Annotated in this window: 53 protein-coding genes and 2 tRNA genes (2 of these 55 running past the window's edge); 41 read left to right on the plus strand and 14 right to left on the minus strand. The window is 57.7% G+C overall.

The features are described 5' to 3' along the window. Positions 1-1,141, plus strand: partial view of a sodium-translocating pyrophosphatase gene (locus ASF69_RS09730; RefSeq protein ID WP_062587052.1) — the 3' portion only. Its footprint begins 998 nt before the window's first position; the window shows 1,141 of its 2,139 coding nt (coding positions 999-2,139); its start codon lies off the left edge, out of view; its stop codon occupies positions 1,139-1,141. Positions 1,142-1,210: 69 nt separating this feature from the next. Here the strand turns inward: ASF69_RS09730 and ASF69_RS09735 are convergent, their stop codons facing one another. Continuing rightward, positions 1,211-1,750: an outer membrane protein assembly factor BamE gene (locus ASF69_RS09735; RefSeq protein WP_062587053.1), complete on the minus strand. Its 540-nt coding sequence runs from the start codon at positions 1,748-1,750 to the stop codon at positions 1,211-1,213. 219 nt (positions 1,751-1,969) lie between these two features. Here ASF69_RS09735 and ASF69_RS09740 point away from each other — a divergent pair, with 219 nt between their 5' ends. From ASF69_RS09740 to ASF69_RS09775, 8 genes are all read left to right on the plus strand, one after another. After that, a complete protein-coding gene (locus ASF69_RS09740) occupies positions 1,970-2,578 on the plus strand; it encodes a ubiquinol-cytochrome C chaperone family protein (protein ID WP_062587274.1) in 609 nt (202 codons plus the stop codon). Next, entirely contained in the window at positions 2,575-3,138 is a 564-nt protein-coding gene (locus ASF69_RS09745) for a DUF177 domain-containing protein (protein ID WP_062587054.1), read from the plus strand. Before ASF69_RS09740 ends, ASF69_RS09745 begins: the two co-directional genes overlap by 4 nt. A 100-nt stretch (positions 3,139-3,238) precedes the next feature. Beyond that, positions 3,239-4,300, plus strand: a complete 1,062-nt coding sequence (gene plsX, locus ASF69_RS09750) for a phosphate acyltransferase PlsX (RefSeq protein WP_062587055.1) — start codon at positions 3,239-3,241, stop codon at positions 4,298-4,300. A gap of 3 nt (positions 4,301-4,303) precedes the next feature. Beyond that, on the plus strand, positions 4,304-5,275 hold the full coding sequence (locus tag ASF69_RS09755; protein WP_062587056.1) for a beta-ketoacyl-ACP synthase III: 972 nt from the start codon (positions 4,304-4,306) through the stop codon (positions 5,273-5,275). Between the two features lie 143 nt (positions 5,276-5,418). After that, complete coding sequence (locus ASF69_RS09760) at positions 5,419-5,757, plus strand: integration host factor subunit alpha (RefSeq protein WP_062587057.1); 339 nt, start codon at positions 5,419-5,421, stop codon at positions 5,755-5,757. A gap of 159 nt (positions 5,758-5,916) precedes the next feature. Next, on the plus strand, positions 5,917-6,453 hold the full coding sequence (locus ASF69_RS09765; RefSeq protein WP_062587058.1) for a MerR family transcriptional regulator: 537 nt from the start codon (positions 5,917-5,919) through the stop codon (positions 6,451-6,453). 110 nt (positions 6,454-6,563) lie between these two features. Beyond that, complete coding sequence (locus ASF69_RS09770) at positions 6,564-7,262, plus strand: hypothetical protein (RefSeq protein ID WP_062587059.1); 699 nt, start codon at positions 6,564-6,566, stop codon at positions 7,260-7,262. A 64-nt stretch (positions 7,263-7,326) separates the two neighbouring features. Continuing rightward, a tRNA-Leu gene (locus ASF69_RS09775) sits at positions 7,327-7,412 on the plus strand. Positions 7,413-7,418: 6 nt separating this feature from the next. Here ASF69_RS09775 and ASF69_RS09780 read toward each other — a convergent pair. Beyond that, a complete protein-coding gene (locus ASF69_RS09780; RefSeq protein WP_062587060.1) occupies positions 7,419-8,879 on the minus strand; it encodes a TrkH family potassium uptake protein in 1,461 nt (486 codons plus the stop codon). An 89-nt stretch (positions 8,880-8,968) separates the two neighbouring features. On the opposite strand from ASF69_RS09780, the gene ilvA reads away from it, so the two are divergent. Further along, complete coding sequence (ilvA, locus tag ASF69_RS09785) at positions 8,969-10,243, plus strand: threonine ammonia-lyase (protein WP_082469693.1); 1,275 nt, start codon at positions 8,969-8,971, stop codon at positions 10,241-10,243. Positions 10,244-10,306: 63 nt separating this feature from the next. Further along, complete coding sequence (locus ASF69_RS09790) at positions 10,307-10,618, plus strand: HlyU family transcriptional regulator (protein ID WP_062587061.1); 312 nt, start codon at positions 10,307-10,309, stop codon at positions 10,616-10,618. Positions 10,619-10,690: 72 nt separating this feature from the next. Here the strand turns inward: ASF69_RS09790 and ASF69_RS09795 are convergent, their stop codons facing one another. Beyond that, positions 10,691-11,305, minus strand: coding sequence for an FMN-dependent NADH-azoreductase (locus tag ASF69_RS09795; RefSeq protein ID WP_062587062.1), 615 nt, complete (start codon positions 11,303-11,305; stop codon positions 10,691-10,693). Between the two features lie 133 nt (positions 11,306-11,438). Between ASF69_RS09795 and ASF69_RS09800 the strand changes: the two genes are divergently transcribed. The 4 genes from ASF69_RS09800 to ASF69_RS09815 all read left to right on the plus strand — a co-directional run bounded on the left by ASF69_RS09800 (position 11,439) and on the right by ASF69_RS09815 (position 16,313). Beyond that, positions 11,439-12,416 (plus strand): LysR family transcriptional regulator, encoded by a 978-nt coding sequence (locus tag ASF69_RS09800; protein ID WP_062587063.1) that lies wholly within the window; start codon positions 11,439-11,441, stop codon positions 12,414-12,416. Positions 12,417-12,565: 149 nt separating this feature from the next. Then, positions 12,566-14,401, plus strand: coding sequence for a dihydroxy-acid dehydratase (gene ilvD / locus ASF69_RS09805; protein ID WP_062587064.1), 1,836 nt, complete (start codon positions 12,566-12,568; stop codon positions 14,399-14,401). A gap of 148 nt (positions 14,402-14,549) precedes the next feature. Then, the gene (locus ASF69_RS09810; protein WP_062587065.1) at positions 14,550-15,227 is read left to right on the plus strand and encodes an SDR family oxidoreductase; all 678 of its coding nucleotides are present in this window, start codon (positions 14,550-14,552) and stop codon (positions 15,225-15,227) included. 93 nt (positions 15,228-15,320) lie between these two features. Next, positions 15,321-16,313: a serine hydrolase gene (locus tag ASF69_RS09815; RefSeq protein ID WP_062587066.1), complete on the plus strand. Its 993-nt coding sequence runs from the start codon at positions 15,321-15,323 to the stop codon at positions 16,311-16,313. Between the two features lie 29 nt (positions 16,314-16,342). Here ASF69_RS09815 and ASF69_RS09820 read toward each other — a convergent pair whose 3' ends face one another. Continuing rightward, on the minus strand, positions 16,343-16,696 hold the full coding sequence (locus tag ASF69_RS09820) for a lysozyme inhibitor LprI family protein (protein WP_062587067.1): 354 nt from the start codon (positions 16,694-16,696) through the stop codon (positions 16,343-16,345). Between the two features lie 166 nt (positions 16,697-16,862). Between ASF69_RS09820 and ASF69_RS09825 the strand changes: the two genes are divergently transcribed. Beyond that, positions 16,863-18,269: a DegQ family serine endoprotease gene (locus ASF69_RS09825; RefSeq protein WP_062587068.1), complete on the plus strand. Its 1,407-nt coding sequence runs from the start codon at positions 16,863-16,865 to the stop codon at positions 18,267-18,269. Further along, on the plus strand, positions 18,266-19,582 hold the full coding sequence (locus tag ASF69_RS09830) for a replication-associated recombination protein A (RefSeq protein WP_062587069.1): 1,317 nt from the start codon (positions 18,266-18,268) through the stop codon (positions 19,580-19,582). Before ASF69_RS09825 ends, ASF69_RS09830 begins: the two co-directional genes overlap by 4 nt. A gap of 15 nt (positions 19,583-19,597) precedes the next feature. Here the strand turns inward: ASF69_RS09830 and ASF69_RS09835 are convergent, their stop codons facing one another. Further along, complete coding sequence (locus tag ASF69_RS09835) at positions 19,598-19,909, minus strand: DUF1883 domain-containing protein (RefSeq protein ID WP_062587276.1); 312 nt, start codon at positions 19,907-19,909, stop codon at positions 19,598-19,600. Positions 19,910-20,162: 253 nt separating this feature from the next. Between ASF69_RS09835 and ASF69_RS09840 the strand changes: the two genes are divergently transcribed. From ASF69_RS09840 to ASF69_RS09850, 3 genes are all read left to right on the plus strand, one after another. Then, positions 20,163-21,353 (plus strand): extensin family protein, encoded by a 1,191-nt coding sequence (locus ASF69_RS09840; RefSeq protein WP_062587070.1) that lies wholly within the window; start codon positions 20,163-20,165, stop codon positions 21,351-21,353. A gap of 111 nt (positions 21,354-21,464) precedes the next feature. Further along, a complete protein-coding gene (locus ASF69_RS09845; RefSeq protein WP_062587071.1) occupies positions 21,465-22,403 on the plus strand; it encodes an ABC transporter ATP-binding protein in 939 nt (312 codons plus the stop codon). After that, positions 22,400-23,161: an ABC transporter permease gene (locus ASF69_RS09850; protein WP_062587072.1), complete on the plus strand. Its 762-nt coding sequence runs from the start codon at positions 22,400-22,402 to the stop codon at positions 23,159-23,161. The genes ASF69_RS09845 and ASF69_RS09850 overlap by 4 nt, the downstream gene beginning before the upstream one ends. Positions 23,162-23,235: 74 nt before the next feature. On the opposite strand, the gene tyrS is transcribed toward ASF69_RS09850, so the two are convergent. Further along, a complete protein-coding gene (gene tyrS / locus ASF69_RS09855) occupies positions 23,236-24,489 on the minus strand; it encodes a tyrosine--tRNA ligase (protein ID WP_062587073.1) in 1,254 nt (417 codons plus the stop codon). 149 nt (positions 24,490-24,638) lie between these two features. Here tyrS and ASF69_RS09860 point away from each other — a divergent pair, with 149 nt between their 5' ends. Continuing rightward, positions 24,639-25,763, plus strand: coding sequence for an anhydro-N-acetylmuramic acid kinase (locus ASF69_RS09860; RefSeq protein ID WP_062587074.1), 1,125 nt, complete (start codon positions 24,639-24,641; stop codon positions 25,761-25,763). 170 nt (positions 25,764-25,933) lie between these two features. Here the strand turns inward: ASF69_RS09860 and ASF69_RS09865 are convergent, their stop codons facing one another. Next, positions 25,934-26,611: an alpha/beta hydrolase gene (locus ASF69_RS09865; protein ID WP_062587075.1), complete on the minus strand. Its 678-nt coding sequence runs from the start codon at positions 26,609-26,611 to the stop codon at positions 25,934-25,936. Between the two features lie 213 nt (positions 26,612-26,824). On the opposite strand from ASF69_RS09865, the gene ASF69_RS09870 reads away from it, so the two are divergent. From ASF69_RS09870 to sufA, 7 genes are all read left to right on the plus strand, one after another. Continuing rightward, positions 26,825-27,994: a cysteine desulfurase family protein gene (locus tag ASF69_RS09870; RefSeq protein WP_062587076.1), complete on the plus strand. Its 1,170-nt coding sequence runs from the start codon at positions 26,825-26,827 to the stop codon at positions 27,992-27,994. 180 nt (positions 27,995-28,174) lie between these two features. Beyond that, positions 28,175-29,644: a Fe-S cluster assembly protein SufB gene (sufB, locus tag ASF69_RS09875; RefSeq protein ID WP_062587077.1), complete on the plus strand. Its 1,470-nt coding sequence runs from the start codon at positions 28,175-28,177 to the stop codon at positions 29,642-29,644. 117 nt (positions 29,645-29,761) lie between these two features. Further along, complete coding sequence (gene sufC, locus ASF69_RS09880) at positions 29,762-30,517, plus strand: Fe-S cluster assembly ATPase SufC (RefSeq protein ID WP_062587078.1); 756 nt, start codon at positions 29,762-29,764, stop codon at positions 30,515-30,517. 21 nt (positions 30,518-30,538) lie between these two features. Continuing rightward, positions 30,539-31,810, plus strand: a complete 1,272-nt coding sequence (gene sufD / locus ASF69_RS09885; RefSeq protein WP_062587079.1) for a Fe-S cluster assembly protein SufD — start codon at positions 30,539-30,541, stop codon at positions 31,808-31,810. Further along, positions 31,803-33,053 carry a cysteine desulfurase gene (locus tag ASF69_RS09890; protein WP_062587080.1) on the plus strand — a complete coding sequence of 417 codons (1,251 nt, stop codon included), beginning with the start codon at positions 31,803-31,805 and terminating at the stop codon, positions 33,051-33,053. The genes sufD and ASF69_RS09890 overlap by 8 nt, the downstream gene beginning before the upstream one ends. 23 nt (positions 33,054-33,076) lie before the next feature. Further along, positions 33,077-33,448: an SUF system Fe-S cluster assembly protein gene (locus ASF69_RS09895; RefSeq protein WP_244475443.1), complete on the plus strand. Its 372-nt coding sequence runs from the start codon at positions 33,077-33,079 to the stop codon at positions 33,446-33,448. A gap of 108 nt (positions 33,449-33,556) precedes the next feature. Further along, positions 33,557-33,949 (plus strand): Fe-S cluster assembly scaffold SufA, encoded by a 393-nt coding sequence (gene sufA, locus ASF69_RS09900; RefSeq protein WP_062587082.1) that lies wholly within the window; start codon positions 33,557-33,559, stop codon positions 33,947-33,949. A 311-nt stretch (positions 33,950-34,260) separates the two neighbouring features. Here sufA and ASF69_RS09905 read toward each other — a convergent pair. Further along, positions 34,261-34,336: transfer RNA gene (locus ASF69_RS09905), tRNA-Lys, on the minus strand. 273 nt (positions 34,337-34,609) lie between these two features. Between ASF69_RS09905 and ASF69_RS09910 the strand changes: the two genes are divergently transcribed. After that, positions 34,610-35,356 (plus strand): cytochrome c biogenesis CcdA family protein, encoded by a 747-nt coding sequence (locus ASF69_RS09910; RefSeq protein WP_062587083.1) that lies wholly within the window; start codon positions 34,610-34,612, stop codon positions 35,354-35,356. A gap of 35 nt (positions 35,357-35,391) precedes the next feature. After that, positions 35,392-36,336: an AEC family transporter gene (locus tag ASF69_RS09915; protein ID WP_062587084.1), complete on the plus strand. Its 945-nt coding sequence runs from the start codon at positions 35,392-35,394 to the stop codon at positions 36,334-36,336. Here ASF69_RS09915 and ASF69_RS09920 read toward each other — a convergent pair. Beyond that, positions 36,314-37,528 carry a UbiH/UbiF family hydroxylase gene (locus ASF69_RS09920; protein ID WP_062587085.1) on the minus strand — a complete coding sequence of 405 codons (1,215 nt, stop codon included), beginning with the start codon at positions 37,526-37,528 and terminating at the stop codon, positions 36,314-36,316. The genes ASF69_RS09915 and ASF69_RS09920 overlap by 23 nt on opposite strands. Positions 37,529-37,738: 210 nt before the next feature. Between ASF69_RS09920 and pcsA the strand changes: the two genes are divergently transcribed. The 8 genes from pcsA (at position 37,739) to ASF69_RS09960 (ending at position 47,843) form a co-directional block, all read left to right on the plus strand. Continuing rightward, complete coding sequence (gene pcsA, locus ASF69_RS09925; protein ID WP_062587277.1) at positions 37,739-38,464, plus strand: phosphatidylcholine synthase; 726 nt, start codon at positions 37,739-37,741, stop codon at positions 38,462-38,464. 180 nt (positions 38,465-38,644) lie between these two features. Then, positions 38,645-40,204, plus strand: a complete 1,560-nt coding sequence (locus tag ASF69_RS09930) for an ABC transporter ATP-binding protein (protein ID WP_062587278.1) — start codon at positions 38,645-38,647, stop codon at positions 40,202-40,204. Beyond that, positions 40,194-41,282: an ABC transporter permease gene (locus tag ASF69_RS09935; protein WP_062587086.1), complete on the plus strand. Its 1,089-nt coding sequence runs from the start codon at positions 40,194-40,196 to the stop codon at positions 41,280-41,282. The genes ASF69_RS09930 and ASF69_RS09935 overlap by 11 nt, the downstream gene beginning before the upstream one ends. Next, positions 41,282-42,202 carry an ABC transporter permease gene (locus ASF69_RS09940; protein WP_062587087.1) on the plus strand — a complete coding sequence of 307 codons (921 nt, stop codon included), beginning with the start codon at positions 41,282-41,284 and terminating at the stop codon, positions 42,200-42,202. The genes ASF69_RS09935 and ASF69_RS09940 overlap by 1 nt, the downstream gene beginning before the upstream one ends. 36 nt (positions 42,203-42,238) lie before the next feature. Further along, entirely contained in the window at positions 42,239-43,312 is a 1,074-nt protein-coding gene (locus ASF69_RS09945; RefSeq protein ID WP_062587088.1) for a BMP family ABC transporter substrate-binding protein, read from the plus strand. A gap of 319 nt (positions 43,313-43,631) precedes the next feature. Beyond that, complete coding sequence (gene glmU, locus ASF69_RS09950; RefSeq protein ID WP_062587089.1) at positions 43,632-44,990, plus strand: bifunctional UDP-N-acetylglucosamine diphosphorylase/glucosamine-1-phosphate N-acetyltransferase GlmU; 1,359 nt, start codon at positions 43,632-43,634, stop codon at positions 44,988-44,990. Between the two features lie 142 nt (positions 44,991-45,132). Next, positions 45,133-46,959: a glutamine--fructose-6-phosphate transaminase (isomerizing) gene (glmS, locus tag ASF69_RS09955; RefSeq protein WP_062587090.1), complete on the plus strand. Its 1,827-nt coding sequence runs from the start codon at positions 45,133-45,135 to the stop codon at positions 46,957-46,959. 194 nt (positions 46,960-47,153) lie between these two features. Beyond that, positions 47,154-47,843, plus strand: coding sequence for a DUF502 domain-containing protein (locus tag ASF69_RS09960; RefSeq protein WP_062587091.1), 690 nt, complete (start codon positions 47,154-47,156; stop codon positions 47,841-47,843). On the opposite strand, the gene ASF69_RS09965 is transcribed toward ASF69_RS09960, so the two are convergent. Beyond that, entirely contained in the window at positions 47,825-48,088 is a 264-nt protein-coding gene (locus ASF69_RS09965; RefSeq protein ID WP_062587092.1) for a hypothetical protein, read from the minus strand. The genes ASF69_RS09960 and ASF69_RS09965 overlap by 19 nt on opposite strands. 5 nt (positions 48,089-48,093) lie before the next feature. Further along, entirely contained in the window at positions 48,094-50,199 is a 2,106-nt protein-coding gene (recG, locus tag ASF69_RS09970; RefSeq protein WP_062587093.1) for an ATP-dependent DNA helicase RecG, read from the minus strand. A gap of 168 nt (positions 50,200-50,367) precedes the next feature. On the opposite strand from recG, the gene ASF69_RS09975 reads away from it, so the two are divergent. The 3 genes from ASF69_RS09975 (at position 50,368) to ASF69_RS09985 (ending at position 54,741) form a co-directional block, all read left to right on the plus strand. After that, positions 50,368-50,682: a succinate dehydrogenase assembly factor 2 gene (locus tag ASF69_RS09975; RefSeq protein ID WP_062587094.1), complete on the plus strand. Its 315-nt coding sequence runs from the start codon at positions 50,368-50,370 to the stop codon at positions 50,680-50,682. Next, on the plus strand, positions 50,682-54,179 hold the full coding sequence (mfd, locus tag ASF69_RS09980; RefSeq protein WP_062587095.1) for a transcription-repair coupling factor: 3,498 nt from the start codon (positions 50,682-50,684) through the stop codon (positions 54,177-54,179). Before ASF69_RS09975 ends, mfd begins: the two co-directional genes overlap by 1 nt. Before the next feature lie 232 nt (positions 54,180-54,411). Beyond that, positions 54,412-54,741: a hypothetical protein gene (locus ASF69_RS09985; protein WP_062587096.1), complete on the plus strand. Its 330-nt coding sequence runs from the start codon at positions 54,412-54,414 to the stop codon at positions 54,739-54,741. 8 nt (positions 54,742-54,749) lie between these two features. Here the strand turns inward: ASF69_RS09985 and ASF69_RS09990 are convergent, their stop codons facing one another. The 3 genes from ASF69_RS09990 to ASF69_RS10000 all read right to left on the minus strand — a co-directional run. Continuing rightward, complete coding sequence (locus ASF69_RS09990; RefSeq protein ID WP_062587279.1) at positions 54,750-55,691, minus strand: DMT family transporter; 942 nt, start codon at positions 55,689-55,691, stop codon at positions 54,750-54,752. Positions 55,692-55,743: 52 nt separating this feature from the next. Continuing rightward, on the minus strand, positions 55,744-56,415 hold the full coding sequence (locus ASF69_RS09995; protein ID WP_062587097.1) for a DsbA family oxidoreductase: 672 nt from the start codon (positions 56,413-56,415) through the stop codon (positions 55,744-55,746). A gap of 93 nt (positions 56,416-56,508) precedes the next feature. After that, positions 56,509-57,435: the 3' portion of an extracellular solute-binding protein gene (locus ASF69_RS10000; RefSeq protein WP_062587280.1), read on the minus strand. 900 nt of this gene lie beyond the right edge of the window; 927 of the gene's 1,827 nt are visible here — the last part of the coding sequence; its start codon lies beyond the right edge, outside the window; the stop codon is at positions 56,509-56,511.

Raw genomic sequence — 57,435 nt, forward strand, 5'->3', positions numbered from 1 at the left:
TCTGTTCTTTTGCGGTCTTCTCGGCCTGTTGGTGACGGCCCTGATCGTTGTGATTACCGAATACTACACCGGCACCAACAAGCGCCCGGTAAACTCCATCGCTCAGGCCTCCGTCACGGGCCATGGCACCAACGTCATTCAGGGCTTGGCTATCTCGCTGGAATCGACGGCACTGCCCGCCATCGTGATCGTCGGCGGCATCATCTCGACATATCAGCTGGCAGGCCTGTTCGGCACCGGCATTGCGGTGACTGCGATGTTGGGCCTTGCAGGGATGATCGTCGCGCTCGACGCATTTGGTCCGGTGACGGATAATGCGGGCGGCATTGCCGAAATGGCCGGTCTCGACCCTGATGTCCGGAAGGCGACAGATGCTCTGGATGCCGTTGGTAACACCACCAAGGCGGTAACGAAGGGCTATGCCATCGGCTCTGCAGGTCTGGGCGCGCTGGTGCTGTTTGCGGCCTATTCCAACGATCTTTCCTATTTTGCAGCAAACGGGGACACCTATCCTTACTTCAGGGATGTGGGCGAGATTTCATTCAGCCTCTCCAACCCATACGTCGTCGCCGGTCTGCTGTTCGGCGGCCTCATTCCCTACCTGTTTGGCGGCATAGCCATGACGGCGGTGGGCAAGGCGGCAAGCTCCATCGTTGAGGAAGTCCGCCGCCAGTTTCGCGAAAAGCCTGGCATCATGCAGGGCACCGAAAAGCCTGACTATGGCAAGGCAGTCGATTTGCTGACAAAAGCCGCCATCCGCGAAATGGTGGTACCTTCACTCCTGCCGGTTCTGGCACCGATTGTGGTGTATTTTGGCGTGCTGCTTATTTCCGGTTCCAAAGCCTCAGCTTTTGCGGCGCTCGGTGCCTCTCTTCTGGGCGTCATCATCAACGGACTTTTCGTCGCCATTTCCATGACATCGGGTGGCGGTGCCTGGGATAATGCCAAGAAAAGCTTTGAAGACGGCTTCATCGATAAGGATGGCGTTACGCACCAAAAGGGATCCGACGCGCACAAGGCGTCTGTGACCGGCGATACGGTAGGCGATCCCTACAAGGACACCGCAGGCCCTGCGGTGAACCCGGCGATCAAGATCACCAATATCGTGGCGCTGCTGTTGCTAGCTGTTCTGGCGCACTAAGCTGGTGCAGATCAAAAAAAGGCCCGCGAGACGAACATCTCGCGGGCCTTTATAATTCGAGTTAGCGGATCAGAAACCGCTGCCGTCGCCAGCCGCCTGGCCCAGGATGCTCTTCGCAATCCCGGCGCCTGCAGTGCCGCCAGACAAGAGCTGCTGAAGGAATGTGAGATCCTTGCCGCCCGTTGGCGTGGTGCGCGAGATTGTATCGAAGACCTTGCCGTCCTGGAGAGTATAGTTCGCCTTCTGCGAAACGACGCCGTTCTTGTCGAAGTAAATCGCCAGAATGTTCTGTTCGACCAGCTTTGGCTTCATGAAGGCTGCCTTACGCACGCGCTTCTGGGAAATGTAGTAGAAAACCTCGTTGCCGAATGTCGCTGTTGTCGAGGGCGTTCCCATGGTCAGCAGGACCTGTTCGCGGCTGGAGCCGACAGGAATAAGCTGAAGGGACTGCTCGTCTGCGACATAGCCATTGTGAAAGACGTCGGTGGTGCTGGTGCAGGCACTCAGCAGACTGGCAGCTATTACAACAGCCACGGCGGTCTTGCTCAGAAACTTGGTCTGCTTTCCGGACTTCTGCTTGCTCACCTGCGTTTCCCCGACTGCGATCATGAATGGCACCTTCCGGCATTGCTTACGTGTCGTACCGCTTCTGTACACACGATTATGTCAATCCGGGGACAGAAAATCCCCGCCTCACAACGGAATGCAATGGCTTTACGAAAATAACACCTCCTCCGGCGCTCTCTTCTACTGTTGCAGCCCAACGATGAACGTGACCTCAACGGCATTGCAATTCTTCGGTGCTTCGGTAAACCAGCTTTGGCAATCATGCAACACGGGCAACGGGCGAGACGCGATTTCGTCGATCAATATTCGGAAATTTCGATGGTCTTCGGTCTTTTTAAGAAGAAAAACAACAATCGCGTCATCGTCGACAGGCAATATGCTGCGCTGACGACAGCTGCACGGCAACCCGGTTTCTATCTCTATCTGAACGTGCCGGACACCGTCATGGGTCGTTTTGAGCTTCTGGCCATCGTGATGATTCTGTATTTCCGCCGCACCAAGAGTTCGCAAACCAGCGGGCAGGAGATTGCGCAGGAAATAATCGATGCGTTTTTTCAGGACCTGGATCACTCCATGCGGGAGCTTGGCATCGGGGACCAGGGTGTTCCGAAGCGCATGAAGAAATTCGCCGGAATGTTCTATGGCCGTCTCGAATCCTATGCCGCCGCTTTGGACGGCGATGATGTGGATGCACTTGCAGCAGCCCTTGCTCGCAATATATATCCGCAGTCAGAAGCGACCCCTGCAGATATGCGGGGACTTGCCACCTGGATGATGGCTGCTTCCGACGCATTGACGGCTCAGTCGGAAGACCTCATCGCGACAGGGCAAGTCACGCTGCCCACACCGGACTTTAAGAGGTTACCATGAACTCGCACCTAGCGGCCAACGACGACGTCCCTTTTTCATACCTGGTCAAGGTAGGCCATATTTCTGCCAATCCGGTCAGGATTGGTCTCTCCGCGAACGCCGAGGAATTAAAGGGCCTGGCGAAATTGTGGGATGTCGTATCGGTGGAATACCTGAAAAGCGAGCTGCAGGTTACCCGCTGGAAGAAGGACGGTTTGAAAATCACGGGCGACGTACGCGCTGCGCTGACGCAGTCCTGCGTTGTAACACTGGAGCCGGTCTCAAGCGTGATCGACGAGAAAATCGAGCAGATTTTCGTGCCGGAAGGTTCAAAGCTGGCGCGCTTGATGCCGAATGAGCAGGGCGAGATTGTTCTTGATCCTGACGGTCCGGATATCCCCGATCAATTCTCCGGCGATACGATCGACGTCGGTGTCGTCGTGGCCGAATTTGCAGCGCTTGCCATCGACCCTTACCCCCGCAAACCGGATGTGGATTTCTCGGAATACACGGACGAGAAGGCGGATGCAGATAAAAAACCATCGCCATTTGCGGTGTTGAAAGATTGGAAAAAAGACTGAATGCGGTTGGTCAAGCCCAACAATTCAGTTGTAAGCGGGCGCGGAAACGGTATTTTCGCGCAAAATTCCACCGCACAGCGGTAAGAAGGATCAGGGACGAGTGATCAGAATAGCAATTGACGTCATGGGCGGAGATTTTGGCCCTGATGTTGCCATTCCCGGCGCTGCCAAGGCGCTGGATCGGCATAACGATGTGACTTTTTTGCTCTACGGGCAAAAAAGCAGATGCGAACCTATTCTGGCGCAGTTTCCCAAGCTTCGCGATAACTCGCAGTTTTTCGACTGCGAGGTTTCTGTCACCATGGATGAGAAGCCGAGCCAGGCGTTGCGCCGTGGTCGCTATGTCTCCAGCATGTGGCGCGCCATCGAAGCCGTGAAGGTCGGCGAGGCCGATGTCGTCGTTTCCGCTGGCAATACCGGTGCGTTGATGGCAATGGCAAAATTCTGCCTCCGGACCATGGCGCGCATCGAGCGCCCGGCAATCGCCGGTATCTGGCCCACCCTGAAAGGTGAGAGCATCGTTCTTGACGTTGGCGCAACAATCGGTGCCGACTCCCAGCAGTTGCTCGACTTCGCCCTCATGGGCGGCGCAATGGCCCGTGCCCTTTTCGATATCGACCGCCCGACCGTCGGACTTCTGAATGTCGGCGTGGAAGAGGTCAAGGGACAGGAAGAAGTGCGCGAAGCCGGTCGCCTTATCCGCGAGGCCGGTCTCAGCACCATCAACTACCGTGGCTTCGTTGAGGGCAATGATATCGGCAAGGGTACAGTCGATGTCGTCGTTACCGAAGGCTTCACGGGCAATATTGCCTTGAAGACCGCCGAAGGCACGGCTCGCCAGATCAGCACACTGCTGAAGGAGGCGATTTCGCGCAGCTTCATAGCCAAGATCGGCTATATTCTGGCCAAGAGCGCCTTTGACGTGCTTCGCGAGAAAATGGATCCGCGCAAGGTCAATGGCGGCGTGTTCCTCGGCTTGAATGGCATTGTTATTAAAAGTCACGGCAGCACTGACGCGCTCGGCTTCGCTTCCGCGGTAGATGTCGGCTATGACATGGCTCACAACGGGCTGACCGCAAAAATAGAAAATGATTTGAAGGCTTACCACGCCAGAAGGCTTCCACCCCCGGAGCCTGAAGTGCTCGTAGCTGATGAGGAATAAGAGATGATCCGCTCGATTATACGTGGTTTCGGTGCGGCGCTGCCTAAGCGCGTCATGACAAACCAGGACATTGAAGCGATCGTCGAGACCTCTGATGAGTGGATCGTTCAGCGCACCGGTATCAAGCAGCGCTACATCGCGGGCGAGGGGGAAACGACGTCTTCGCTCGGAGAGCAGGCTGCACGCGCGGCGCTTGAAAACGCTGGCATACGGCCAGAAGACATCGACCTGATCATTGTTGCGACATCGACGCCGGACAACACCTTTCCTGCAACAGCAGTCAATATTCAAAATCGCCTCGGCATCACCAGCGGCTTCGCATTTGACGTTCAGGCGGTTTGCTCTGGCTTCGTTTATGCCATGGCAACAGCTGACCTCTACATTCGCGGCGGCATGGCAAAACGCGTCCTCGTCATCGGTGCCGAAACATTCTCGCGCATTCTGGACTGGACGGATCGCACCACCTGCGTGCTGTTTGGCGATGGCGCCGGTGCGGTTGTGCTCGAGGCAGGAGAGGGCGAGGGCAAGACATCTGACCGTGGTATTCTGACCTCTAATCTACGCTCGGATGGGTCGCATAAGGACAAGCTCTATGTCGATGGCGGCCCTTCCACAACCGGAACGGTAGGTCATCTGCGGATGGAAGGCCGGGAAGTCTTCAAACATGCTGTGGGCATGATAACTGACGTCATCGAAGCTGCTTTTGAGGCAACGGGCACTACGGCAGACGATCTGGATTGGCTGGTCCCCCACCAGGCAAACCGCCGTATCATCGATGGTTCTGCGAAAAAGCTCGGCATTCCCACGGAAAAAGTCGTGATCACGGTAGACCAGCACGGCAACACATCGGCAGCCTCCATACCTCTCGCTCTGGCAGCAGCAGCGTCTGACGGTCGGATCAAAAAGGGCGATCTGGTGATGCTGGAGGCGATGGGTGGCGGCTTCACCTGGGGTGCAGTTCTTCTGCGATGGTAAAATCTGCTTCACGAAAACATGTAAGCCATTGCCACTATTGCTGGAAATCCCTAAACGAATCCGGAAACTTTGCTTGACCGGTCGCCTCTAGGGCAATAATCTTGACCGGGTTCAACGAAAAGAAGAGAGCGGTGCGGGGAAATATGGCCGGGAAAACAGTCACACGTGCGGATCTAGCCGAGTCTGTGTTTCGTAAAGTGGGGTTATCTCGAACCGAATCCGCCGAACTGGTTGAAACCGTCATCGACGAGATTTGCAACGCCATAACACGCGGTGAGGTTGTCAAGCTCTCTTCGTTTGCGACGTTCCAGATCCGCGAAAAGAACGAGCGAATCGGCCGCAACCCCAAGACCGGCGAAGAAGTGCCGATTTCACCGCGCCGCGTCATGACCTTCAAGGCATCCAACGTTCTCAAGCAGCGGATACTGAAAGCGCATTCCGCGCGCAAGGCAAAGCAGAAGAGCCAGAAGTCAGGCTCCTGACACATCTGCCACCCTCTCGATGTTTCTACAGGCAGGGCGCGTAGTCTTGTTGTGAAAACAGTTGAATTTCAACCGACAAGTCGTTGAAATAAGAACGATTCGCATCGTACCTTTCATCGTGTCTTGTAATCCTGCCTTTGGTCTGGATAGGAGTTGAACTTGGATAAAAGCCCCGACGCCTTTCGAACGATCAGCGAAGTTGCAGAAGATCTTGACCTGCCGCAACACGTGCTCCGTTTCTGGGAAACAAGATTTCCGCAGATCAAGCCGATGAAACGGGGCGGGGGGCGCCGCTATTATCGCCCTGACGATGTGGACTTGTTGAAGGGCATCCGTCATCTGCTTTACGACCATGGCTACACGATCAAGGGCGTCCAGAAACTTCTGAAGACCAATGGCAACCGCTTTGTATCAGCAATTGCGTCCGGTGACCTCGCCACGATGGAAGCCATCATGGCGCAGAGCGGTGAGAAGGAGACCGCCGAGCCCCGCATCGCACATGCCGATGAGGATGAAGTCGTCGGTCGGCCCAAGGCAAAGCCCAGCGGGCGTTTCTTTGGATTTGGTGGCGCCTCGGACGACACGCCGGAGATATCGATCGGCAAATCGAGCATCAGCAAGGATGATCGCGCGCTTTTGCAGGAAGCGCTTTTCGATCTGCTTGAATGCAAGCGCTTGCTCGATCAGGTCCGCTGATTCTCTGTACGGCCTGTGGATAATTCAGTTTTTTGACGGGCATTTGTTTTAAATGCCAACCTTTCGGAAACTCCTTGGACGGATAATGCTCACCGACAAGGAGTTTTATCGTGAGCAAGAGAAAAACGACAAGCCGCCGCCGGTCTACCGCCAAGTCCGGCGGATCTGGTCTCTGGTCTTGGTTGTTGCTGTTCGGCGTAGCGGTCGGCGGCATTCAGGTCTACGAGCATCGTGACAGTTTGCTACCTCAGATGAAAAGCACGGTTGCGTCAGTTTCAAAAACGATTGCACCGCCACAGAAGCCTGCGAGCAGGGAAGTCGCTTCCGAGCGTCAAAGGCCAACACCGGTGCAGACCTTTGCTCTTCCGGCCTCAGGCGCACCCGTTCCGCCACGTGCCATCGCCATGCCGTCCAACGCCCAGACGCCAGCCTCTGCCTCGCCCTTGCCACGACCGCAGGTCCAGACCGTTTCTCTAGGCGGAAAGCCCGAAACCTTTGCATTCTGCGGCCGCTCCGGCCTCAACAATTGCGTAGCTGATGGAAATACCTTCTGGCTCAAAGGCGTCAGGATGACGCTTGCGGGCATCGATGTTCCCCAGACGGATCAGGCTCGTTGCCTGGAAGAACGTCAGAAAGGTTTTGCCGCCAAGGTGAGGTTGCGGGACATGCTGAACGCCGGTGGCTTCCAGGTCGCTGCAGCCGGCGGCGCAACAACGCTGTCGAGATCCGGCGTTTCCTTTGCAGACCAGCTGATGCGGGAAGGTCTGGCGCGTCCGCAAGGTGCCAGAAACAAATCCTGGTGCGGTTAAATTGCCCCGACACGCACCCGCCCCGTTGACCACAGCCGGTTGCGCTGTGTAGATAAAACCGCAAGCGGACGTGGCGGAATCGGTATACGCAGCAGACTTAAAATCTGCCGGCCCATGGTCTTGCGGGTTCAAGTCCCGCCGTCCGCACCAGCATTTTCAGCTCTTCCAGAACAGTGGCATCATCAGCACAAGCACCGTCAGGATTTCCAGGCGGCCGAGTAGCATCATGATGGATAGCAGGTAGAGTGCCGGGTCCTTTATGGTGGAGAAGTTGCCTGCGGGGCCGATGGTGGGGCCGACGCCGGGGCCGACATTGGCGAGCGACGTTGCAACACCGGAGGTCGCTGTCAGCAGGTCGTAGCCCATGGCGCTCATGGCGAGGCTGCCGCCGATCCATAGGGCAAGGAAGCAGCTGAGAAACAGGAAGACGTTGCGGACGATCTCGGCATCCACCACCTGCTGGCCGTAGCGTACAGTGTAGACCGCGTCAGGGTACAGAAGCTTCTTCAGTCCTGTTTTGACGACACTGTAAACGATGACGAAGCGATAGGCCTTGATACCGCCTGCTGTCGACCCTGAACATCCGCCCATGAAGGTCGCGAAAAAGGCGACAAGCACGACGAATGGCCCCCATAATGTATAATCGTCGCTGGCAAAACCGCCGGTCGACAGGATGGATGTCATATTGAAGAAGGCGTGGCTGAGCGCAATGTCGAGCGGTACGCCATTTGTCAGGTGGTGATAGACGCCGACAGCGAGAGAGATCGCGCAGAGGTAGCCGATGAAGACGCGAATTTGCGGGTCGTGAAGAATATCCATTCGCCCACGTACGGCCAAAAGGATCATCACGGAGAAAGGCAGGCTGCCCAGTATCAGAAAGAAGGTCGCAATCCACAGCAGCGCGACATTGTCGCCAAAGAATGCAAACGAGGCGTCGTGTGTCGAGAAACCGCCCGTCGCGACCGTGGACATGGCGTGATTGAGCGCATCGAAATGCGTCATGCCAGCAAAATCATAGGCAATTGTGCAGGCCAGCGTTATGACGACGTAAATGCCGACAAACGCCTTGGTGAAGCTGGCCAAGCGAGCGAAAGGGCGATCGTTGCCCGTATCTGACGATTCCATGCGGAAAAACGTCATGCCGCCAACGCGCAGCAAGGGCAGGATAAAAAGGCCAAGTGCGACGATACCGATACCGCCCAGCCAGCAGAGCAGTGAGCGCCAGATAAGAATACCCTGGGGCGCCTTGTCCAAGCCGGAAATCACCGTTGAACCTGTCGTGGTGATGGCGGATACGGATTCGAACAAGGCCTGCCCGAAGCTGAGGTTCAATTCGGACAGATAAAGCGGCAAGGCACCGACGAGGGAAAACACCAGCCACAAGACGTTCACCAAGAGAAAACCGAACCTCTTGTTGAAGGTCGGCATGGGTGCACGCGTCGCCAGGGCACCGGCCAGAGCCAGTCCACCGAACATGAAGCCGGAGATGGCGAAGACCGCCCAGTCATTGTTTCCGTAGTAGAGATCGGTCATGGCTGGAATGAACATGGCCGTGGCCATGTAGAGCCCGAACACAGAAGCGATATAGAGGACTGCGCGCAGAAGATTGCTGTTCAATAAATGGAACCCTGATCGTGTGAGGCGTACCGAAGTTGCGCAAAGAGTCTTTGTGTCATGCGTTTTCCTATGGCATAGCGGGTGCCATCGTGAATTTCAATGGATTGAAAATCGTGGACAAACTGCTTGTAGAAGCCGCTCGGCGTGAAGTGAGGGAACTGTTTCCCGAAACGCCGTTGCAGTTGAATGAACATCTCAGCCGCCGCTATGGTGCCGAAATCTGGCTCAAGCGCGAGGACCTCACGCCTGTTCGTTCCTACAAGATTAGAGGCGCATTCAACTTCCTGCGAAAGGCTGTCTCTTCTACCGGCAAGAACAAGGTTTTCGTCTGCGCATCAGCGGGAAATCACGCGCAGGGCTTTGCCTTCGCGTGCCGCCATTTCGGCGTGCATGGTGTGGTTTTCATGCCGGTCACGACCCCTCAGCAGAAAATCGACAAGACCCGCATCTTCGGCGGCGAGTTCATCAAGATCAGGCTCGTCGGCGACATTTTCGACCAGTGTTATGCTGCGGCCCGCGCCTATGTGGAAGAAAACGACGCGTACATGGTGCCGCCATTCGATCATAAGGACATTATCGAGGGGCAGGCGACCGTTGCCGCCGAGATCATCGACCAGCTGCCGGACAATGTTGCGCCGGACCTTCTGGTCATGCCTGTTGGCGGCGGCGGTCTTTCCGCCGGTCTTTCCGGTTTCTTTGAAGGGAAAGTCGCCAGCACTGGCTTCGTATTCTGCGAGCCCGAGGGTGCGCCGAGCCTGAAGAAAAGCCTGGAAGCGGGTGAGCCTGTCACGCTCAACAAGATCGATAATTTCGTGGATGGCGCTGCCGTTGCGCGCATTGGCGACCTGAATTTTGAGGCGCTGAAGCATTTCCCGGCAGAGCAGGTCGAGTTGATTGCTGAAAACGCAATCTGCGTCACCATTATCGATATGCTCAACCTGGAAGGCGTCGTGCTGGAGCCAGCGGGCGCGCTGTCCATCGCTGCGCTTGAAAAGATGGGCCGGGAGCGACTGGAGGGCAAGCGGGTCGTCTGTGTTGTTTCCGGCGGCAATTTCGACTTTGAACGTCTGCCAGACGTCAAGGAACGCGCCATGCGATATGGCGGCGTGAAGAAATATTTCATTCTTCGCTTGCCTCAGCGCCCCGGTGCCCTGCGCGATTTCCTCAATCTGCTTGGACCCGATGATGACGTTGCGCGTTTCGAGTATCTGAAGAAATCCGCACGCAACTTCGGCTCGATCCTCATCGGCATCGAGACAACAGAGCGGCAGAACTTCGTTGGCCTGTTTGAACGTTTCGAAGAGGCGGGTCTGGGTTACGAGGACATAACCGAAAACGAAATCCTCGCAAACCTGATCATCTGACAGGCATAACGGCTGGGCAGGGCTCGTGTAGCCTCCCCCAGAAACGCAACAGGAAGGGTATCAATGGCTTCGTTCTTCTCGAAACTTTTTTCCGCCTTCGGCTCGTCGCCATCGGATGACGGCCCGAAAAAGGCCGAAACCAGCGAGGGACATCCCTATAAGGACTGCGTCATCTACGCGACGCCCCTGAAGGAAGGCAGCCAATACCGTCTCGCTGGCCGCATTGAGAAGAAGGTGGGAGAGGAAACGCTTGCGCATGATTTCGTGCGCGCTGATGTCTTCACCAGCCTGGACGATGCCGTGGAATGCACCATTCGCAAAGGGCAGCTGATCATCGACCAGAACGGCCCGAGCTTGTTCTCAGACAAAAAATAACGGCCGCGAGAGCCGCGCAGCCGTTATCATCAGATAGGAAGGGCGGCGTTGCAAAACGCCGCCCTTGTCAAATCAGGCAGCCTTGGCCAGCTCTTCAACCTTTGCAGTTGCAGACGCGATTGCCTTTTCTGCCGCTTCCGGTCCGAATGCCAGACCTTCGATGCGGATCACTTCGACGTCCGTCAGGCCAAGGAAGCCGAGAACGGTCTTGAGGTAAGGAACAGCGTGGTCCATCGCTGCTGCCGGGCCTTCCGAGTAAACGCCAGCAGAAGACAGAACGATGTAAACCTTCTTGCCGGTTGCGAGACCAACAGGGCCGGATTCGGTGTAGCGGAACGTCATGCCAGCGCGGGCGACATTGTCGATCCAGGACTTCAGGCCGGAATAGATGGCGAAGTTGATGAGGCCGGTGCCGATGATGACCGTGTCGGCTTCCATCAGTTCTGCAACGCGCTTGTCGGAATATTCAGCAGCAGCTGCTTCCTGTGTGTCGCGCTGCTCGGGAGCCTTGCGAATAGCCGAAGTGGTGACCTGATCAAGGTGAGGAATAGGGTTCTGGCCGAGATCGAGATGCGTGATCGAGCCGTTGGACTGTGCCTTGATCTTCGCCGCCAGGTCGCCTGCAAATTTGTTGGACAGGGATTCTTCGGCGCGGGGGCTCGATGTAATGAGGAGAATCTTCGACATTTGAAATATCCTTGTTTCCATTGGGAGGTCGGATGGGGCAGGGAACCCAATCGTTGCAGCCTATATCCACGAATGTTCTCATCGAGAAAACTGTGATAATGTTGTTGCTACCTATCGAGAAACTGGATGGACCATGGAAGCGAACCCCACTCTAGACCAATTGCAGGTGTTTCTGGCCGTTGCTGAAACCGGTAGTTTTTCGGCGGCATCGCGCGCGCTTAACCGGGCGCAGTCGGTTGTCAGCTACACCATTGCCAATCTGGAAACGCAGCTCGAGGTTACGTTGTTTGAACGCAACGGCGTGCGACAGCCAAAGCTGACCGAGGATGGCGCCGCCATGCTTGAACATGCGCGGCGTATCGTGGCCGGGCTTCAGGATCTGCGTGCTCGCGCAAGAGGACTCAAGCAGGGGCTGGAGGCGGAGGTTTCCATCGCGATCAGCACCATGGTTCCCGCAGAAGCGGTGGTGGAAGTTCTGCGTGAGTTTCGTGTGCAGTTTCCAACCGTTACACTCAACCTCAATGTCGGTGAGCTTGGCATGGTCATGGAAATGGTCCAGTCACGCAAGGCGGGTATCGGTATTGGTGGAGCGATGTTCCATCAGGATGACGGGTTGGTCATCGAGAAGGTCGGTCATTCTTTCCTGATTCCGGTCGCTGCGGCAGATCATCCGCTTGTCGCACTCAATCGTCCGCTGACGCTCGCGGATGTGCGCGAAGAAGTCCAGCTTGTCGTGACCGATGCGTCCGGGCTGACCAAGGGCAAGGACTTCAATGTGCTGTCCTACAAGAAATGGCGCGTCAGCGACATCGCAACCAAGTATCAACTGATCAAGGGCGGGCTGGGATGGGGCGGTCTGCCCGCATCGGTGGTGCGTAACGATATCATCAATGGCGACCTGAAGGCGCTGGATCTCGATGCCTATGAAGGCGGCGAATATCCCCTCTATGCCTTGCATAAGGCCGATACGCCCTGTGGGCCAGCAGCGAAATGGCTGGTCGAGGCATTCCAGCAGCGGCTGTCCCGTTGCCCTGATCATGAAGGCTTCATGGCTCACATCAAGCCGGTCTATACAGACGAGCCACCAGCTCTGAAAGACGCGGCTGAATAATCCGTACCGTACCGAACCGTACTGTTTCGCCGCAAGGTGACAGTGACAGGCGGACGGCTTTGAAGTAGAAACCTTGCCAAAGCGAGGGGCAGGGCTGTCGGCTCTGTGGCAGAACCCCCTCCGCAACGGACAAATCGAGGAATAAGCACATGCCAGTTTATCGCTCCAGAACGACAACCCATGGCCGCAACATGGCCGGTGCCCGTGGCCTGTGGCGCGCCACCGGCATGAAGGATGGCGATTTCGGCAAGCCGATCATTGCGGTCGTGAACTCGTTCACTCAGTTCGTGCCCGGCCACGTCCATCTTAAGGATCTCGGCCAGCTGGTTGCGCGCGAGATCGAGGCCGCTGGCGGCGTTGCCAAGGAATTCAACACGATCGCAGTGGATGACGGCATCGCCATGGGGCATGATGGAATGCTGTATTCCCTGCCGTCGCGTGAAATCATCTCCGACAGCGTCGAATACATGGTCAACGCCCACTGCGCAGACGCCATGGTGTGCATTTCCAACTGCGACAAGATCACACCCGGCATGTTGAGCGCCGCCATGCGCCTCAATATCCCGGCCGTCTTCGTGTCCGGTGGACCCATGGAAGCGGGTAAAGCCGTTTTGCACGGTAAAACCGTTGCACTCGACCTCGTGGACGCCATGGTCGCTGCGGCTGACGACAAGATTTCCGACGAGGATGTCCAGGTGATCGAGCGCTCTGCTTGCCCGACCTGCGGTTCCTGCTCGGGCATGTTTACGGCAAACTCCATGAACTGTCTGACCGAAGCGCTCGGTCTTTCCCTGCCGGGCAATGGTTCGACGCTTGCAACGCATTCCGACCGTAAGCGCCTGTTCGTTGAGGCCGGTCATCTTATCGTGGATCTCGCACGCCGTTATTATGAGCAGGATGACGAAAGCGTTCTGCCGCGCACCATTGCAAGCAAGCAGGCTTTTGAAAACGCAATGTCGCTGGATATCGCCATGGGCGGTTCTACCAATACGGTTTTGCATATTCTGGCCGCAGCCCATGAAGGCGGGGTCGATTTCACCATGGAAGACATCGACCGCCTGTCGCGCAAGGTGCCCTGCCTTTCAAAAGTGGCACCGGCCAAGCAGGACGTGCATATGGAAGATGTTCACCGCGCCGGTGGCATCATGCGTATTCTGGGCGAGCTGGACCGTGGCGGCCTTATCAACCGCGATTGCCCAACCGTTCATGAGCCGACGCTGGGCGACGCAATCGACCGTTGGGACATTACCCGCACCAATAGCGAAACGGTCCGCCAGTTCTTCAAGGCAGCACCCGGCGGCGTGCCGACGCAGGTCGCGTTCAGCCAGTCCTCGCGTTGGGATGAACTGGATACGGACAGCGACAACGGCGTTATCCGCTCGGTCGAAAAGCCTTTCTCCAAGGATGGCGGCCTTGCCGTGCTCTACGGCAACATCGCGCTCGACGGCTGCATCGTCAAAACGGCTGGCGTCGACGAATCCATTCTGAAGTTCAACGGTACGGCTGTCGTCTACGAGAGCCAGGACTCTGCAGTTAAGGGAATCCTGTCGAACGAGGTCAAAGAAGGCGACGTTGTCGTTATCAGGTACGAAGGCCCGAAGGGCGGTCCGGGTATGCAGGAAATGCTCTATCCGACCAGCTATCTCAAGTCGAAGGGGCTGGGCAAGGCCTGCGCCTTGATCACCGATGGCCGGTTCTCCGGCGGTACGTCGGGCCTTTCCATCGGCCATGCGTCACCTGAGGCAGCGCAGGGCGGAGCAATCGGTCTGGTCCGCAACGGCGATGCGATAGAGATCGACATCCCGAACCGAACCATCAACCTCAAGGTCTCCGATGCCGAGCTTGCGGCGCGCCGCGCCGAGCAGGATCAGCTTGGCTGGAAGCCTGCGGAATTCCGCAAGCGCAACGTTACAACAGCGCTCAAGGCCTATGCCGCTTTCGCATCGAGCGCCGACAAGGGTGCAGTTCGCATTTTGCCGGAGTAAAGCTCAGGCTATCCATGAGAGAGCCGCCCGGTCACGCCGGGCGGCTTTTTGCTGTCTGGCGTCTGGCGTTTCATTTGCGTCAGTGCAGGAACCCGCGCTTTGCCCGGACGTTGGGCGAGTACTTGAAATGACCAGACGGAGAATCGGCATGAAACGAGCAATCGTGACCGGCGGCGCAGGTTTGATTGGCGCGGGTATTATCGAAGCCTTGGCGAGAGACGGCTGGACGGTAGCGTCGTTCGATCTGGAAGAGGGCGAGAGCGATGCACAGCATGTCCATTGCGATGTCGGCGATGAAACATCCGTTCTTGGGGCGTTTCAGGAGCTTGGCTGGGACAGTCTGGACCTTCTCGTCAATAATGCCGGCATCGCCAGCCCGACCAACGGTCCAATCCACGAACTTTCTCTCGCCGACTGGCGCAAAGTCACGGATAGCCACCTGACGGGCGCCTTTTTGATGACCAGATCCGCTGTGCCATTGATGAGCGATGGCGCTTCCATCGTCAACATGGTCTCGACACGCGCTTTCATGTCGGAGCCGGAGACGGAGGCCTATGCGGCCTCCAAGGGTGGGCTCGTTGCACTCACGCACGCATTGGCAGTCAGCCTTGGTCCCGACATTCGCGTCAATGCAATTGCACCAGGCTGGATAACCAATGACACGGATCTGCGGGATAAAGACCATGAGCAGCATCCTGTCGGAAGAGTGGGGAACCCCGGCGATATCGCAGATGCCGTCGCTTATCTGGCGAAAGCCGGCTTCGTAACCGGCCAGGTTCTGGTCGTAGACGGTGGCATGACGAAGAAGATGATTTACGAAGAGTAGTCCACGGGGAAGACTTTGCATTCCGACCGTTTGGCAGGTCACAAAAGGGTTACAGGCCTTTTGGCCTGCCAATAAAAGACTACCTACGTTCTTATGAAACGTCGCGCCGCACTTGCCATCTTCGCCACACTCCCTTTTGCCTCCAGCATTCGCGCGCAGACGTCCAGAAATGTGGATGAACTGCTTCGCAGCGCCGATGAATTGCCAAGTCTCAAGACCGTGATCGTCAGCGTGGATGGCAGGGAGACGGCCAGCCGCGCTTATCATGGCGCGTCACTCAATGGGTCGACCAATATCAAGTCGGCTTCCAAATCGATCCTGTCTGCCATGGTTGGAATGGCGATTGATCGAAAGATCCTTGACGGTGTCGACCAGCCCGTTGCCTCGGTGCTGCGTGGAGATTTCCCGGCCAATCCAGATCCGCGCCTGGAGCGCGTGACCATCGGAAACCTTCTGTCCATGCAGTCGGGGCTGGAGAGAATGTCTGGCCCCAATTATGGCCGGTGGGTTTCCAGCCGCAACTGGGTGCGGATGGCGCTTGGCTCCGGTTTTGCCGGAGAGCCGGGCGGCGGTATGTTGTACTCCACCGGTTCAACCCATCTGCTATCGGCAATCCTGACCAAGGCGTCCGGAAAATCCACCCTTGCACTTGCAAGAGACTGGTTTTCACCGCTTGAAGGCTTCAGGATTGGTGCGTGGGAGAGGGACCCGCAAGGTATCTATCTCGGCGGAAACCAGATGGCGATGACATCGAGATCGCTCCTCGCCTTTGGAGAACTTTATCGCGGAGGCGGCGTGACGCCAGATGGCAAGCGGCTCTTATCGCAAAGCTGGGTAGACCAGTCCTGGGTCCAGCGAACAAACTCGGTTTTCAATGGTGATGGCTATGGCTACTGCTGGTTTATCAAGGAAATGTCGGGAGAGACAGTTTACTACGCGTGGGGCTATGGCGGGCAGATGCTCTACATCGTTCCCACGAAAAAGCTGAGTGTTGTCATGACATCTCGCGAAGATGCGCCATCAGCGCGCACCGGGTACCGAGACCAGTTGCACGGGCTGATGGCTGACATTATCTCCGCGTCTTGAATTGAAGATGTCTTGTCGAGTCGCGCTTATTAGAGCGGGCGGTTGATGTTCTGGAAGGCTTCGCCGAGCTTCTTCATTCGCTCATCATAGGCTTTGGTCAGACATTCGGTATCAGCCGCGCAGGCTTCGCGGCTCTTCAGCCATTCGCTCTGCTCGGTGCGCAGCGTGTCGCGGGCACCCATTGCCATGAGCTGCGTCAAAATGTCGAACGTGGTTGCCATGCGGACGTCCTGATCGTTCAGCGCCCGGTTTTCGCAAATGGTCTTTTCGTCGGCTTTGAGGTCGGTCTTCGTGCAGTCGAAGCTTGCGGCGCCGACGGGTGAGCCGTGCGAATATGATGCAAGTACAATCATTGCAGTCAGGATTTTTTTCTTCAAATGCATGTGGATCTCTTTTCCAGAACCGGACTTTATATGCGGTCTTAAGTCCGAATCACCACATCTTGTTCCACAACTGTGTTTGGGCAGCGGTTTGTCATTATCTTGCCGCCCTTTGATTTATAGGCTGAGGCATTATAACTCCATCATATTGATGAGGATGAGGAATCACATGCCAAGCATGGCGAAGTATCTGACCACCGCCCTTGTGGCGACTATGCTCGTTCTGCCTGCACACGTGCGGGCGCAGGACAGCAAGACCGTGCCATCCAGCACCGCAGAAATGCAGCTTTCCTTCGCGCCTCTTGTAAAGCGCACTTCCGGCGCCGTGGTAAACGTCTATGCCGAACGGGTCGTGGAGCGCCGCGCTTCGCCCTTTGCCGGCGACCCATTCTTTGAGCAGTTCTTCGGCCAGCAATTGCCCAATCGCACCGAGAAGCAATCCTCCCTCGGTTCGGGCGTCATTGTCACGGCAAGCGGGCTCGTCGTTACCAACAACCACGTCATCGATGGCGCGGACGACATCAAGGTCGCACTCGCTGATGGTCGTGAATTTTCTTCCAAGGTACTCCTGAAGGATGATCGCATCGATCTCGCGGTGCTGAAGATCGATGCCAAGGAAGAGTTTCCTGTCCTGCCACTTGGCAACTCGGATGCGACTGAGGTCGGTGATCTGGTGCTGGCCATTGGCAACCCATTTGGCGTCGGGCAGACGGTAACCAGCGGCATCGTTTCGGCTCTTGCCAGAAATCAGGTCACTCAAGGTGACTTCGGCTTCTTCATTCAGACAGATGCATCCATCAACCCCGGCAACTCGGGTGGTGCCCTGATGAATATGGGCGGAGAGCTGATTGGCATCAACACCGCCATCTTCTCGCGTGGTGGTGGCTCGAACGGCATCGGCTTCGCCATCCCGGCAAATCTGGTCCGGGTGTTCCTAGCTGCAGCCGAAAAGGGCGATACCAGCTTCCAGCGTCCCTACGTAGGCGCGACGTTTGACCCTGTGACATCTGAAGTGGCCGAAGCGCTTGGCCTCAAGCGCGCACGTGGGGCACTGGTGGTCAGCGTCGTCAAGGATGGACCCGCCGAGAAGGCTGGCATCGAGCCCGGACAGGTGGTGACGGCGGTCAACGGTATCGAGGTTGAGCATCCCGATGCGCTGGGGTATCGATTGACGACCGCGGGCATCGGCAAATCCGCGAAACTGACCCTGATCGACAAGGGCAAGGAAAAGACGGCGACAATCGCGCTCGATACGGCGCCTGAGACAGCACCGCGTGACGAACGCCTGCTGGAAGGCCGCAATCCTTTTGCGGGCGCAACGGTTGCCAACCTTTCGCCAAAGCTTGCGGATGAGTTGCGCATGCCAACCAGCACCGCAGGCGTCGTCATTGTCGAGGTCAAACGCAATTCGCCAGCCGCACGGGTGGGTTTCCAGCCAAAGGACATCATCATGTCCCTCAATGGAACGGAAATGACGTCGACGGCGGATGTGGAGCGCGCACTGGAGGATAATCCCGGTTTCTGGCGTCTGGAAATCGTCAGGGATGGCCAGCGCATCCGGCAATTCCTGCGATGAGTGGCGATCTCTTTGCTCCTCAGGTTCCGGCAGAGGTCGCCAACCGGCGACCCCTTGCTGACCGGCTGCGTCCGACGACCATCGCAGAGGTCACCGGCCAGTCACATCTGACGGGCGAAGAGGGCGTGCTGCGCCGAATGATCGAGAGCGGTTCCCTGGGGTCCATGATCTTCTGGGGCCCGCCCGGTACTGGCAAGACGACGGTCGCCCGCCTGCTTTCAGGTGAAGCAGGGCTAGCCTTTGAGCAGATTTCGGCCATTTTCTCAGGCGTCGCAGATCTGAAGAAGGTTTTTGAGAGCGCGCGGACGCGGCGGATGAACGGTCGGCAGACGTTGCTCTTCGTGGATGAGATCCACCGCTTCAACCGTGCCCAGCAGGACAGCTTTCTCCCGGTCATGGAAGACGGGACGATAATCCTTGTCGGCGCTACGACCGAAAACCCATCCTTCGAACTCAACGCCGCGCTTCTGTCGCGAGCGCGGGTTCTGACCTTCAAATCGCATGATGAGGAAAGTCTCGCCGAATTGCTGGCGCGTGCGGAATCCGTCGAGGACAAGCCGCTGCCGCTGACGGATGATGCCAGAGCGGCGTTGATCCGCATGGCAGATGGCGATGGTCGTGCTGTGCTGACGCTGGCCGAAGAGGTCTGGCGTGCCGCGCGCAAGGACGAGACATTCGATACGGAAGGGCTGACACGCATCGTTCAGCGCCGTGCGCCAATCTATGACAAGGCGCAGGACGGCCACTACAACATGATATCGGCGCTGCACAAATCCGTGCGCGGTTCTGATCCCGATGCTGCGCTCTACTATCTTGCGCGTATGTTCGACGCGGGCGAGGATCCGCTGTATCTCGGTCGTCGTCTGGTGCGTATGGCGGTGGAAGACATCGGTCTTGCGGACCCGCAGGCGCTGGTCATCTGCAATGCGGCCAAGGATGCCTATGATTATCTCGGTTCGCCGGAAGGCGAACTCGCGCTCGCGCAGGCCTGCGTCTACCTGGCGACGGCGCCGAAATCCAATGCGGTCTACACCGCATTCAAGGCTGCAACCCGCGCGGCCAAGGAAAGCGGCTCGCTGCTACCGCCCAAGCACATTCTGAATGCTCCGACGAAGTTGATGAAGGGCGAAGGCTATGGCGATGGTTATCGCTATGACCATGACGAGCCCGACGCCTTTTCAGGACAGGATTATTTCCCGGAGAAAATGGGGCGCACTACATTCTATGATCCGCCCGATCGCGGTTTTGAACGCGATATTCGCAAGCGGTTGGACTGGTGGGCCAAGCTTCGGCGGGAACGTAACGCCAAATAGGGCAGGTGCTCCTGCTCAGGATGCGCGTCGTGTGATTGCCGCTTGTTGTGGCGGCAGCATCTTCACGGATGATTCCGCGAGTGCGGCATGTCCCTCGCAATCCACGATCAGATGCCAGTGCGATGTTTCTGGAATGACAACGCGCAGTGGCGACTTCTTCGCTACGCCGCCAAGATACTTGAAGTCGAGCATTTCGGTAAAACGCTGGTAATTGCCCGAATTCATCAGTCGGACATTGTTGATAGCGTTTAGCGAAACCTCGATGATTGCGCCTGCGCGCAGTTCCTTCAGGTCGTAATGGGTAAAGCGGAAGCTTGGCTTGGCCATATGGGTCGCCCTTATTTCGTAGCTCAGTCTCATAAGGTTACGCCGCGAGGATTAACGCTTTCTTTCATCGTCCCGTCAGAACCCTCACTTCTGATGCCGAGGCAGAGGGAAATCGGCGCGACCTCAAATCTTCCTCATGCAAGCATTCGCTGATGATTATAGAGGTGCGCATGAAAAGGGTTCGTTTACCAAATTTGTTTAAGATTTAGCTTGATTGCCGCGCGTTGCGGCCGCTGAAGGTGCAGGTTCTGGTATGGCGTATGTTTCCCTTCCGCGTCGCTTGGTGACGTTACTGACAATGTCGACGGTGATCGTATCGTGTTCGGCGGAAGGGCTTGTCCCTCCTGCCGACGTCGATGGCGCAACCAGGGTCAGCTCCATTCAATCGTCCCGTCAACAGAATTACAGCGCGCCCTCCAGCCCCGTCGTACCGGGTCAGCCTGTCGAGCAATATGCGCCGCTCGAGCAGCCGATGCCGGCGCAAACGCCTTCGCGAGACCCGCTGCTGCAGGCCGCTCCCGGACAGCAATATTCCACGCTGGATGATCAACAGGCACGTCTGGGTGGGCCAACGCCGCAAATGTCGAATGAGATGGCCGAGGGGCAGGGCGGCGTCAATATGGACGACGGACTGGGCGTTGCGCCGGTGCGTGGGCTGGCGGAAGAGCAGGACATGGATATTGCTGCGCCCGGTCCACAGCCTGTAGATGACGCGATGAACAGCCAGATGTCTGCTCCACCGTTGCAGCGTCGACAGGTAAACAGCCAATCGCGCCTCATTCCTCCGCCCGGCGAAGGCCAGAGGCAGCGTCAGCCGGTGCAGGATGTGGCGATGATGATGCCGCAGAACCCGATGCAGGAGAGCAGGATGTCATCTCCACCGGGTATGATGCCCGCGTCGGAGATTTCCTGCCGCTCCGAATTGCGCAGGCTGGGCGTGGCGTTTCGGGATGTGGGTCGCGTGTCGGATGGCCCCACCTGCGGCATTGATTACCCGATCGAGCTCAGCGGTCTTGCCAGCGGCGTCGCTATCCGCCCTGCGGTAAAGCTCAATTGCCAGGTAACGCTCGCCTTTGCCAAGTGGGTAAAGTTCGAGCTCGTTCCTTCGTCGCGCTTCCGCTATCTCTCCGGTGTCGAGCGCATCACGCCGATGGGCGGTTATTCCTGCCGCAAGATGAACTCGCGCTCCAGCAATCCGTGGTCGGAGCACGCGCGCGGCAACGCCATCGATATCGGCACCATCACGCTTAAGAACGGCAAGGAAATCGATGTGCGCAAGAAGAGCTTCTTTGCGTTTCGTGAGAAAGGTCTGCTCAAGGCGGTGCGCAGCGACAGCTGCAAGTATTTCTCGACGGTTCTTGGACCGGGCAGTGATCCCAACCACTGGAACCATTTCCATTTCGATCTTAGAACCCGTAAGTCCGGCTACCGCCACTGCGATTGAAGATTTTGGCGGAATGATAGCGCCAATGCGGCATCATGCCGCCTCGGGGATGGCTTTTTAGGAGTCTGGAACCTATATGCTTTCAATACGGATTACGTTGAAAGATGCCCCATGAATTCCCCGCAAAATCCAATTGTTTCCATCCAAAATCTCACAAAATCCTACGCCAACGGCTTTCAGGCGCTCAAAGGTGTCACCCTTGATATCTACAAGGGTGAGATTCTTGCGCTTCTGGGACCGAATGGCGCCGGAAAGACAACGCTGATTTCCATCATCTGTGGTCTGGTCAATCCGGGCGAGGGACGCGTCCTTGTTGATGGACATGATGTCGTCGGCGATTTCCGCAGGACGCGGGAGTTGATCGGCCTCGTTCCGCAGGAACTGACGACGGACCAGTTCGAGACCGTCTGGAACACCGTTTCCTTTTCCCGCGGCCTGCATGGCAAGAAAAAGAACCCCGAGCTTATAGAGCGCATCCTCAAGTCCCTGTCGCTCTACAGCAAGAAGGACAACATGCTTCGCGAGCTCTCCGGCGGCATGAAGCGGCGCGTGCTGATTGCCAAGGCGCTGGCGCATGAGCCGCAGATCCTTTTTCTGGACGAGCCGACTGCGGGTGTCGACGTGGCCCTTCGTCGCGACATGTGGCAGGTGGTCGAGGAGTTGCGGGCGACGGGCGTCACCATCATCCTGACCACGCACTACATCGAGGAAGCCGAAGAGATCGCCGATCGCGTTGGTGTCATCAACAGCGGCGAGTTGTTGCTTGTCGAAGAAAAGACCGCACTGATGCAGAAGCTCGGCCGCAAGCAGCTCTCGCTGGAACTGGCCGAACCCATCAAGGTGCTGCCGGACAGTCTTTCCCGGTTCCAGCTCTCTCTTTCGCAGGATGGCAGCTGTCTGACCTACGAGTATGAGGGCAATGGCGAGCAGAGCCAAATTGCCGATCTTCTCTCGGCACTCGCAAGCGCCGGCATTCATTTCAAGGATATTTCGACACGCCAGAGCTCGCTGGAAGATATTTTCGTGGCGCTGGTGGGAGGTCAAAAATGAACTTCGAAGCCATCAAATCCATCTATCTCTTCGAAATGGCCCGTACACGCCGCACCCTGTTGCAGAGCGTGGTTTCGCCGGTCATCTCGACCTCGCTCTACTTCATCGTCTTCGGCACGGCCATCGGCTCACGCATTCAGGAAGTCGATGGCGTATCCTACGGCGCGTTCATCACGCCGGGCCTGATCATGCTCACGCTTCTGACGCAATGTATCAGCAACGGCTCATTTGGAATTTATTTTCCAAAATTCACCGGCACGATCTACGAAATTCTATCCGCTCCCGTAGCGATGACCGAGATACTCGCAGGCTATGTCGGAGCGGCGGCAACGAAGGGGCTATTGATCGGCACGATCATCCTTTTGACGGCTTCCTTCTTCGTGGACGTCTCGATTGCTCATCCATTCATGATGGTGCTTTTCTTCGTTCTCACCGCCATCAGTTTCAGCCTATTCGGCTTCATCATCGGCATGTGGGCTACCAATTTTGAGCAGCTCAACCTTATTCCCATGCTGGTCATACCGCCTTTGACATTCCTTGGCGGGAGTTTCTATTCCATCAGCATGTTGCCGCCATTCTGGCAGACGGTCAGCCATTTCAACCCGGTGCTCTACCTGATCAGCGGTTTCCGCTGGAGTTTCTACGAAATATCGGACGTCAATCCGCTGCTCAGCCTCGGCATGATCGCCATCTTCCTCGCGGCCTGCCTGGGCGTAATCGGCTGGATGTTCAAGACAGGGTATAAGTTGAGGAACTGATCCTTCACTCGCACATCAAAACAAAAAAGGCAGCGCGAAGGCTGCCTTTTTTCGTTGTGTGGTGGTTTGAAACCTCACGCAGGCCGAACGAGAATGTGCTTCTTCTTGCCCAACGACAGCTTGATGACGCCATCTGCCGTGATCTCGCCAGCGCCGATAACCTGACGCTCGTCCGACATGCTCTGGTCGTTGATCTTGACCGCACCGCCCTGAACGTGCCGGCGGGCTTCGCCGTTGGAAGCGGCAAGGCCAGCGCGCACGATCAGCGACAACAGGCCAAGCCCCGCCTCAAGTTCGCTCTTCGGCACTTCGATGGAGGGCAGGTTGTCGGCAAGCGCACCTTCTTCGAATGTCTTGCGTGCTGTTTCGGCAGCCTGCTCGGCATTTTCACGGCCATGCAGCATGGCGGTGATTTCGGTCGCGAGGATCTTCTTGACTTCGTTGATTTCCGAGCCGCCAAGCGCCGAAAGGCGGGCGATCTCGTCCATCGGCAGCGTGGTGTAGAGCTTCAGGAAGCGCGACACATCGGCGTCTTCGGTGTTGCGCCAGTATTGCCAGAAGTCATAGGCCGAGAGCATATCCGGGTTCAGCCAAACGGCGCCATTCATGGACTTGCCCATCTTCGCACCTGACGACGTCGTCAGAAGCGGCGAGGTCAGCGCGTAAAGCTGTGGTGTACCCATGCGGTGACCGAGGTCGATACCGTTGATGATGTTGCCCCACTGGTCCGAGCCGCCCATCTGCAATCGGCAGCCGGTGCGCTTGTTCAGCTCCACGAAGTCGTAGGCCTGAAGTATCATGTAGTTGAATTCGAGGAAGGACAGCGACTGCTCGCGGTCCAGACGTGTCTTGACGCTGTCGAAGGACAACATGCGATTGACCGAGAAGTGACGGCCGACATCACGCAGGAATTCGAGGTAGTTGATGTCACGCAGCCAGTCGCCATTGTTGATCATGAGCGCAGGCGCGGTTGCGGCATCGTAATCGAGGTAATTCGAGAAGACCCGCTTGATGGAGGCAATGTTGCTTTCGATCGTATCGACCGTCATCAACTGCCGCGCCTCATCCTTGAAGGAGGGGTCGCCAACCATGCCGGTGCCGCCGCCCATAAGCGAAATCGGCTGGTGGCCGGTCTTCTGCATCCAGTGCAGCATCATGATCTGGATCAGACCGCCAGCGTGCAGGCTGGGTGCGGTCGGATCAAAGCCGATATAGGCAGTCACGGTTTCCTTGGCAAAGAGTTCATCGAGACCTGCCTCGTCGGAGATCTGGTGAATAAAGCCGCGCTCATCGAGCGTGCGGAGGAAATCGGACTTGAACCTGGACATAACCTTTTTCTTTCTGGTTGGGTCTGTTGCATCACTGAAATGCCAGTGAATGCCGCGCCCTTAGCATTGTTTTTTGTAAATTGCACCCGTTTGCGCCATGAATATCGGCAATCGGTAACGGGTTGATTCCATCTGGCAGGAGAGCGGACATGGGCGAGGTCAAAACAGCGATAGGGCTGATGAGCGGCACGTCCATGGATGGCATCGATATCGGGCTGTTGCGCACGGATGGCGAAAGCGTGGTTCACCACGGCCCCAGCGGCTATTTCCCCTATGATGCCACGCTGCGCGCCACATGGCAGAAAGCGCTTGTTACGGCAAAATCCATTCGCGAGCGCAAAGAGCGTCCGCAGGATCTGGCGGAGGCGGAAAGGATACTGACGCTTGCCCATGCTGCAACGGTCAAATCCTTCCTTCACCGTCATGGCTTGGCTGCCGATGAAATCGACATCATAGGCTTCCACGGACAGACGGTTCTGCACCGACCGGATGATGGGCTAACGGTGCAGATTGGCGACGGTCCGCTGCTGGCTGAGGAAACCGGCATCGCAGTCGTCTATGATATGCGTGCGAATGATATGGTCCATGGCGGGCAGGGCGCACCACTCATTCCGGTCTATCACGCAGCCCTTGCCGCCAATCTGCCGGAGCAGTTCGAAACGCCTGCGGTGTTCGTGAATATCGGCGGCATTTCCAACCTCACCTATATCGGCGAGAGCGGCGAGCTTGCAGCCTTCGATAGCGGCCCCGGCAATATGCTGATCGACCAGTGGATCGAGGCGCATACCGGCAAGGCTTACGACAAGGGCGGTGCTACCGCGGCACGGGGTGCGGTGGTCCCATCACTGGTGGAGCGCTATATGGAAAGCCCGTTCTTTTCCTCAAATATCCGCCGGTCGCTGGATCGCTCGGATTTCATGCCGCCTGCAACGGGTGAGGTTTCGCTGGAGGATGGTGCACGTACGCTGGCGCATCTGACGGGTGCCGCCATTCTGAAGTCTGCCAGCTATTTGCCGGAGGGCGCCAAGACCTATGTCGTTTGTGGCGGTGGCCGGCTGAACCCCGTCATTATGCATGAGTTCGCGACCCAGGCCGCGACACTTGGTGCAAAGGTGATCGCCGCAGAGGACGCGGGCTTTGATGGCGGTGCAATGGAGGCCGAAGCCTGGGCCTATCTCGCCGTGCGGTCGCTAAGAGGCTTGCCCCTGACCTATCCCGGCACAACAGGTGTGAGGGAACCGGTGACGGGTGGGGTTTTTGCGCGCAATGTATAAGCTTTCCGTCATGCCGGACTTGATCCGGCATCCAGTCAGACCAGGTCCTTGGTCTGGATTAAAGTCTTTCGCCGCGCAGACGCGCGGCTGCTGGATTCCGGCTAAAGGCCGGAATGACGGGGATAGAAAGCTCCGCGCCGTCGTCCGGCGCGGGGCAGGAATGCAAGTCTTCAACGAATCCGCTTCGCCGCAGGCTCAGGCACCAGTTCGCCGTTGAGGCGGCGGTCCAGATAGTCTTCGCACTCGCTCATCAGCGTATCCACCTGTCCATTGAAGAAGTGGTTTGCGCCGGGAACGGTGCGGTGGGTGATGAGGATGCCCTTCTGGGTCTTCAGCTTTTCAACCAAACCGTTGACGTCCTTTTCAGGTGCTACCTTGTCGGCATCGCCATTGATGATGAGGCCGGAGGATGGGCAGGGCGCGAGGAAGGAGAAGTCATAGGTGTTGGGCTGCGGCGCAATCGACATGAAGCCTTCGATTTCCGGGCGGCGCATCAGAAGCTGCATACCGATCCACGCACCGAAGGAATATCCCGCCACCCAACAGCTCTTGCTATCAGGATGCAGGCCCTGCACCCAATCCAGCGCTGATGCTGCGTCGGAGAGCTCACCGGCGCCGTGATCGAATTCGCCCTGGCTGCGGCCAATCGAGCGGAAATTGAAACGCAGTGTGGTAAAGCCGCGCTTCTGGAACAGGTAGAACAGCTGGTAAACGATCTGGTTGTTCATCGTGCCGCCAAACTGCGGGTGCGGATGCAGGATGATGGCAATCGGGGCGCTTTTTTCTTTTGACGGCTGGTAACGGCCTTCGAGGCGACCCGCAGGGCCGTTGAAAATGACTTCGGGCATTGGTACTCCGGTCGTGTTTTTCTATTTCTGACGCTTCCATGCGCAAGAAGACTTGACGCGGATGGTCAGCTTTTCTAAAACCCAGTTTAGAATTATTCGAAACTTCGCGTGCCTTAAGCACTGTTGGACGTGTCATAAGGCAAGCGCGACTGAAATTTCAAGGAAAATGCGCTTTCGCGCATCAATCATAGGTAAACAGAAGCAAATTCCCGTATGAGCACCACGATGCGCACATATCTCGACTGGAACGCGACAGCGCCTCTGCTGCCAGCCGTTCGGGATGCGCTTGTCCGGGCGCTGGATTTGCCTGGCAACCCGTCGTCTGTCCATAGGGAAGGTCGGATGGTGCGCGCCGAAATCGAAGCCGCCCGTCGCGATGTAGCGGCACTGGTTGGTGCGGAAGTGGCCCATGTCATCTTCACGAGCGGTGCGACCGAGGCTGCGAATCTCGTTCTTTCGCCTGCTTTCAAGATGGGCCGGGCGGCGCTGTCTGTCGGGCATCTCTATGTTTCGGCCATCGAACATCCCGCAATTCGCGAGGGTGGGAGGTTTGACAAGGCGGATGTCAGTGAAATCGCGGTAACATCTGAGGGCACTCTCGATCTCGCCGCGCTGGAGCAGGCCCTGGCATCCCATGATGCTGCCAAGGGTCTTCCCATGCTGGCGCTCATGCTGGTCAACAACGAAACCGGAATTATCCAGCCCGTGGAAGATGCCGCGCGCCTCGTTCACGCAGCGGGCGGCTTGCTTGTTGTCGACGCCGTTCAGGCTGTTGGACGTATCGCAGTCGATATCCAGACGCTCGGTGCGGACTTTCTTATTCTGTCGTCTCACAAGATTGGCGGTCCCAAGGGCGTAGGTGCGCTGATTTCCCGCGGCGAGGTGATGATGCCGAAGCCATTGATCCATGGCGGCGGTCAGGAAAAAGGCCATCGGTCCGGTACGGAAAACACATCCGCCATCATCGGCTTTGGTGTGGCGGCGTCTGAGGCTCTTGGCAGGCTCGATGGGGAAGCCATGCGGATTGCGGGGCTTCGCGCTGTACTGGAAGACGCGATGCAGACGGTCGCGCCTGATGTGATCATTCATGGCAAAGACGTGAGCCGTGTCTGCAACACGACCTTCTTCACGCTGCCGGGATTGAAGTCCGAAACGGGCCAGATTGCTTTCGATATTGAAGGCGTGGCGCTGTCTGCGGGATCGGCCTGTTCTTCCGGGAAAGTCGGGGAAAGCCACGTGCTGACAGCTATGGGGCAGGACCCGAAGCTGGGTGCGCTGCGCATTTCGCTCGGCGCTGCCACGCAGCGGGCAGATATCGACAAGGCCATCGCCGCCTTCGCCACAATAGCGGGACGGCGAAAACGGGCCGTGCAGGCCGCTTAGGGCCAAAAACAATTGCGGAAAGTCAAAATTCCGCTTGCCGGAGAGTGTGAAAAGCGCCATCCGAACACTAAATAAGGCGTAGCAAAGAAAGTTGCGCCTGACACGAATGGAGGCAGGTCTTCTGCCTCGATACGTTGACAAGCCACCGGACCTTGTATCCGGCGAGATTGGAGAACGACTATGGCTGCGGTTCAGGAAACGATCGATCAGGTCCGCCAGATCGATGTGGACCAGTATAAATACGGTTTTGAAACCATGATCGAAGTGGACAAGGCACCCAAGGGCCTGTCCGAAGACGTGATCCGTTTCATCTCCGCCAAGAAGCAAGAGCCGGAATGGATGCTGGAATGGCGCCTTGACGCCTATAAGCGCTGGCTGACGATGGAAGAGCCCACATGGGCGCGCGTCAATTACCCGAAGATCGATTTCAACGATCTCTATTATTATGCGGCACCAAAGAGCACGCCCGGCCCGAAATCGCTGGATGAGGTCGATCCTGAGCTGCTCAAGGTCTATGAAAAGCTCGGCATTCCGCTGAAGGAACAGGAAATTCTGGCTGGCGTCGAAAACCGTCGCGTTGCCGTGGATGCCGTGTTCGACAGCGTGTCGGTCGTTACTACCTTCAAGGCGGAACTGGCCAAGGCCGGCGTGATCTTCATGTCGATCTCGGAAGCCATTCGCGAATATCCGGAGCTGGTGAAGAAGTATATCGGCTCCGTTGTGCCGACGACCGACAATTTCTACGCGACGCTGAACTCCGCAGTCTTCACGGACGGTTCTTTCGTGTTCATTCCGAAGGGCGTTCGTTGCCCGATGGAACTGTCCACTTATTTCCGTATTAACGAGAAGAACACCGGTCAGTTCGAGCGTACGCTGATCATCGCGGAAGAGGGCGCTTACGTATCCTATCTCGAAGGCTGCACAGCACCGCAGCGCGACGAAAACCAGCTTCACGCTGCCGTGGTTGAGCTTGTCGCTCTGGATGACGCCGAAATCAAATATTCCACCGTCCAGAACTGGTATCCGGGCGATAAGGACGGCAAGGGCGGCATCTACAACTTCGTGACCAAGCGCGGCGATTGCCGTGGCAACCGTTCGAAGATTTCGTGGACGCAGGTCGAAACCGGCTCTGCCATCACCTGGAAATACCCATCCTGCATTCTGCGCGGCGATGACAGCCGTGGTGAGTTCTACTCGATCGCCGTGTCCAACGGTCATCAGCAGATCGACAGCGGCACCAAGATGATCCACCTCGGCAAGAACACGTCAAGCCGCATCATCGCCAAGGGTATCGCTGCCGGCTTCTCGGAAAACGTCTATCGCGGCCAGGTTTCGGCCCACCGCAAGGCAACCAACACGCGCAACTTCACGCAGTGCGACTCGTTGCTGATTGGCGACAAGTGCGGCGCGCACACCGTGCCTTACATCGAAGCGAAGAACTCGTCCTGCCAGTTCGAGCATGAAGCCACGACCTCGAAGATTTCCGAGGACCAGCTGTTCTACTGCCTGCAGCGCGGCATTCCCGAGGAGTCAGCCATCGCGCTGATCGTCAACGGCTTCGTAAAGGACGTGATCCAGCAGTTGCCGATGGAATTTGCGGTTGAAGCGCAGAAGCTGATCGGCATTTCGCTTGAGGGATCTGTGGGCTAACCCACCGTTCGTCGTCCTCGGGAAAAGCCCGAGGATGACGGATGTGAGAATTGAGACCGGCCTTTAACAGGGCTTACGAGGCGGCCTTTGAAACCGCTGTACGGATAGGAAACAAACATGCTTGAAATTATCGACCTGCACGCAAAGATCGCCAATACCGACACGCAGATCATCAAGGGCTTGAACCTGAAGGTTGCGGCTGGCGAAGTGGCGGCTATCATGGGGCCAAACGGCTCTGGCAAGTCCACGCTGTCCTACATTCTGTCGGGCCGTGAAGATTACGAAGTCACTTCCGGTGACATTCTCTATAACGGCGAAAGCATCCTGGAACTGGACGCTGCCGAGCGTGCGGCCAAGGGCATCTTCCTTGCCTTCCAGTACCCTGTCGAAATTCCCGGCGTTGCCACCATGCAGTTCCTGAAGGTTGCGATGAACGAACAGCGCAAGGCACGTGGCGAAGCGGAACTGACGACGCCTGACTTCATCAAGAAGGTCAAGGAAGCCGCTGGCGATCTGAAGATCGACATGGACATGCTGAAGCGCCCGCTGAACGTCGGTTTCTCCGGTGGTGAAAAGAAGCGTGCGGAAATCCTGCAGATGGCGCTGCTTGAGCCGAAGCTCTGCGTGCTCGACGAAACCGATTCTGGTCTCGATATCGACGCGTTGAAGATCGTGGCCGATGGCGTCAACGCGCTGAAGTCTCCGGACCGTGCGACCATCGTCATCACCCACTATCAGCGCTTGCTGGATTACATCGTGCCTGACAGCGTCCATGTTCTCTACAAGGGCAAGATCATCCGTTCCGGTGACAAGAGCCTCGCTCTTGATCTGGAATCCAACGGTTATGCCGACATCATCGGTGAAGCCGCCTGATTGGCTGGGAAAGGTGATGTGATGAACATGCAAACAACCAACCGGCAGACGCCAGCGGAAACCACGCTGGTCGAAGCTTTTACCGCCAAGTTCAGCGAATTGCCGGGCGATGGCAATGTCGCCGCCGCGCGTGACGTGCTGTTTGACGATCTGAAGACAGGCGGGCTGCCGACACGCCGTATCGAGGCTTGGCACTACACCGACCTCAAGACCCTGCTGCGTGCCATCCCGGAAGATGCTCCAGCTCCAATGATTGAGAAGCGTGCGGCACTGGTTGCCGGTGCACCAATCGCCTATGTCATGCAGGGCAAGGCAATCGACGCTCAGATCGAAGGCTTTACGGTGGCAAGCTATGCGGAAAGCCTTTCCGACGGCACCGCCGCAGCAACTCTCGTGGCAGCCAGCAACGATGATGCGATTGGTCGTATCAATGGCAGCTTCGTGCGCGACGGCCTCTCGGTTCTCGTCCCCGAGGAATCCATTGTGGTCAATCCGCTCGAGCTCCAGGTAATCCATGGTGCTGGGCAGATCCACAGCCGTTTTCCGGTTCGCTTTGGAAAGGGCTCCAAGGCCACCGTCATCGAGCGTCACCTGTCGGTGACGTCTGATGCGGCGCTGGTTTCCTCGGTCAGCGAAATCGAAGTGCAGGATGGCGCGGAGGCGACCTATATCGTCCTCCAGCAGCAGGGTGCGTCGGATACGCATCTTGGCCAGCTGCGCATTACGATGGGCGCCGATGCAAAGCTGCGTTTGTTCGTCGTCAACGCCGGTGGCAAGCTCGTGCGGCAGGAACTGCGCATCGATGTGCAGGGTGAAAATTCCGACCTTTCCATTCGCGGCGTCAATCTTCTGGGCGGCGAAACGCATACGGATGTCACGATGGTTCTCGGTCACAATGTGCCGAATACCAGCTCGACAGAAGTGTTCCGCAACGTTGTCTTCGACCGCGCCAGAGGCATTTTCCAGGGCATGATCCAGGTTGCACCCGATGCCCAGAAGACCGATGCCAAGATGGCCTGCAACACCTTGCTGATGTCTGACGATGGCGAGTTCTCGGCCAAGCCGGAACTGGAAATCTTTGCAGATGACGTTCAGTGCGGCCATGGCGCAACTGTTGCCGATATCAGCGACAACCATCTTTACTACCTGATGGCGCGTGGCGTTCCGCGGGCAAAGGCCCGTGCGATGCTGGTCAATGCTTTCGTCGATGAGATCGTTGAAGAGCTTGAAGACGAAAATCTCGTAGCGGCGCTGGAAGACATCATCGCCGACTGGCTGGAACACCATGCCTGATAGCGAACGCGCCGCAGTGGCCGCCCCTTATGACGTCGAAGCCGTGCGGAAGGATTTTCCGATCCTTTCGCGCGAGGTCTATGGCAAGCCGCTGGTCTATCTGGACAACGGCGCGTCCGCTCAAAAGCCGCAGGTGGTTATCGATGCCATCTCGCACGCTTATGCCAATGAATATGCAAACGTCCATCGTGGCCTGCATTTCCTCTCCAATGCCGCAACGGATGCTTACGAAGCGTCGCGCGAAAAGGTGCGCCGCTTTCTGAATGCCGGATCCGTGGACGAGATCGTCTTCACAAAATCCTCGACCGAGGCGATCAACACGGTTGCCTATGGTTATGGTATGCCGAAAATCGGGGAGGGCGACGAGATCGTCCTGTCGATCATGGAGCACCATTCCAACATCGTTCCATGGCACTTCATTCGCGAGCGGCAGGGTGCCAGGCTCGTCTGGGTGCCTGTCGACGATGAGGGCGCGTTCCACATCGAAGACTTTGAAAAGAGCCTGACCGAAAGGACCAAGCTCGTTGCGATCACCCATATGTCCAACGCGCTGGGCACGGTTGTTCCCGTCAAGGAAATTTGCCGTATCGCCCATGAGCGTGGCATTCCGGTGCTGGTCGATGGCAGCCAGGGTGCTGTGCATATGCCTGTCGATGTTCAGGATATTGATTGCGACTGGTATGTGATGACCGGTCACAAGCTTTACGGCCCATCCGGCATCGGCGTTCTCTATGGCAAGGCCGACCGCCTGCGCGAGATGCGTCCGTTTCAGGGTGGCGGTGAGATGATTCTCGACGTATCCGAGGACACCATAACCTATAATGAGCCACCGCATCGTTTCGAAGCGGGCACACCGCCCATCGTGCAGGCCATAGGTCTGGGTTATGCGCTGGATTACATGGAAGGTGTCGGTCGTGCCGCGATTGCCGCGCATGAGGCCGATCTGGCTGCCTATGCTACAGAACGTCTTCGCGACATCAACTCGCTTCGCATCATCGGGAACGCACCGGGTAAGGGCGGAATCTTCTCGTTTGAGCTTGAAGGTATTCACGCGCATGACGTCTCTATGGTGATCGACAGGCGCGGTGTGGCCGTGCGCGCTGGCACCCATTGTGCCATGCCGCTCTTGAAACGCTTTGGCGTTACCTCCACATGCCGTGCATCGTTCGGCCTCTACAATACGCGCGCAGAAGTGGACGCCCTGGCCGAGGCGCTTGACTACGCCCGCAATTTTTTCGCCTGAGGATCAGGACCATGACAACAGAGATGACCGAACAGACACAAGGTGTAACCGAAGCTCCGGCCAAGGTTTCCGCTATCGCGCCAGATGAACTGGCACGGATCAGCGACGATGTGATCGCCGCTCTCAAAACGGTCTATGACCCGGAAATTCCGGCCGATATTTTCGAACTCGGCCTTATCTACAAGATCGATGTCGAAGACGACCGCATGGTCAAGATCGTCATGACGCTGACGGCACCCGGTTGCCCGGTTGCGGGCGAAATGCCGGGCTGGGTAGAAAATGCCGTGGGCGCCGTTGAAGGTGTGTCCGGCGTCAACGTCGAAATGACCTTCGATCCGCCATGGACGCCGGAACGCATGTCGGAAGAGGCGCAGGTCGCCGTTGGCTGGTACTGAGGCAATTGTGTTTTGCCAAGGCAGCCTATTGATACTCCCTGTCGGTAGGACTAGATTCACGCCATGAAGCATCGGGCCTTGAACCCGATTGTGAAGGAGAATGAGCCCATGGGCTTTGCTGTTATGACCATGACCGAGGCCGCCGCCGCGCGTGTCAAAGCAATCGTCGCCAATTCCGGCCCAGACGCCAAGGGCGTCCGCGTCGGTATCAAGAAGGGTGGCTGCGCAGGCATGGAATACACCATCGATCTCGTGACGGAGCCTTCCGCCAAAGACGATCTTATCGAATTTCAGGATGCAAAAGTCTGGATAGAGCCATCGGCCGTGCTGTATCTCTTGGGCACGCAGATGGATTTCGAAACTACAAAACTCCGATCCGGCTTTACCTTCAGCAATCCAAACCAGACTTCGGCCTGCGGCTGCGGTGAGTCTGTCGAGCTGAAACCGGCAGACCTGGCCGCTCTAGCCAAGCAGCGGGAAGAGGCTGGCGCGTCCGCGTGAATATGCGGATTCAAGAGCCCAGTTTCGTGGGTTCTGGTCCGTGCGTCATCTAGCCATCATTGATCGTTTTTGGGATCCTCGTTTAACGCCGACGGGGTTCTTCCTTGCTATTTCCACAGAGCATACACTAGGGCGCTGGCGCCCTCGTGATGTTGATTCCATCTGCCGCATGGGGGAAAGAGTGCTCACATGCCGCTGCCGACAACTGCGACAATTCGGAGGCTGGTGCCGTCGGAGGTTCATTTTGCCTCAATGACCAGCAGCAAGTGGTAGCTATGGAAGATGCGAGAAAGTGCTGATTGGGAGGGGAGTGGTGAGAGGCGTGGGACTCGAACCCACGACCCGCGCATTAAAAGTGCGCTGCTCTACCAGCTGAGCTAGCCTCTCTCACCATTTTCGTCCCGCGCGTTTCACTGACGTATCAACACACAGCATGTGTTTCGGTTCAGTTGCCGTATTGGCAGAATTGCGCTTATCCCGGTTGGCGGCGAAGCGCCCTTCGGAAGTGGGCGGAACATAGGGAGGGGCACGTCTGCGGTCAACCCATAAAAACAGGAATATTTGGCCTTCCCGCGTTTTTTTGTCACGGGCGTAAAAAGGTGATTGGTCGTAAGGGCTTGGCGGCGTTACAAGCATCTCGAAATGTAGCGGAGCCCTGCCTTGTCCATCGCCGATATATCCCTGTTCACCGCGCTTCTGGCGGGAGCCCTCTCGTTTCTGTCCCCCTGCGTGCTGCCTCTGGTGCCGCCCTATCTCTGCTATATGGCGGGAATTTCCGTCGAGCAATTCCGCGAAGAACGATATGAAGCACAGCCGCGCGGACGCAAGGCGGTGCTGCTTGCCGCGCTGTTTTTCACGCTGGGCTTTGCAACGGTGTTCGTGGCGCTCGGGGCTGGGGCATCCAGCATCGGCATGGTCCTGCGCCAGAACCTCGATATCCTCGCCAAGGTCGGCGGCTTCATCATTATTTTGATGGGGCTGAATTTTCTCGGTGTGTTTCGTATAGGTCTGTTTTCCCGCGAGGCGCGGTTTCAAGGCGGCGGCAAGCCTGCGACCCTTTCGGGCGCCTATATCATGGGGCTCGCCTTCGCCTTTGGCTGGACGCCCTGCATCGGCCCGGTGCTGGGGGCGATTCTGGGTGTTGCCGCGTCGCGAGATACGGTGGGTGAGGGGGCAATGCTGCTGGCCGTCTATTCCGCCGGGCTTGCCATTCCCTTTCTGATTGCTGCCGGTTTTTCCGGTAGTTTCATGCGCTTCCTCACGCGGTTTCGCCGCCATCTCGGCGTTGTGGAAAAGGCAATGGGCGTTCTTCTCATTCTCACCGGAGTGGCCTTCATGTCCGGCTTCATTACGAATGCGGCGATCTGGTTTCAGGAAAGCTTTCCAATACTGATGCAAATCGGCTAAGCCCGCTCAGGTATCGCGAGGGCGAAGGGGGAGCCATGGCCGACATCGCCGGATTGCTGTTTCCGTTTTTCGGGCTGATCTTCATCGGATATCTGGCTGGGCGCATCACCAGACAGCCTGCTGAGGCCATGGGTTGGCTGAATACCTTCATCATTTATGCCGCCTTGCCAGCCTTGTTCTTTAAGCTGGTCGCGAAAACGCCCATTGATCAACTGGCGCGCATGGATTTCGTCGGCTTGAGCCTGCTTGCAACATACACCGTGTTCACTCTGCTGTTCCTGATTGGCTATTTTATCCGCCGAAACAGTTTTGCGGATGCGACGATCCAGAGTTTTGCCGGAAGCTACGGCAATATCGGCTACATGGGGCCGGGACTTGCCCTACTGGCTTTCGGGGAGCGTGCGGCTGTGCCGGTCGCGCTGATCGTCTGTCTGGAGAACGCTATGCACTTCATAACCGCACCAGCGCTGATGGCGGTCGCGGGTGGTGACAAGCGCTCACCTTTGCGGCTTGCAGGGGATGTCACCCGAAAAGTTTTGACGCACCCGTTTATCCTGTCCGTGCTTGTCGGCTTCCTTACCGCCTTCATCGGCTGGCATCCGCCACAGCCTGTGCAACAACTGGTGGATTATCTGGCGCAATCGGCAGCGCCCTGTGCACTGTTTGCCATGGGCGTAACGCTGGCGTTGCGCCCGCTGAAACGTGTGCCGGTGGAAATCAGCTATATCGTCCCGGCAAAGCTCATCCTCCATCCATTTCTGGCATATCTCGCCCTGTCGTCGTTTGGAACCTTCGACCCCATCTGGGTCGCGACTGCGGTGCTGCTGGCAGCATTGCCAACGGCGACGAATGTCTTCGTCATCGGCCAGCAATACCGGGTCTGGCAGGAGCGGGCTTCTGCGACGATCCTGGTTTCAACCGTGCTGTCGGTCTTCACCGTTTCTCTGGTTCTCTATGTCATCCGCGCCATGAGCGTTTGAGGCTTCCAACCAGAAGTGACGGCAGTGCTTTGAGCCCGCGCCCGGGCTCGATACCCTCCCGCATGACGAGGCCGCGCAGCGGAGCAACGCTGGACAAAACATGCAGGCCTGCCGCACGCGCCACCTGCATGGGCAGGAATGCCGAAAGCAGGGAACGGTTGAGAAGATCAACGCTCAAAGTGCGGCTGACAACATCGACCCGGCGACGGCGATCAAATTTCGAACCGGCTTCCGCGGGGAGCGGCCCGCCCGTAAGCGTTCCCAGCAATTCTGTCAGAACGATAATATCGCGCAGGCTGAGATTGAGGCCCTGTGCGCCGATCGGCGGGAAACCGTGGCCAGCTTCGCCAACCAGGGCTACGCGATCCTTGCCGAAACGATGCGCCGTCATGCTGGAGAGTGGCCATGTCTGAACGCTGTCTTCCACGGAGACAGTCCCCAGCATGGACTGCATTCTTTCTTCGACCCGTTTGCTCAATTCCTCAAGCGGGAGACTCGAGAGTTCGGCGGCCTGTGCCGGTGTCACGACCCAGACGAGGCTCGAGCGGTTGCCAACCAGAGGGACCTGCGTAAAGGGGCCAGTCGGCGTGTGAAATTCGGTCGATACGTTGTTGTGCGGACGCGTATGAGAGAAATTCAGCACCACCGCCGTTTGCGGGTAAGACCATGACCGCACATCGATGCCAGCGGCTTCGCGGACTTTCGACTTCCGACCGTCTGCGCCAATGACGAAACTTGCGACCACTGTCTCGCCGTTGTCGAGCGTGATCGTCGCTTCGTGCTTGCCCAACTCGATGGTTTCGGCCAAGGCTTCGATCACGGTAATATTGCTTTCCCGCGAAACGGCTTCGGCGAGCGTTTTTAACAGGACATCGTTTGGCATGTTCCAGCCAAATGCCGGAAGCCCGATCTCTGATGACCGGAAGGCGACGGTCGGCGCGCGCAGCAGCCGGTCTGTTCCATCGAGAATCTGCATTGTCGAAAGCATCGCAGCAGAGGGCTCTATGGCGGACCAGAGACCCAGACGGTCCAGAAAGCGGATGGACTGGTCCATCAATGCTGTGGTGCGCTTGTCGACCCTGTCGGCTTTTGGTGCGATCAACGCCACGTCACGGCCCGAGCGAGCCAGCGCAATGGCGGCCACCTGTCCCGCAAGACCCGCGCCAACAACAGCGATCTCGATGTTCTTCATCGTTCCAATCCACTTCACGAGCATATTCACCACAAATATAGGCATCAGGCACGGCTAAATCCAGCAGACATCTGTGTCGCGAAGGCCATGATCCCGATGTAAACTCAGTATTAGTACTTGGATAAGCGATCGGGAATGGTTGCAAAGAGTGGTGAATGGTCGCATACCGGAAAAGACGTAGCGGATGAAAAGCGAGGCGCTTGCGCTGATATGAAGATATTCAACTACAAGCGCGTGCCCTATGCCGAAATGCGGGCTTTCTCGGTCCACATCCTGACAGCATCCGGTTCCTTCCTGGCATTTCTCGGCGTGGTCGCCGCTGCTGAGCATCGGTTTGTCGATATGTTCTGGTGGCTGGGCCTTGCGCTTGCCGTCGATGGCATCGATGGGCCTATTGCACGCAAGGTGCGGGTGAAGGAAGTTCTGCCGAACTGGTCCGGGGACACGCTCGACAACATCATCGATTACGTGACCTACGTTCTCTTACCCGCCTTTGCGCTCTATCAAAGCGGCATGATCGGTGAGCCGTGGTCCTTTGTGGCCGCAGGCATGATCGTTGTTTCTAGCGCCATCTATTATGCCGACATGGGCATGAAGACGGACGAATATTTCTTCTCCGGTTTCCCGGTCGTCTGGAACATGGTTGTCTTCACCCTGTTTGTCATAGACGCAAGTGCGACCACGGCGATGATCGTTGTTGCCATCTCTGTCGTTCTGACATTTCTGCCCATCAATTTTCTCCACCCCGTGCGCGTCAAGCGTCTCAGGGCGCTGAATATGGCTGTGTTTCTGGTGTGGTGTGCGCTCAGCGGATATGCGCTGCTGCTCCACTTCTCCTCGCCGGACTGGGTGGTGGCCGGCGTCGTCATCACGGGCATTTATCTTTACTGCATCGGCGGCATCATGCAGCTTTTCCCTTCGCTTGGTGCACGTTAACACCAGTCGTTCAAAACCTTTGCACTCACATCTTTTAGAGTTGTGCGCAGCAATAAAACCGGTATTTAGTATCAATAACGGGCACTGCCCAAATTTAGTGCATGGGTATCGATCCAGTCGTTCAACACTTCGAAGAAAGTGCGGCGGCGGGTTGGAAAAGGGGAACAGGTGACGGGATCGGTGACGTCTGGGGCCACGCCTCTATTGTCCGTTCGCCAGCTGACCAAGCTGTTTGGAACTTTCGGCGCTTGCAATGCGATCGATCTCGATATTGCGCCCGGTGAAGTTCATGCTTTGCTGGGTGAAAACGGCGCGGGAAAATCCACTCTGGTCAAGATGCTGTTCGGCGTTCTGGAACCATCTGCGGGTGAAATCCTGTGGAATGGTGAGGCGGTTCGCATCCGCTCCCCCGGCGAGGCGCGCAAGCTCGGCATCGGCATGGTGTTCCAGCATTTCTCGCTATTCGAGGCGCTGACGGTTGCTGAGAATATTGCACTTTCGCTGGATCCGAAGATTTCGCTAAAGGAAATCGCTCGTGAGGCGGAAGCGCTGTCGAAGGCCTATGGGCTTCCGCTCGATCCCTACGCTCATGTGGCCGATCTTTCGGTGGGTGAGCGCCAGCGTATCGAAATCGTGCGTGCGCTTTTACAAAATCCGCAGCTCATCATTCTCGATGAGCCGACCTCCGTTCTGACACCGCAGGAGGCTGACCGCCTGTTCGAAACGCTGGCGAAGCTGAAAGCTGAGGGACGCTCTGTTCTCTATATCAGCCACCGCCTTGAGGAGGTGCAGCGCATCTGCGACCGCGCCACCGTGCTGCGCCATGGCGAAGTGACCGGCGCGTGCGATCCGCGCCAGGAAACACCGTCCTCGCTTGCGCGCATGATGGTGGGTTCCGATGTGGCGGGCATTCAGCGCGACGATTATTGCGCGCTTGGCGATGTCAGCGTTGAGATCGCCAATCTCTCCGTTTCGGCCCGTACCCCTTTTGCCGTGTCCCTCAAGGACATCTCCATGACGGTGCGTTCCGGCGAGGTTCTTGCCATTGCCGGTGTTGCCGGTAATGGGCAGGGGGAGTTGTTCGATGCCCTATCCGGCGAGTATCCCGTGACAGAGGACAACGCAATTCGCCTGCGTGGCAAAGCCGTTGGTCGCATGGGGATCAACGGTCGCCGTCTGCTGGGCGCGGGCTTTGTGCCGGAAGAGCGGCTAGGCCATGCGGCGGTGCCGACGATGACGCTTTCGGACAACCTGCTTTTGGCGCGATATTACTCCGACAGGAAGGCGTTTCTTAAAGGTGGCTTCCTGAAAGTGATCGCAAATTCTACCATCAAGAAGGCGGCCAAACGCATTTCCGCATCAATGGACGTGCGCAAAAGTGGTGACGATCCGCTCGCTGGCTCTCTTTCGGGCGGAAATCTGCAAAAGTTCATCGTCGGACGGGAGCTGGACCGCCAGCCATCGATCATGATTGTCAATCAGCCGACATGGGGTGTGGACGCCGGTGCGGCGAGCCGCATTCGCCAGGCGCTGGTGGATCTCGCCAAGGCGGGATCAGCCGTCGTCGTCATCAGCCAGGATCTGGATGAAATCTTTGAGGTGGCTTCCAGCATAGCCGTTATTTCCGATGGTCGGCTTTCGCAATCCTACCCGGCGGGAGACATGACGCGTGAAAAGATCGGACTTTTGATGGGCGGTATTCACACCGGACATGCGCAGGGGCAAGCCCATGCGCATTGAGCTTGAAAGACGCACGGGCGTTTCCAATCTGTTTGCCGTTCTGTCGCCCTTGCTGGCACTTTTCCTGACGCTGGTTTTCGGTGCCATCATGTTCGCCATGCTGGGCAACAATCCGTTTACGGCGCTGTACAGCTTCTTCGTGGAGCCGCTGCTGGAGGTCTGGTCTCTGCATGAGCTGGCCATCAAGGCCGCTCCGCTGATCCTGATCGCGGTTGGCCTGTCCATCTGCTATCGCTCCAACAACTGGAATATCGGCGCTGAGGGGCAGTTCACCATCGGTGCCATCACCGGCTCCATCCTGCCAGTTCTCTATCCCGAGTGGCAATCGCCCATGATCCTGCCGCTGATGCTGGTCATGGGTGCCGTGGGCGGCGCGATTTATGCGGGCATTCCGGCACTGTTGAAAACGCGCTTCAACACCAATGAAATTCTCACCAGCCTCATGCTTGTCTATGTCGCGCAGCTTTTCCTGGATTGGCTGGTGCGCGGCATGTGGCGCGATCCGGCGGGCTATAATTTTCCGCAGACCAAGCCCTTCAATGAAAGCGCCGTGCTGCCGGCAATTCTGGACTCCGGTCGCGCCCATTGGGGCATCGTCTTTGCGATTATCGCCGCCGTCGCCCTGTGGTTCATGATGCGTTACATGCTCCGCGGATTTCAGGTCACCGTGCTCGGCCAATCGCCAAGGGCAGGGCGCTTTGCCGGATTTTCCTCACGTGGCATGGTCTGGTTTTCGCTGCTCGTTTCAGGCGGTCTGGCTGGTCTTGCCGGTATTTCGGAAGTTTCCGGCTCCATCGGCCATTTGCAGCCGTCAATCTCGCCCGGCTACGGCTTTACCGCCATCATCGTTGCATTTCTCGGCCGCCTGAACCCTCTCGGCATCATCGCTTCCGGCTTTGTCCTGGCACTCACCTATCTCGGTGGCGAGGCGGTGCAAATGTCGATGCAGATTTCCGACAAGCTGGTGCGCGTCTTCCAGGGGCTGATGCTGTTCTTCGTCCTCTCCTGCGACACGTTGATCGTCTACAAGATCCGCATCCGTTTTGGGCGTGGAAAGAATGCTGAAGGAGCCGCGTGATGGATATGTTTCAGGCGATCCTTCTCACCGTCATCACCGCAGCCACGCCGCTGGTCATTGCCGCACTGGGCGAACTGGTGACTGAGCGCGCCGGTGTTCTCAATCTCGGTGTCGAGGGCATGATGATCATGGGCGCCGTCTGCGCCTTTGCCGCGGCCCATCTGACCGGTTCTCCCTATATTGGCATCGTCGCCGGAATTGTCTGCGGTGCCCTGTTTTCGCTGCTCTTCGGTTTCCTGACGCTGACGCTGGTCACCAATCAGGTCGCGACGGGTCTTGCCTTGACGATCCTCGGTCTTGGCGTTTCCGGCATGCTGGGAGAGAGCTTCGTTGGCCTGCCGGGCGTCAAGCTGCCGCCCATCGTCTTTCCGGTCCTGTCGGAGATTCCGGTGATCGGACCGGCGCTGTTCCGGCAGGATCTGATCTTCTACATGTCGATTGCGCTCGTCATCGGCATTGGCTGGTTTCTGTTCAAAAGCCGTACGGGCCTGAAAATTCGCGCTATCGGCGACAATCATGGCTCTGCCCATGCGCTCGGCATAAATGTCATCCGCATGCGCTATCTCGCCGTTATGTTCGGCGGTGCCTGTGCGGGGCTGGCCGGAGCGCAACTCTCGCTCGTCTATACGCCGCAATGGGTGGAAAACATGGCGGCTGGCCGTGGCTGGATCGCGCTGGCGCTTGTCGTCTTTGCATCCTGGCGGCCATGGCGGGTTCTGGCGGGCGGCTATCTCTTCGGTGCGGTCACCATTGGCCAGCTGCATGCACAGGCCTTCGGCATCGGTGTTCCGTCGCAACTTCTTTCAGCAATGCCTTACATTGCGACTATTGTGGTCCTCATCATCATCTCCCATAATCGCCGCACAACGCTGATCAATACACCGGCATCGCTCGGGAAACCGTTCGTTCCGGATCGTTAAAAAACCAGGTTCACGCCTAACCAAGCAGGGGTAAAAATGAAGAAACTCATCATCGCACTGGCCGCATCGGCCGCCGCCATCGTCGGCGTTGTTCCCGCAGCCCAGGCAGCAGACGCCAAGAAGGTCTGCTTCGTCTATGTTGGCACCAAGACCGACGGCGGCTGGACGCAGGCACATGATATCGGCCGTCAGGAGCTGCAGAAGCATTTCGGCGACAAGATCGAAACGCCTTACCTCGAAAGCGTTCCAGAGGGCCCAGATGCCGAGCGTGCGATCGAGCGAATGGCCCGTTCCGGCTGCGAACTGATCTTCACGACCTCCTTCGGCTTCATGGATGCCACCGTCAAGGTTGCGCAGAAGTTCCCGAAGGTGAAATTCGAGCACGCCACCGGTTTCAAGACCGCTGCAAACCTCGCAACCTACAATTCGCGCTTCTACGAAGGCCGTTACATTCAGGGCCAGATCGCGGCTAAAATGTCCCAGAAGGGTCTCGCAGGCTACATCGCCTCCTTCCCAATCCCTGAAGTGGTGATGGGCATTGACGCCTTTGTTCTCGGCGCGCAGTCGGTCAACCCTGAATTCAAGGTCAAGGTCGTCTGGGCCAACACATGGTTTGACCCCGGCAAGGAAGCCGATGCTGCCAAGGCACTGATCGACCAGGGTGTGGACATCCTGACCCAGCACACCGACACCACAGCCCCGATGCAGGTTGCTGCAGAGCGCGGCATCAAGGCTTTCGGTCAGGCATCCGACATGATCAAGGCCGGTCCAAACACGCAGATGACCGCTATCGTCGATACCTGGGGCGCCTATTACATCAAGCGCACACAGGCCCTTCTCGATGGCACATGGAAGTCCGAATCGGTCTGGGACGGCCTGAAAGACGGCATCCTCACCATGGCGCCATACACGAACATTCCTGACGACGTGAAGAAGATGGCGCAGGAAACCGAAGCCAAGATCAAGTCGGGCGAACTGCACCCCTTCACCGGTCCGGTGAAGAAGCAGGACGGTTCCGAGTGGCTGAAGGCTGGCGAAAAGGCTGAAGACAAGGTTCTTCTCGGCCTGAACTTCTACGTCGCAGGCGTGGACGACAAGCTGCCGCAGTAAGCTGGATTTACCTCCGTCACCCCGGCCTTGAGCCGGGGTCCAGCGTGGTCAAGTCCTTGACCACGAAAGAGCCTTTCGCCGCGCAGACGCGCGGCGGCTGGATACCGGATCAACTCCGGTATGACGGGGGGTGTTTGGTGCTGTGAGGAATATTAAGCCGCGTCTGGAAACAGGCGCGGCTTTTTCCTTGCCTGCGCTCACGGCAGGTTTCCGGCGTTCATGCAATTTCCATGGTTTCTTCAGTCTTGAGCGTTTATAGCGAAAACCCGAGTCCGCCTGTTAACGGCGGCTGAAATGAATGATGGAGTCGGAGATACCAATGGAACGCAGTTGCCTTGCCGTTATTCTTGCCGCTGGTGAAAGCACACGGATGAAATCATCCATGTCAAAGGTGCTGCATCCCGTGGCTGGCCGGGCGATGATTGCGCATGTGATGCAGGCCGTCGCGGGTGCTGGCGTGAGTGCTGCTGCCCTCGTGGTGGGCCGTGATGCGGACAAGGTGGCAGATGCGGCGCGTGGGGCTGGTGTCAGCGTTGAGCCCTATCTTCAGAAAGAGCGTCTTGGAACTGGCAATGCCGTTCTGGCAGCGCGTGCTGCCATTGAAAGCGGCTATGACGATGTGCTGATTGCCTATGGCGATGTGCCATTGCTGACCTCCGAGACACTCAACAAGGCGCGTCAGGCGCTGAGCGACAATGTCGATGTCGTCGTCATCGGTTTTCACACGGACAAGCCGACCGGCTACGGTCGCCTGCTTGTGGAAAATGGTGAGCTTGTTGCCATCAGGGAAGAAAAGGACGCGACCGACGAGGAGCGCAAGGTTACTTGGTGCAATAGCGGTCTGATGGCGATCAATGGCCGCCGCGCGCTCGACCTTTTGACCCGCATTGGCAATAACAACGCCAAGGGCGAATATTATCTGACCGACGTCGTGGAAATCGCCCGCTCGCAGGGCGGCAAGGCCATTGCCATCGATGCGCCCGAGACAGAACTGACCGGCTGCAACAACCGAGCAGAACTCGCTTACATCGAAAAGCTCTGGCAGGAGCGCGCCCGCCATCAATTCATGATCGATGGCGTGTCCATGATAGCGCCGGAAACGGTATTCCTGTCTTGGGACACCAAGATCGGTCAGGATGCGCTGATCGAGCCCAATGTCGTTATCGGGCCCGGTGTAACCATCGAATCGGGTGCCATCATCCACGCATTTTCCCATCTGGAAGGCGCGCATGTCAGCGGCGGTGCGACAGTTGGGCCTTATGCACGGCTTCGCCCCGGTGCCAATCTGGCCGCCAATTCGAAAGTCGGCAATTTCTGCGAGGTCAAGAAGGCAGAGATCGGCGAGGGCGCAAAGGTCAACCACCTCACCTATATCGGCGATGCTTTCGTGGGCGCTGGCAGCAATATCGGGGCAGGGACCATCACCTGCAATTATGACGGCATCAACAAGCACGAGACGCGCATCGGCAAGAACGCCTTTGTCGGCTCCAACTCCTCGCTGGTTGCGCCGGTGACGATTGGTGATGACGCTTACGTCGCCTCCGGCAGCGTGATTACGGATGACGTGCCTGCCGATGCGCTAGCCTTCGGTCGTGCGCGACAGGAGATCAAAGAAGGGCGCGCCAACGCCCTTCGTGCCCGCGCTCAGGCCATCAAGGACGCGAAGAAGAAGTCCTGACAATCGTAACGAACAGACATTGAAAGTGACCGTTGTTCCAATTGCGATTTTTGCGGAAACCGCTAGGACTTCGGCTGTCAAAAGCATCAGCTCATAAGGACACGTCCAGCGAGTCGTTGCTCGAAATTTTTTGGAGAAGTGCATGTGCGGTATTGTTGGTATTGTTGGAACGCAGCCGGTTGCGGAGCGCCTCGTGGATGCGCTGAAGCGGCTGGAATATCGGGGCTATGACTCCGCTGGCGTTGCAACGATCCATGACGGCGCACTCGCCCGCCGCCGTGCGGAAGGCAAGCTCTTCAATCTCGAAAAGAAGCTTTCGGAAGAGCCGCTGCCCGGCCTGACCGGTATTGCCCACACGCGCTGGGCCACCCACGGCGTGCCGAACGAAACCAATGCCCATCCGCATTTCGTAGATGGCGTCGCGGTTGTCCATAACGGCATCATCGAAAACTTCTCCGAATTGCGCGATGAGCTTGCGGCAGAGGGTGCCACCTTCACCACGCAGACGGACACGGAAGTCGTGGCCCAGCTTCTGGCGAAATTCACCCGCGATGGAATGGACCACCGCGCCGCCATGCTCGCCATGCTGAACCGCGTCACCGGCGCCTATGCGCTTGGCGTCATGTTTCAGGATGATCCGTCAACGCTTCTCTCTGCCCGTTCCGGCCCGCCGCTGGCCATCGGTTATGGTCGCGGTGAGATGTTCCTGGGCTCGGATGCCATTGCGCTTTCACCCTTTACCAGTGAGATCACCTATCTGGTGGACGGTGACTGCGCCATCATCACCGCAAATGGCGCAGAAATCATCGATTTCTCCGGCAAGCCGGTCAAGCGCGCGCGCCAGATTTCGCAGGCGACGGCTTATGTGGTGGACAAGGGTAACCACCGCCATTTCATGGAAAAGGAAATCTATGAACAGCCGGAAGTCATTTCCCATGCGCTGAGCCACTACGTGGATTTTGCTGAAAAGCGCGTGAAGAATGCCGACCCGGCCATTGATTTCGCCAAGCTCACGGGCCTCGCGATTTCCGCCTGCGGGACGGCCTATCTTTCCGGCCTCATCGGTAAATACTGGTTCGAGCGTTATGCGCGCTTGCCGGTCGAAATCGATGTCGCCTCCGAGTTCCGCTACCGGGAAATGCCGCTTCTGCCTACGCAGGCAGCCCTTTTCATTTCGCAATCGGGTGAAACGGCAGATACGCTGGCGTCCCTGCGCTATTGCCAGGAAAATGGCCTCAAGATCGGCACGGTCGTCAATGTTCGCGAATCGACCATGGCACGTGAATCGGATGCCGTGTTCCCCATTCTCGCCGGCCCTGAAATCGGCGTTGCCTCCACAAAGGCCTTCACCTGCCAGCTCGCGGTTCTCGCATCGCTTGCCATTGCCGCTGGCAAGGCCAGAGGAACAATTACCGTCGAGCAGGAAACAGACCTCGTTCGCCACCTGATCGAAATGCCGCGTGTGATGAGCGAAGTGCTGAACGCAATCCAGCCGCAGATCGAAACCCTGTCGCGGGATCTCTCCCGCTTCAAGGATGTGCTCTATCTCGGTCGTGGCACCAGCTATCCACTGGCGCTGGAAGGCGCGCTGAAGCTCAAGGAAATCTCCTATATCCATGCCGAAGGTTATGCCGCAGGCGAGTTGAAGCACGGGCCAATTGCGCTGATCGACGAGAATATGCCCGTCATCGTCATCGCGCCGCATGACCGCTTCTTCGAGAAAACCGTTTCCAACATGCAGGAAGTCGCAGCGCGCGGCGGCAAGATCATTTTCATCACGGATGAGAAGGGTGCGGCCGCCTCCAAGCTCGAAACCATGGCGACGATCGTTCTGCCGAACGTGGATGAGATCATCGCCCCGATGGTCTTCTCACTGCCAATCCAGCTTCTCGCTTACCACACCGCCGTCTTCATGGGCACCGATGTGGACCAGCCCCGCAATCTGGCGAAATCGGTGACTGTGGAATAATTCCAGGATGGGATTCTGGGGCAGGGGAACGGCGTTTCCCTGTCTTTCCCTTGCTGACGGTAACGAAGGTTTGACGGCCCGGGCAGATCATGACGATTATTTCATGATCTCGCTCTTGCGAGCTGGAACGGCCTCCGGCATTGTCCGTTATCAACCTGCCTACTTTGGTGATACCGAACAGCCCTGCGGATTGTATGACAGATCACCCCCTCAAAGTTTCCTTTGCGACTCGCCTGCGCAATAATTTCCTCACCGGAATTCTCATTCTGGCACCGGTCACCATCACCATGTGGGTGGTGTGGACCTTCCTGCAGTGGGTGGACAGCTGGGTTAAACCATATATTCCAGCGCGTTATGATCCCGAGCAATATTTCGATGTTGCCATTCCCGGCTTCGGCCTGCTGGTCGCCGTCATCGGTATTACGCTGATCGGTTTTCTCGGCAACAATCTCATCGGCAAATGGATCGTCAGCTTCGGTGAGTCGGTGCTGAACCATATGCCCTTCGTCCGTCCGATCTATAAGAGCATCAAGCAGCTATTCGAATCGGTGCTGAAGGAACATTCCAGCTCATTCAAAAAAGTCGGTCTTATCGAATTCCCGTCACCCGGGACCTATGCGATGGTGTTCGTGGCGTCCGACGCCAAAGGTGAGTTGGCCTATCGCTTCAATGAAATCGGTCAGGAAATGGTGGCGGTGTTCCTGCCGCCGACCCCAGTGCCAACCGCCGGCTTTCTGCTGTTTGTGCCCAAAGACAAGATCACGATCCTGGATATGTCGCCGGAAGATGCCGCAAAGTTGCTGATTTCGGGCGGACTTGTTGCGCCGGATTTCGAGTTGCCAAAGGCAATTGCTGCGGCTCCAGATTATTCATCGTCCTCGTAAACGTCGCCGCTCGGGGCAGATGTCGAGTGAAAGACCGGGACGAAAAGGCGCATATAGACGAAGCGAACCGTCCAGCCTTCATCCTGCGCCTTCGCCCAGGCTTTCTTGCGACCCGGTTTCTTGAATTTTTTGCCGATAGTTTTCTTTTCGCTTTTTGCGAATGTCTCCGGCAGCAGCAGATTGTCCGGCGAGCAGAGGGCATAGCCCTTGCAAAAGGCGGCTGGCGGTAGGGGCATGTCATTCATGATCGTTAGCCTGCATGGAGGAAACGGATCGCCTCGTCACGGCGATGGAGATAGAGCAGGGTGCGCAAATTGCGGCCTCGCTCGCTGGTGAGTTCCGGATCGCGCTCGATGATATAGGTGGCGTCTTTGCGGGCAATTTCCAAGAGGTCTGCATGGGCTTCGAGGCTGGCAATGCGAAACCCGGGCGTGCCCGATTGGCGGGTACCAAGCAACTCGCCTTCGCCGCGCAGTTTCAAATCCTCTTCGGCAATCAGAAAACCGTCTTCGCTGTCGCGCAAAATAGACAGGCGCGCCTTGCCATTTTCACTGAGCGGACCTTTGTAGAGAAGAATGCAGGTGGAGGCTTCATCCCCACGTCCGACGCGTCCGCGTAGCTGGTGCAGCTGAGCGAGACCAAAGTTTTCGGCGTGCTCGATGACCATGATGGTCGCATCAGGCACATCGACGCCCACTTCCACAACGGTGGTTGCTACCAGAAGCCGCGTCTCTCCGCTCTTGAAGGCAAGCATGGCGGCGTCCTTTTCCGGGCCGCTCATGCGCCCATGAATGAGACCGATGGAAGCGCCGAGGGACTTGGTAAGAACGGCATGCCGTTCTTCTGCCGACATGAGGTCGGATTCTTCCGATTCCTCCACCAGCGGGCAGATCCAGTAGGCTTTCTTGCCTTCCGAAAGCGCGCTTTTCAGCCGCGCAACGATATCGCCGATACGCTCGGTGGGAATGGTCACGGTCTGGATGGGTTTTCGCCCGGCAGGCTTTTCGGTCAGCTTCGATACGTCCATATCGCCAAAGGCCGCCAAGACCAGCGTGCGCGGAATGGGTGTCGCGGTCATGACCAGCATGTGCGGGCTGATGCCCTTGGCGGTGAGCCGCAAGCGCTGGTGGACCCCGAAGCGATGCTGCTCATCCACCACGGCCAGGACCAGGTTCTTGTAGCTGACGCTATCCTGAAACAGCGCGTGGGTGCCGATGACGATCTGCGCTTCACCGGAGGCAATGCGCTCCTCGATTTCACGGCGTTCCTTGCCCTTGGTGCGACCGGTCAGCACCTCGCAGGAAATCCCTGCGGCAGTGGCGAATTTGGATATGGTCGCGAAATGCTGGCGGGCGAGAATTTCCGTCGGTGCCATCAGCACGGCCTGACCGCCAGCCTCGACAGCGGTCGCCATGGCCATCAGCGCAACCAGCGTCTTGCCCGCGCCCACGTCACCCTGCAACAGGCGCAACATGCGGTCTTCACCGGCCATGTCGGTCAGAATGTCTTTGACCGCAGCGCTTTGGCTGGCAGTCAATGAAAATGGAAGGCTGGCAAGAATTCTTGCGGCAAAGTCGCCCTTGGCGCGGATGGGTTGGCCCGCAACCTTGCGCAGCCTTTGGCGCACCAGCGCAAGGGATAGCTGCCCGGCCAGAAACTCATCATAGGCAAGGCGGCGCCTGGCCGGTGCTTGCGGGTCAATGTCGGCCCCATCGCGCGGATCGTGCAGTTCACGGAACGCATCTGCCACATGCGGAAAGCTCTGTCGCGCCGCCAGGGTCTCGTCGATCCACTCCGGGAAAACAGGCATTTTTCCAACTGCGCCATCAATGGCGCGCCGCAGAACCTTGGGCGACAGGCCTGCCGTCAGCGGGTAGACGGGTTCGACCATGGGCAGGTTTTCGGCTTCCGAAACCTTCACCATGAAGTCGGGATGCACCATGGAGGCCCGGCCATTGAACCAGTCCACCTTGCCGCTGACCATCACCTCTTCATCAACCGGCAGCGCTTTGGATAGCCAGTCGCCGCGGGCGCGGAAAAATGTCAGAGCCAGTTCGCCGGTTTCGTCGTGCAGGAACACGCGATAGGGGGCGGACCGGTTGCCGGGCGGCGCGGGTTGGTGGCGATCGACACGTCCCTGAATGGTGACGATAGAACCCTGTGGCGCCAGAGCGATACCGGGTCGATTGCGCCTGTCGATCACGTTGTAGGGTGCGTGGAACAGCAGGTCGAGCACGCGGGCTTCCTGAGCACTTTCGCGGCCCAGCAGCTTTGCCAGCAAATCGGCAAGCTTGGGCCCTACGCCGGAAAGCGTGGCAACGGGGGCAAACAGGGGATCAAGGAGAGCCGGGCGCATGGCGAGCAAAATCGGGTAAGGCGATACGCATTGCAAGAGTGGCGTCACATTAAACACGGTTTATTCGCCCAAGTTTTTCGGCGGGCTGCAATATTTCCGCAAAAACCGGTTCCCAAACGTTCCCGCCCTGTTCTATAGGAGGGGACGGTCAACAAACAGGTGAATGCGATGACAGGACTGGTACGCACGAGCGCCGACCTCGACACGAGGCGCAGGCGAATTCTTTATCGTTGCTGGCATCGCGGTATCAGGGAAATGGACCTTGTGCTCGGCCAATTTGCCGAAGAGAACATTGCAGACCTTTCCGATGTGCAGCTGGATGAGCTGGAACAGATCATGGCCGAGGAAGACCAGGACCTCGTGCAGATGGTGACGGGCGCGCAGGCCATCCCTGAAAAATTCCAGACGCCCCTGTTTATGAAGATTATCTCCTACCGCCCGGATTTCGATCTGGTCTCCGCCCAGAACGGAAGCAGCTCATAATGATAGCCGGATTCGATGTCAGGCTGGTGGCATCGGCCGATACGCCGCTGACCATTGGCAATGTGCCAGCAGGCACGGAAGCCTTTCTGCTTGCGGATCTGGTTCGGCAAGGCGCCTCTGTTGCCTATGTCGTTTCCGATGGCCAGCGCCTCTCTGACCTCGAGCAGGTACTGGGTTTTGTCGCGCCTGAGATTCCCGTTCTGACCTTGCCCGCGTGGGACTGCCTGCCATACGACCGCGTGTCGCCCAGCGCACATGTATCTGCCCGCCGTCTGGCAACACTGTCTGGTCTCATCCATCACCAGAAAAAGCCGCATCCCGCCATCGTGCTGGTGACCGTCAATGCCATGCTGCAGAAGATGGCGCCGCGCGATGTGATTGAAAGCCTCGCATTCTCGGCCAAGCCGGGAAATCAGATCCGCATGGAAGACATCGCCGCCCGGCTGGAGCGCAATGGTTTCGACCGTGTGGCGACTGTGCGGGAAGTCGGTGAATTCGCGGTGCGCGGCGGCATTCTGGACGTTTTTGTGCCCGGCACGGAAGAACCGGTTCGGCTGGATTTCTTCGGCGATACGCTGGAAAGTATCCGTACCTTCGATCCTGCAAGCCAGCGAACCATCGGCCAGGCCCGCTCGCTGGACCTCAATCCGATGAGCGAAGTCACGCTGACGCCCGATACGATCAGCCGTTTTCGCAAGAATTATCTCTCTCTCTTCGGCGCTGCGACGCGCGACGATGCCCTCTATCAGGCGGTTTCCGAAGGCCGGCGCTATGCCGGTATGGAACACTGGCTGCCGCTGTTCTACGACAAGCTCGAAACCGCGTTCGATTATCTGTCTGGATTTCGCATCGTTACCGACCACACGGCCCGTGAGGCTGCGGTGGAGCGCTCCAAGCTTGTCCATGATTACTTCGAGGCAAGGCAGAACACAGGGCAGACAAAAGGCACGACGCAGGGCGCACCCTATAAGCCCGTTTCACCCAGCCAGATTTATCTGGGCGGCAAGAGCTTTGATGAGGCGCTGAATGCCGTCAATGCGGTACGTCTGACGCCATTCAACGAGCAGGATACGAAGGACAAGCCGGTTGCCACGCTGGATGCCCATGTCGGCCCCCGTTGGGCGAAATCGGCGACCGAGAGTGAAAGCGAAGACCGGATCAATGTGTTTACGCTTGCCGTCAAACACATTGCCGAGCGGCGCTCCAAGGGCTGGAAGGTGCTGATCACCGGCTGGTCGGAAGGTTCGCTTGATCGTCTTTTGCAGGTCTTGAACGAACACGGACTTGAGAACATCAAGACCGTGACATCGCTGAAAGAGGTTGAGAAGCTTGGCAAGGGCGAGGCTGCTGCGGCGGTGCTGAGCCTTGAGGCCGGGTTCGAAACCGGCAACCTCGCGGTTATCGGCGAGCAGGATATTCTCGGCGACCGCATGGTTCGCCGCTCCAAGCGCCGCAAGCGCGGTGCCGACTTCATCTCTGAGGTCGCCGGGCTGGATGAGGGATCGCTTGTTGTCCACGCCGAACACGGCATCGGTCGGTTCGTAGGCCTTCGGACCATCGAGGCGGCGGGCGCGCCGCGCGACTGCCTTGAGCTCCACTATGCAGACGATGCCAAGCTGTTCCTGCCGGTCGAAAACATCGATCTTCTGTCTCGCTATGGTTCCGATGCTGCAGAAGCCAATCTTGACAAGCTGGGCGGTGGCGCCTGGCAGATGCGCAAGGCCAAGCTCAAGAAGCGCCTGTTGGACATGGCGGGTGATCTCATCCGCATCGCTGCGGCACGCATGGTGCGTCATGCGCCAGCACTTATTGCCCCCGATGGCCTCTACGACGAGTTTGCCGCGCGGTTCCCCTATGACGAGACGGAAGACCAGCTGAACGCCATCGAGTCGGTGCGTGAGGATCTTGGTGCCGGTCGTCCCATGGATCGCCTGATTTGCGGCGATGTCGGCTTCGGCAAAACCGAAGTGGCATTGCGCGCAGCATTCCTGGCCGCCATGAACGGCGTGCAGGTTGCCGTCGTTGTGCCCACCACGCTGCTGGCCCGTCAGCATTTCCGTACCTTCTCCGAACGTTTCCGTGGCCTGCCGATCCGGGTGCAGCAGGCTTCGCGCCTCGTTGGCACGAAGGAACTGGCGCTAACGAAAAAGGAAGTGGCGGAAGGCAAGACGGATATCGTCGTCGGCACACACGCGCTTCTGGGTGCGGGCATCACTTTCGCCAATCTCGGCCTTCTCATCATCGATGAGGAGCAGCATTTCGGTGTGAAGCACAAGGAACGGCTGAAGGAGCTGAAGAGCGACGTACACGTTCTGACGCTATCGGCGACGCCCATTCCGCGCACCTTGCAGCTCGCAATGACGGGTGTTCGCGAACTGTCGCTGATCACGACCGCGCCGGTCGATCGCATGGCCGTGCGCACCTTCATTTCGCCTTTCGATCCGCTCGTCATTCGCGAAACGCTGATGCGTGAGCACTATCGCGGCGGTCAAAGTTTTTATGTGTGCCCGCGTCTTGCCGATCTCGCAGATGTTCATGCCTTCCTCCAGTCTGACGTTCCTGAGCTGAAGGTTGCCGTGGCGCATGGCCAGATGGCGGCGGGTGAGCTGGAAGACATCATGAATGCCTTCTACGACGGAAAGTACGACGTGCTTCTGTCTACCACGATCGTCGAATCCGGGCTGGATGTGCCAACTGCCAATACGCTGATCGTGCACCGCGCCGACATGTTCGGCCTTGCTCAGCTCTACCAGCTTCGTGGCCGGGTGGGTCGCTCCAAGGTTCGCGCCTTTGCGCTGTTTACACTTCCGGTCAACAAGGTGCTGACGACAATGGCGGAGCGCCGCCTGAAGGTTCTGCAGTCGCTCGATACACTGGGCGCAGGCTTCCAGCTGGCCAGCCATGACCTCGATATTCGCGGCGCAGGCAATCTGCTCGGTGAAGAGCAGTCCGGCCATATCAAGGAAGTCGGTTTCGAGCTTTATCAGCAAATGCTGGAAGAAGCCGTCGCCGAGGTCAAGGGTGAGGACGAAGTCATCGATAGCGGCTGGTCGCCGCAGATTTCCGTCGGCACATCGGTCATGATTCCGGAAAACTACGTGCCGGATCTGCACCTGAGAATGGGGCTCTATCGCCGCTTGGGTGAGTTGACCGATCTTGGTGAAATCGACGGCTTCGGTGCCGAGATGATCGACCGCTTCGGACCGTTGCCAAAGGAAGTGCAACATCTGCTCAAGATCGTCTACGTCAAATCCCTGTGCCGCACGGCCAATGTCGAAAAACTGGACGCAGGTCCAAAGGGCGTCGTGGTCCAGTTCCGCAACAAGGAATTCCCGAACCCGGCGGCACTTGTGGGCTACATTGCCAAGCAGGGCTCAATGGCGAAGATCAGGCCGGACCACAGCGTGTTCCTCACGCGCGATTTGCCAACGCCTGAGAAGCGTCTGGCAGGTGCGGCCATGGTGATGACGCAACTGGCGGAACTGGCAAAAGGCTGACGTCACGCAGCGGTGATTGATCATTACGTCGAGTTAATCGAACGGACATGTATCGGTAGCTTTTGGAGGTCTAGTCTTGGCTCTCAAGGGATGGCAAATGTCTTGCCATCCTGGTTCAGGGTCGTTTCGGGCCGCGTGGGCTGAAGCGGGAACCTTGATTTCAGCGAAGCAGATGCGGGGCAAAGCCAGAGGCATCCTACCCCTTTTCCGCTTCATTTTAGGGAGCAGGACCATGTGGACCAACATCAACAGGTTCGTCACCGCTGGTCTGGTAGCCTTGACAATTGCAGGCACGACAATTGCCACGACCACCCAGGCTGAAGCACGCAACAATTTCGGACGCGGATTGGCCGCCGGTATTGCCGGCACGGTCGTTGGAGGGGCCCTTCTGGCAGGTGCGTCGCACAATTATTATGGACCGCCTGCTTATGGCTATGCGCCGGTTTACGGTTACCCGGCCTATGGTCCTCCAGTCGCCTACGAAACCGTTTATCCCCGCTGCCACATGGAGTGGCATCAGGATGGCTGGGGCAACATGTATCGCGCAAGGGTATGCTACTGAGCGAGCAATCAGGTCTTTGATGTATCGTCCTGCGGCGTCATCGCCACGGCCACATTCTGGTCAGCCGCCGCAACGGATGTCGGGAGAGGCACATGCCGCTGCCTTTCCCGGATCAGCGTCAGCAGACCCGATCCGATAATGAGGGCGATCCCCACAAACATCCATCCGTCGATCTTGTCGCCGAAGATCAGGTAGCCAAACAGGATGGCCCATAACATCTGGCTATATTGCGTTGGGCCGATAACGGCAGCAGGCGCATATTTCGCGGCATACATGACGAGCACGTTGGCAAGCGCGCCGAGCAATCCGTAGCCCGCTAGGAACATCCATTGCTCCATATCGGGCGGGGTGAAGGTCTTCGCCATGGCCACGCCGCAAATGACCAGCGTTCCCAGGAGCCCTGCGCCATAGAGCGAGATATTCTTTTCCGATGGTCCCATCGCGCGGAAGATGACGATGGATATGGCTCCACACAGACCCGCGACAATGGCGGCGAAATGGCCGGTCGAAAGCTCGCGAAAGCCGGGTCTCAAAATGACGAGAACACCTGCAAAACCGATGATGACGGCAGACCATCTCTTGATGCCGACCTGTTCCTTGAGGAAAAGCACCGACATGATGGTGACGAAGGCGGGCAGGAGGAAGATGAGGGCGAAAGCTTCCGCCATCGACAGATAGGTGAAAGCGGTCACCGAGGTGATCGCGCCGAGACCCGACGAGATGAAGCGAAGGATCCACAAGGGGCGATTGGTGGTGCGGATGATGTCACGCCAGTCATCATTGCGTTTGCGGATGAAGGGCAGGGCGGCCAGCCCGAAAAGCGCACCGAAAAATGCCGACTGGAAGGGCGACAGCTGCCCTTCAATGAGCTTTACACTGGCATCGCTCCACGCATAGGCCGCGAAGGCGGCAAAGGCGAGAAGGATGCCTTTCAACGTGCTATCGGACACGGAAACACCAGAATTTACCAAGGGCAGGAATCGACAGCGCGCTGGCTGAAGATCAGTTCATAGCCCTATGCTCTTCCAGCTTCATTCTGGCAATATCCCGCAGTGCATTAATAAGCACTTCCTTGCTCTGCGCTCCGCTGACGGCATATTTCTGATCGAGTATGAAGAAGGGGACGCCAGCAACGCCCATCTGCTGCGCCGCATCGATCTCGGCGACAACCGTGTCCTTGTCTGCATCGGAGGCCAGAAGTTTCGTGACGACCTCGCGGCTCATTCCGGCCTTTTCGCCAATGTCTGCGAGAACGGCGTGGTCGCCAATGTTGAGGCCCTGCTCAAAGTTGGCGCGGAACAGTTCCGTCACCACCCGGTCCTGAAACTCGCGGCCTTCGGCATGGGCCCAGAGCGAAAGGCGGTGTGCGTCAAGCGTATTGGGGCCAACCTTTATGGCGTCGAAGTTGAAGTCTATGCCGACTTCCTTGCCGAGCTGCTTCAGCATGTCGTGCGCCTGCTCGACCTTTTCCTTGCCGCCCAGCTTTTTTTCCAGTTCGGCCTTCTGGTCTACGCCCTCCGGTGGGTAATCCGGGTTCAGGCGGTAGGGACGCCAGTTCACATCGATGCTGACTTCATCGAGAACTTCCGCAATTGCGAGATCCAGGCGTGCCTTGCCGAGATAGCACCATGGGCAGACCATGTCGGAGACGACGTCGATAACAATGCGTTGCATGGTGCTTCCCTTTCAGACCAGACTATCTCTGCCCCATCTAGGGGCCTTGCCGTGCTTGCGCAAGGCATCACCGCAACAGATCTACCCTTAGACCTATTGGACGCGGGCATCCCACCAGCTGGTTTTCTGGTTCCCCAAAAGAGGGGTTGCCTCCGGTCGTTCGATATATTTCCACCGTGCCACCCACTGCGCCCCGATATAGTAAAGCGGGATGATATAGTGCCCCGCCGTCAAGAGCCGGTCATAGGCACGCACTGCTGCCTGAAAATCTTCGGTGGAGCGCGCCTGCAACAATGCTTCAAGCATCCGATCCACCTCAGGATCTGCCACACCCGCATAGTTGAAGCTGCCATTTGCGTCGCGCGAGGCCGAGCCCCAGCGATTGAGCTGCTCCGCCCCCGGCGACAGCGACGAGGGGAGCGATCGGATGATCATATCGTAATCGAAGCTGTTGGAGCGTGCCTGATACTGGCCATCATCGACGGAGCGAATGGCCATATCGACGCCGATCAGCCTTAGCGAACGTTGATAGGCAAGAGCGATACGCTCCTGTGCCGGGTTTTGGGTCATGATCTCGAATGACAGGGCCCGGCCATTGGAATCGGACATTCTGCCGTTCTTGATGGTGTACCCGGCCTCTTTCAAACGGTCGACAGCGAGCTTTAACACCTTGCGGTCGGCGCCTGAGCCATCCGTCACCGGCAGGGCATAGGTTCCAGCCAGAAGCGCTGGCGGCAGTTTCTTCGCGGTGTCGCCCAGCAGCGCCAGCTCCCGCCCATCCGCGGCATTGCCGAAAGCTCCGAGTGTCGAATTCTGCCAGTAGCTTTGGGTACGCTTGAACGCGCCGCCGAGAATATTGCGGTTCATCCATTCGAAATCGAGTGCGTAAGAAAGACCTTCACGGACGTTCTGATCTGCAAAGATGGCCCGGCGCGTGTTGAAGACCAGGCCGAACATGCCGGACGGCAAACGCGATTCGAAAACGTCGCGGGCAATCTCGCCGCGATGAACCGCCGGGAA

The organism is Rhizobium sp. Leaf311 (genome assembly GCF_001423445.1).
Taxonomy (GTDB): domain Bacteria; phylum Pseudomonadota; class Alphaproteobacteria; order Rhizobiales; family Rhizobiaceae; genus Agrobacterium.

Bases quoted from the DNA above. Each gene is read 5' to 3' on its own strand.
- ASF69_RS09890 (WP_062587080.1), top strand. From the start codon at position 31,803: ATGCCTGATAGCGAACGCGCCGCAGTGGCCGCCCCTTATGACGTCGAA.
- ASF69_RS09945 (WP_062587088.1), top strand. From the start codon at position 42,239: ATGAAGAAACTCATCATCGCACTGGCCGCATCGGCCGCCGCCATCGTC.
- ASF69_RS09755 (WP_062587056.1), top strand. From the start codon at position 4,304: ATGATCCGCTCGATTATACGTGGTTTCGGTGCGGCGCTGCCTAAGCGC.
- ASF69_RS09810 (WP_062587065.1), top strand. From the start codon at position 14,550: ATGAAACGAGCAATCGTGACCGGCGGCGCAGGTTTGATTGGCGCGGGT.
- ASF69_RS09820 (WP_062587067.1), bottom strand. From the start codon at position 16,696: ATGCATTTGAAGAAAAAAATCCTGACTGCAATGATTGTACTTGCATCA.
- ASF69_RS09825 (WP_062587068.1), top strand. From the start codon at position 16,863: ATGCCAAGCATGGCGAAGTATCTGACCACCGCCCTTGTGGCGACTATG.
- ASF69_RS09985 (WP_062587096.1), top strand. From the start codon at position 54,412: ATGTGGACCAACATCAACAGGTTCGTCACCGCTGGTCTGGTAGCCTTG.
- ASF69_RS09870 (WP_062587076.1), top strand. From the start codon at position 26,825: ATGAGCACCACGATGCGCACATATCTCGACTGGAACGCGACAGCGCCT.
- sufA (WP_062587082.1), top strand. From the start codon at position 33,557: ATGGGCTTTGCTGTTATGACCATGACCGAGGCCGCCGCCGCGCGTGTC.
- ASF69_RS09830 (WP_062587069.1), top strand. From the start codon at position 18,266: ATGAGTGGCGATCTCTTTGCTCCTCAGGTTCCGGCAGAGGTCGCCAAC.
- sufC (WP_062587078.1), top strand. From the start codon at position 29,762: ATGCTTGAAATTATCGACCTGCACGCAAAGATCGCCAATACCGACACG.
- ASF69_RS09860 (WP_062587074.1), top strand. From the start codon at position 24,639: ATGGGCGAGGTCAAAACAGCGATAGGGCTGATGAGCGGCACGTCCATG.
- ASF69_RS09920 (WP_062587085.1), bottom strand. From the start codon at position 37,528: ATGAAGAACATCGAGATCGCTGTTGTTGGCGCGGGTCTTGCGGGACAG.
- ASF69_RS09940 (WP_062587087.1), top strand. From the start codon at position 41,282: ATGGATATGTTTCAGGCGATCCTTCTCACCGTCATCACCGCAGCCACG.
- ASF69_RS09835 (WP_062587276.1), bottom strand. From the start codon at position 19,909: ATGGCCAAGCCAAGCTTCCGCTTTACCCATTACGACCTGAAGGAACTG.
- mfd (WP_062587095.1), top strand. From the start codon at position 50,682: ATGATAGCCGGATTCGATGTCAGGCTGGTGGCATCGGCCGATACGCCG.
- sufD (WP_062587079.1), top strand. From the start codon at position 30,539: ATGAACATGCAAACAACCAACCGGCAGACGCCAGCGGAAACCACGCTG.
- ASF69_RS09840 (WP_062587070.1), top strand. From the start codon at position 20,163: ATGGCGTATGTTTCCCTTCCGCGTCGCTTGGTGACGTTACTGACAATG.
- ASF69_RS09815 (WP_062587066.1), top strand. From the start codon at position 15,321: ATGAAACGTCGCGCCGCACTTGCCATCTTCGCCACACTCCCTTTTGCC.
- ASF69_RS09935 (WP_062587086.1), top strand. From the start codon at position 40,194: ATGCGCATTGAGCTTGAAAGACGCACGGGCGTTTCCAATCTGTTTGCC.
- ASF69_RS09960 (WP_062587091.1), top strand. From the start codon at position 47,154: ATGACAGATCACCCCCTCAAAGTTTCCTTTGCGACTCGCCTGCGCAAT.
- sufB (WP_062587077.1), top strand. From the start codon at position 28,175: ATGGCTGCGGTTCAGGAAACGATCGATCAGGTCCGCCAGATCGATGTG.
- ASF69_RS09965 (WP_062587092.1), bottom strand. From the start codon at position 48,088: ATGAATGACATGCCCCTACCGCCAGCCGCCTTTTGCAAGGGCTATGCC.
- recG (WP_062587093.1), bottom strand. From the start codon at position 50,199: ATGCGCCCGGCTCTCCTTGATCCCCTGTTTGCCCCCGTTGCCACGCTT.
- ASF69_RS09865 (WP_062587075.1), bottom strand. From the start codon at position 26,611: ATGCCCGAAGTCATTTTCAACGGCCCTGCGGGTCGCCTCGAAGGCCGT.
- glmU (WP_062587089.1), top strand. From the start codon at position 43,632: ATGGAACGCAGTTGCCTTGCCGTTATTCTTGCCGCTGGTGAAAGCACA.
- ASF69_RS09995 (WP_062587097.1), bottom strand. From the start codon at position 56,415: ATGCAACGCATTGTTATCGACGTCGTCTCCGACATGGTCTGCCCATGG.
- ASF69_RS09850 (WP_062587072.1), top strand. From the start codon at position 22,400: ATGAACTTCGAAGCCATCAAATCCATCTATCTCTTCGAAATGGCCCGT.
- ASF69_RS09895 (WP_244475443.1), top strand. From the start codon at position 33,077: ATGACCGAACAGACACAAGGTGTAACCGAAGCTCCGGCCAAGGTTTCC.
- ASF69_RS09790 (WP_062587061.1), top strand. From the start codon at position 10,307: ATGGCTTCGTTCTTCTCGAAACTTTTTTCCGCCTTCGGCTCGTCGCCA.
- glmS (WP_062587090.1), top strand. From the start codon at position 45,133: ATGTGCGGTATTGTTGGTATTGTTGGAACGCAGCCGGTTGCGGAGCGC.
- ASF69_RS09845 (WP_062587071.1), top strand. From the start codon at position 21,465: ATGAATTCCCCGCAAAATCCAATTGTTTCCATCCAAAATCTCACAAAA.
- ASF69_RS09735 (WP_062587053.1), bottom strand. From the start codon at position 1,750: ATGATCGCAGTCGGGGAAACGCAGGTGAGCAAGCAGAAGTCCGGAAAG.
- ASF69_RS09800 (WP_062587063.1), top strand. From the start codon at position 11,439: ATGGAAGCGAACCCCACTCTAGACCAATTGCAGGTGTTTCTGGCCGTT.
- ASF69_RS09745 (WP_062587054.1), top strand. From the start codon at position 2,575: ATGAACTCGCACCTAGCGGCCAACGACGACGTCCCTTTTTCATACCTG.
- ilvD (WP_062587064.1), top strand. From the start codon at position 12,566: ATGCCAGTTTATCGCTCCAGAACGACAACCCATGGCCGCAACATGGCC.
- pcsA (WP_062587277.1), top strand. From the start codon at position 37,739: ATGAAGATATTCAACTACAAGCGCGTGCCCTATGCCGAAATGCGGGCT.
- ASF69_RS09740 (WP_062587274.1), top strand. From the start codon at position 1,970: ATGCAACACGGGCAACGGGCGAGACGCGATTTCGTCGATCAATATTCG.
- ASF69_RS09915 (WP_062587084.1), top strand. From the start codon at position 35,392: ATGGCCGACATCGCCGGATTGCTGTTTCCGTTTTTCGGGCTGATCTTC.
- tyrS (WP_062587073.1), bottom strand. From the start codon at position 24,489: ATGTCCAGGTTCAAGTCCGATTTCCTCCGCACGCTCGATGAGCGCGGC.
- ASF69_RS09760 (WP_062587057.1), top strand. From the start codon at position 5,419: ATGGCCGGGAAAACAGTCACACGTGCGGATCTAGCCGAGTCTGTGTTT.
- ASF69_RS09975 (WP_062587094.1), top strand. From the start codon at position 50,368: ATGACAGGACTGGTACGCACGAGCGCCGACCTCGACACGAGGCGCAGG.
- ASF69_RS09795 (WP_062587062.1), bottom strand. From the start codon at position 11,305: ATGTCGAAGATTCTCCTCATTACATCGAGCCCCCGCGCCGAAGAATCC.